We start from the raw sequence: 55,496 nt of genomic DNA, 5'->3' as shown, positions 1-55,496 counted from the left end.
CCTCGGCGGCCGTTCCGGCGAGCGCGGCCTCGATCACCGAACGGGGCATCCGGTTGTAGTAGACCTTGGCGATCCGCCAGGGCTCGCCCAGCTCCGGGCGGAACGCCGGGTCGGCGGCCAGCTCGTGGCCGCGCAGCGCCACCCGGTGCGCCTGGATGTGGTCGGGGTGGCCGTAGCCGCCCCTCTCGTCGTACGTCACCAGCACCTGCGGCCGGACCTCGCGGATCACCCCGGCCAGCAGGCCGGCCGCCTCGTCCACGTCCGCCCGCCAGAAGCAGGACGGGTCGTCGTTGTCCGGGACGCCCATCATCCCGGAGTCCCGCCAGCGGCCCGGGCCGCCCAGGAAGCGGTGGTCGGTGACGCCCAACTCGCGCATCGCGGCGGCGAGTTCGCCGATCCGGTGCTTGCCCAGGGTGTTGTCGCGGTCCTGCGCCAGGTGTGCCAGCTCCGGCGGGATCACCTCCCCGCCCTCGCCCAGCGTGCAGGTCACCAGCGTGACCCGGACGCCCTCGGCCGCGTACCGGGCCATGGTCGAGCCGTTGTTGATCGACTCGTCGTCGGGGTGGGCGTGCACCAGCAGCAGCCCGCGCGCGTCGGCCGGGGGTACGGAGGTCATGCCCGGCAGCTTAACGGCCTGCCCGGGGGGACGCCCCGGGCAGGCCGGACGCGCGGGCCGCTAGAGGTTGATCCCGTTGAGCATCCCGGCCAGGTTGGCCGTCACCTGCTGGATCGACGGTGCGATCGAGCTGCCCGCCAGGTAGAAGCCGAGCAGCGCGCACACCAGCGCGTGGCTCAGTTTCAGGTTCGACCGGCGGACCAGGACCACGACCACGACCAGCATCAGCAGGACGGCGGAGACGGACAAAGCCATGACGGCTCACACCCCTTCTCGGGTGCGCCGCCCCGGGGACGGGGCGGCGGGTGGGACGTTGGTCAACTGATACCCGAACAGTGACGCCCGCATGACGTTCCGTAACCCGGCCCGGGGTGTCGCGCACCCCCGCGCCGTCCGCTCCGCCCCCGGTCAGCGGCCCTCCGAACGGCCGTACGCCGCCGTTCGGGTGAGCTGCGCCGTCCGGGTGATCACCGGGGCCCGGGGCCGTAGGGTCGGCCCATGACGACCGAGAAGCCGCACGACACCTTCCCCCGGCAGTACGCCCGCACCGGGCGGTTCACCGCGGGCGCGCCCCGCTCGTTCAGCGTCTCCCCGGACGGCGCGCGGGTGCTGTTCCTGCGCTCCCGCGGCGGGGGCAGCCCGGCCAACCTGCTGTGGCGCCTCGACGTGGCCACCGGCGCCGAGAGCGTGCTCGCCGACCCCGAGGCGCTGCTCGGCGGCGGCGCGGAGGAGCTGTCCGCCGCCGAGCGGGCCCGCCGCGAGCGCAGCCGGGAGACCTCCGCCGGGATCGTCGGCTACGCCCTGGACGCGGCCGCCCGCACCGCCGCCTTCGCGCTCTCCGGGCGGCTGTTCGCGGTCGACACCATCAGCGGAGCGGCCCGTGAACTGCCCGCCGCCACCCCGCTGCTGGACCCGCGGCCCAGCCCCGACGGCACCCACGTCGCCTACGCCACCCCCGGCGGCGAGCTGCGGGTGAGCGCCGCCGACGGCAGCGGCGACCGGCTGCTGGCCGGGCCGGAGGCGGACGGGATCAGCTGGGGACAGGCCGAGTTCATCGCCCAGGAGGAGATGGGCCGCGACCGCGGCCACTGGTGGGCCCCCGACGGCAGCGCGCTGCTGGCCGCCCGGGTCGACGACACCCCGGTGCGCCGCTGGTGGATCGCCGACCCGGCCAACCCCGGCCGCCCGCCGGTCGAGGTCGCCTACCCGGCGGCCGGGACGCCCAACGCCGAGGTCGGGCTCTGGCTGCTCGGCCTGGACGGCACCCGCACCGAGATCCGCTGGGACCGGGCGGCGTACCCGTACCTGGCCCGGGTGCACTGGTCGGCGGGCGGGCCGCCGCTGCTCCAGGTGCAGGCCCGCGACCAGCGCGAACAGCTGGTCCTGGAGGCCGACCCCGCCACCGGCGCCACCACCGTGCTGGTCACCGAGCGGGACCCGGACTGGCTGGAGCTGTTCGACGGCGTGCCGGTGCGCCGGGCCGACGGGCAGCTGGTGCGGATCACCGACCGGGACGGCGCGCGGGTGCTGACCGTCGGCGAGAAGGCGCTCACCGACGCCGGACTGCACGTCCGCTCGGTGCTCGGCACCGACGGCGGGAGCGTGCTGTTCACCGCCTCCGCCGGGGCCGCCGAGTTCGAGCGCCGCCCGCCCGGCTGGCTGGGCGTCTTCGAGGCCGGGCCGGACGGCGTGCGGGAGGTCGGCGACGGCGCGCTCGGCGCGGTGCGCGGCGCGGGCACCACCGTGCTCACCACCGCCGACCCGATGCGCCCCGGCACCACCGTCACCGTGCACCGCGAGGGCGCCGAACCGCTGGTCGTCGCCTCGCACGCGGCCACCCCGCTGATCACCGCCCGGCCGGTGTTCCGCTTCGCGGGCGAGCGGCGGATCCCCTGCGCGGTGCTGTTGCCCACCGGCTACGACCCCGACGTCGACGGCGCGCTGCCCGTCCTGATGGACCCGTACGGCGGCCCGCACGGGCAGCGGGTGGTGCAGGCGCACAACCCGCACCTGGTCTCGCAGTGGTTCGCCGACCAGGGCTTCGCGGTGATCGTCGCCGACGGGCGCGGCACCCCCGGGCACAGCCCCGGCTGGGAGAAGTCGATCAACCGGCGCACCGCCGAGGTCTCCGTCCAGGACCAGGTCGACGCACTGCACGCGCTCGCCGAGCAGTTCCCGCTCGACCTGGCCAGGGTCGCGATCCGCGGCTGGTCGTACGGCGGCTACCTGGCCGCCGCCGCGGTGCTCCGCGCACCGGAGGTCTTCCACGCCGCGGTGGCCGGCGCGCCCGTCACCGAGCACGACCTGTACGACACCCACTACACCGAGCGCTACTACGGCGACCCGAACACCGAGCCCGAGGTCTACCGGGCCAACTCGCTGGTGGAGATGGCCCCTTCGCTGCGCCGGCCGCTGATGGTCGTGCACGGCCTCGCCGACGACAACGTGGTGGTCGCGCACAGCCTGCGGCTGTCCACCGCGCTGCTCGCCGCCAGGCGCCCGCACACCGTGCTGCCGCTGTCCGGGGTGACCCACATGACCCCGCAGGAGCAGGTCGCGGAGAACCTGCTGCTGCTCCAGGTCCGCTTCCTGAAGGAGTCGCTCGGCCTGCTGTGACGGCCGGTCACCGCCCGGGCCGTGACATCCGTCATGCGGAGGTCACGACGGCGGGCACTGCCGCGGACACCCCCGTTCCGGGGAGCCTTGAGGAGTCGGAGAGAACGGCTCTCGAAGGGACTTGGTTCAGATGACGACGGGAACGGGGGAGGTCGCGGCCTTCCGGAACGTCAGCAAGAGCTACGGCCGGGTGAAGGCGGTGAACGGCCTCGACCTGGTGCTGCGACCGGGCGAGACGGTCGCCCTGCTCGGCCCCAACGGCGCGGGCAAGTCCAGCAGCCTCGACCTGCTGCTGGGCCTGCGCGAGCCCGACAGCGGCACCGTCGAGCTGTTCGGCGGCACCCCGCGGGCCGCGATCACGGCCGGCCGGGTCGGCGCGATGCTGCAGAGCGGCGGCCTGATGAGCGACGTCAAGGTCCGCGAGATCGTCGAACTGGCCTGCAAGGTCCACCCCCGCGGCCACGGCGTCGACCAGGTGCTGGCCACCGCCGGGATCACCGAACTCGCCGACCGCCGGGTCGACAAGCTCTCCGGCGGCCAGGAGCAGCGCGTCCGCTTCGCCCTCGCGGTGGCCGGGGCCAACGACCTGATCGTCCTGGACGAGCCCACCACCGGCATGGACGTCTCGGTCCGCCGCCAGTTCTGGGAGGCCATGCGCGCCCAGGCCGACGCCGGACGCACCGTGCTGTTCGCCACCCACTACCTGGAGGAGGCCGACTCCGTCGCCGACCGCGTCCTCGTCCTGCACAAGGGCCGGCTGATCGCCGACGGCTCCTCCGCCGAGATCAAGGCCCGGGCCGGCGCCCGACGGATCGGCTTCGAGCTCCACCCCGCCGACGGCGCCGCCTCCGGCTCCGACTTCGACGAGGCGGTGCTGCGCGCCCTGCCCGGCACCGTCGGGCTCGACGTCAGCACCCGCGCCGACGGCGTGCGCACCGTCCGGATCCGCTCCGCCGACGCCGACGCGGGCGTCGCCGCGCTCTACGCGGCGGGCTACTACCCGCGCGGGCTGGAGGTCACCAGCCTCGGCCTGGAGCAGGCCTTCCTGACCATCACCGGCGAGCAGGACCTGGCCGAGCAGGCCGACCGCGCCGAGAGCCGCAGCGAGAGCGAAGAGGAGTACGTCCGATGATCACCCTGGTCCGGCTGGAGATCCTGCGCACCCTGCGCAACAAGCGGTACCTGATGTTCACCGTGCTCTACCCCGCCCTGCTGTACGTCTTCTTCATCAGCGCCTACGGCAACGGCGGCACGGTGGCGAACGGGGTCGCCGCGAAGTCGTACTTCATGGTCTCGATGGCCACCTTCGGCGCGGTCGGCGCCGTCCTGACCGGCTCCGCGCAGCGCATCTCGCTGGAGCGCAAGAGCGGCTGGACCCGCCAACTGCGGCTCACCGCCCTGCCCGGACGCGCCTACACCCTCGGCAAGATCGCCGCCTGCGCGGTCACCACGCTGCCCGCGATCGCCGTGGTCTTCGCGATCGGCGCGATCGAGGGCGTCGACCTCCCCGCCGTCCAGTGGCTCGGCCTGGCCGCCGCCCTGTGGCTCGGCAGCTTCGTCTTCGCCGCGCTCGGCGTCGCCCTCGGCTACGCCGCCGAACCGGACGCCGTCCAACCCGTGGTGATGATCGTCTACATGCTGATGGCGCTGTTCGGCGGCACCTGGTTCCCGGTCAGCGACTCGCTGAAGGCCTACGCCCGGTTCAACCCGGTCTACGACTACAACCAGCTGGCCTCGTTCGTCCACGGCGGGGGCGTGGCGGGCCTCCCGATCGCCGCGCTGGCCGCCTTCCTGGCGCTCTTCACCGCCGCCGCGGCCTACCTGTACCGCAAGGACGCGCGACGGGCATGATGGCCCGCATGCAGAACACCGCACCGGCCCGCCACCCCGACCAGGACGGGGAGGTCGGGCCGGACGGCCGTTGGACCACGTACCCCGGCGCGCCCGTCGACACCCGCCGGCAACTGCTGGCCAAGCTCGCCTGGACGTCCATCTGGGCACTCTACCTGGCCTACCCCGTCCAGGACCTGACGACGGGGCAGCACTCCCCGGCGGCGAGCGTCGCCGGGGGCGTCGCGCTGGTGGTCTTCCTGGCCTGCTACCTGTCGCTGATCGTGATCCGCAACCACCCGGGCTTCCGGCACGCCAGGCGCTACCTGCCGCTCGCGCTGATGGCCGTGATCGCCGTCACCACCTCGTACGCCCTGGGCGAGTCCTGGCTGACCCTGTTCACGTACACCTCGGTGTGCGCCTCGGTGATCCTCCCCGGCCGCTACGGCCTGGTCGGCGTCCTCGCCACCACCGGCGTCTTCGCCGTCGTCGGGATCACCAGCCGCGCCGACGCCGAGACCCTGGTCAGCATCGGCCTGCCCTGCCTGATGGCCGGACTCGCCATGCTCGCCATGCAGCGCCTGGTCGCCACCATGCGCGAACTGCGCGAGGCCCGGGCCGCCGTCGCCCACCTCGCCGCCTCCGAGGAACGGCTGCGCCTGGCCCGCGACCTGCACGACCTGCTCGGCCACTCGCTCTCGCTGATCGCCATCAAGGGCGAACTCACCGGACGCCTGATGGACGCCGGGAAGACCGACGCCGCCCGCGCCCAGGTCGCCGACATCGAGCAGGTCGCCCGGCAGTCCCTCGCCGACGTCCGCAGCGCGGTCAGCGGCTTCCGCCGCCCCACCCTTCCGGTCGAACTCGCCGCCGCCCGAACGGCGTTGGCCGCCAGCCAGATCGAACTCGACGCCGACCCCCGGCTCGCCGAGGAGCGCCCCGGCCTCGCCGCCGAGGAGTCCGGCGTGCTCGCCTGGGCGCTGCGCGAGGCCGTCACCAACGTCGTCCGGCACGGCGCCGGGGCCACCCGGTGCACCGTCCACCTCGACGAGACCTGGGAGGAGGACGGCCGCTACGCCGTCCTGGAGGTCGTCGACAACGGCGCCGGACCGGGCAAGTCCGGTGCCGGGAACGGCCTCTCGGGCCTCGGCGAGCGCCTGGAGCAGGTCGGCGGACGCCTGCGGACCGGCCCCGCCGACCGCGGCCGGGGTTTCCGGCTGCGCGCCCTCGTCCCGCTGCGGCCCGGCCCCAGCGGGGAACACGCTGGCGGGGAACGCCCGGGCGGGGAACGGTAATAGGCTGCCCGACGTGACGGACGGAACGGGTGGACGACCGGTGCGAGTGCTGCTCGCCGAGGACCAGGGCATGGTGCGGGAGGCGCTCGCCGCGCTGCTCTCGCTGGAGGACGACCTGGAGGTGGTCGCCCAGGTCTCCCGCGGCGACGAGGTCGCGGCGGCGGTGACGGAGCACCAGGTGGACGTCGCCGTCCTCGACATCGAGATGCCCGGCATGACCGGCATCGACGCCTGCGCGGAGGTCCGGCGGGCCCGGCCGCGGACCAAGGTCGTCATCGCCACCACCTTCGGACGGCCCGGCTACCTGCGCCGGGCGATGGAGTCCGGGGCCGACGCCTTCCTGGTCAAGGACGCACCCGCCGCGGAACTCGCCGAAGCGATCAGGCGGGTGCTGCGCGGCGAGAAGGTCATCGACCCCACGCTCGCCGCGGCCGCCCTCTCGGAGGGGGCCAACCCGCTCACCGGCCGCGAGCGCGACGTGCTGGCCGCGGCGGCGGACGGCGCGGTGAACGCGGACATCGCGGCCCGGCTGCACCTCTCCGAGGGGACGGTGCGCAACTACCTGTCGATGGCGATCCAGAAGACGGCGGCCCGCAACCGGGCGGAGGCGGTGCGGATCGCGCGGGAGAAGGGCTGGCTGTAAGGGGGACGGAGAGCGAGACCAGGGGCGCGAGGAACTGCGCGCCCAGCCACGTGCACGCCAGCCGGATCGCGATGCAGGGCGGCGAGTTGCTCCCCCAGCCCCAGGGGGCTGGGAGGTGCCCCCTTTTGGCGATCTTGCGGTGGGTGCACGGCTGGTCGCGCAGTTCCCCGCGCCCCCATCTGCACCGGCTGCTCGGGAGCCCTTTGCGCCCCCATCTGCGGCCGCTGTGCGTTCAGTTGAGGCGGTGGCGGGCCGACCTCGCCTCCAGGCGGACCTTCGCCGCGCTCTCCGGGTCGAAGGCGTCGAGGATCTTCGCGTAGGACTCCATCTCGGCGGCGCCGGCCAGGAAGTCGCCGGTCTTGACGAGCAACTCGGCCCGTTCGAGCCGCAGTTGCGCGGGGTGGCGGGGGAGCAGCAGGGCGAGTTCGGTGGCCCAGAGCTGGGTGCGGGCGTGTTCGGGGCGGTCGGCGGCCCAGCGGCGGATGTTGCCCAGGACGCGCAGCACGGTGTCCAGGGGCTGGGCCGGGGTGAGGAGTTCGGGGGTGAAGAGGTGGCCGGAGGCGGCGACCAGGCGTTCCACGTCGGGGACGTCGAGGAGCCGGCCGCCGTGGAACGGGTCCGCGAGGACGTACTCGTCGCCGCCCGCCGGGTCGCCGACCGCGACGATGAAGTGGCCGGGCAGGGCGATGCCGTGCACGGTCAGCCCGGCCCGGGCGGCCACCGCCTGCCAGACCAGCGCGAGCATGATCGGCAGCCCGCGGCGGCGCCGCAGCACCTCCGGCAGCAGCGAGGACTCCAGCCGCAGGTAGTCGGACTGGCGGCCGTGGAAGCGCTCGCGGCCGCCGAGCACCGCCGCGAGCAGCGCGGCGGTCTCCTCCGGCCCGTTCGGACGGCGCTCGGCGACGGCCTGGCGAATGGCCGCGGCGTGCCGGTCCAGGGCAGCCTGGCAGGCCGTCAGGAGTTCCTCCAGGGACGGCTGTCGGGCACTGTCGCCGGGATCGCCGAGGGTGTGCTCGGCGGCGGCGAGCAGGCACAGCAGCACCGGGTCGGGGTGTTCGCCCCGGGCTTCGGTGCGGAAGCGGGTTCTGCTCTGCTCGGTCACTGCGGCCTTCGGTTCAGCAGCGGTCGTGGCTCACTTCAGGTGGTGCACGCTACCGCTGGGGAAGGCGGGCGTAGTGGTAAGTGTGACTGGTCGTGAAGCCCAGCCGGTCGTACAGCTCGATCGCGCCCCCGTTGTCGGCCTCGACCTGCAGGTAGCCGCCGGTGGCGCCCTCCTCGGCGGCGCGGGCGGCGAGCGCGGCCATCACGGCGGTGGCCAGGCCGCGGCGGCGGGCGACCGGGGCGACCTCGACCGCGCCGAAGCAGGCCCACGGGCCGTCCACGGCGAGCCGGCCGATGGCCAGTGGGGCGCCGTCCGGACCCTCGACCCGGGCGAACCAGACCGAGGGGCCGCCGTGCAGCACCGCGGTGGCGGCCGCCTCCAGGGCGGGGTCGCCGCCCACCCGGCGGTACAGCGCCAGCCACTCGGGCCCGGCGGTGCGGGAGAGCCGGACGTCCGCGGGGCGGCCGGCGCGGGCCAGTTCGCCGAGCGGGGCGGTGCGCACCAGGGTCGGGGCCAGGGCCGCGCCGAGCCGGTCCAGTTCGGCGGCGAGCGCGGGCGGCGAGCCGGGGGAGACCACCTCGACGTACGCGGGCAGCGAACGGGCCGCGTACCACTCGCGCACCCGCTCCAGCGCCGCGGGCAGCGGCAGGCCCGGATCGCCCAGCGCCTGCACCGAGTTGGCCCGGCGGGTGAACCCGGACGAGGCGCGCAGTGTCCACTCGCCCAGCGGCTCCTGCTCGACGGCGGGCCAGGAGCGGGCGGCGGTGCGCTGCAGGTCGAGCGGGTCGACGGCGGGCGCGGCGGCGCGGCGGGCCGGGAACGGCGGGACGGGCTTGCCGGCCACCAGCAGTTCGGCCGCGAAGCGCACCGGCGCGCCGGTGCGCGGCTCGACCGTCAACCCGTCGCCGTCCCACGAGGTGAGCACGCCGATCACATCGCGGAACACCGGACGGCCCTCCGCCACGCCGTCGACACGCCGGACCGACACGCGTCGTCCCACGTCAGACGGGCCCATCCGGACCTCCGGACGGGCCTTCCACGGCTCCGGGCCGACCATCAACCGCACCTCCTGTGCATTTGCGCCCCCCGACCCGCGATACTAGGGGCGGGCATCGACGACGCCGCGCGCAAAGCGCGACCGAGTAAACAGTAGGGCGGCAGCCCTTCCGAGGAGGAACGACAGCGTGACCTACGTCATCGCGCAGCCTTGTGTCGACGTCAAGGACAAGGCGTGCATCGAAGAGTGCCCCGTGGACTGCATCTACGAAGGCGAGCGCTCCCTCTACATCCACCCGGACGAGTGCGTGGACTGTGGCGCCTGCGAACCGGTCTGCCCGGTCGAGGCGATCTTCTACGAGGACGACACCCCGGAGGAGTGGAAGGACTACTACAAGGCGAACGTCGAGTTCTTCGACGACCTGGGCTCGCCCGGCGGCGCCTCCAAGCTCGGCCTGATCGAGCGTGACCACCCGTTCATCGCGGCACTGCCCCCGCAGAACGCCGACCACTGATCGGTGGCATCCACGCTGTGAGCACCAACGACAGCACGCGCGCGCCGTTCCCGGGCCACCCGGGGGCGGCGCGCCGCGTCTCCGACCGCCTGCCGGTCTTCCCGTGGGACAAGCTCGAACCGTACAAGCGCACCGCCCAGGCGCACCCGGACGGGCTCTGCGACTTCTCCGTCGGCACCCCGGTGGACCCGGTGCCCGAGCTGGTCCAGCGGGCGCTGGCCGCGCACACCGACACGCCCGGCTACCCCACCGTGTGGGGCCCGCTGTCGCTGCGCGACGCGATCGCGGGCTGGCTGGGGCGCCGCTGCGGCGCCGAGGTCGGCCCCGAGGCCGTCCTGCCGACCGTCGGCTCCAAGGAGCTGGTGGCCTGGCTGCCCGGCCAGCTCGGCCTCGGCCCCGGCGACCAGGTCGCCTACCCGAGGCTGGCCTACCCCACGTACGAGGTCGGCGCGCTGCTCTGCGGCGCCGAGCCGGTCGCGTACGGGGACGTCAGCGAGCTGGACGGCTCGAAGGTCCGGCTGCTGTGGCTGAACTCGCCGTCCAACCCCACCGGGCGGGTGCTGGACGCGGACGAGCTGCGCCGCGCCGTCGCGTGGGCCCGGGAGCACCGGGTGCTGCTGGTCAGCGACGAGTGCTACCTGGAGCTCGGCTGGGAGGCCGAGCCGGTGTCGGTGCTGCACCCGTCGGTCTGCGGCGGCTCGCACGAGGGCCTGCTGGCCGTGCACTCGCTGTCCAAGCGCTCCAACCTGGCGGGCTACCGGGCCTCCTTCGTGGCCGGTGACCCGGTGGTGGTCCGCGAGCTGCTGGAGATCCGCAAGCACGGCGGCATGATCGTGCCCGCGCCGGTGCAGGCGGCCACCGCGGCCGCGCTCGCCGACGACGCGCACGTGGCCGAGCAGCGGGCCCGGTACGCCCAGCGGCGCAGCGCCCTGCGGGCCGCGCTGGAGGCGTACGGGTTCCGGATCGAGCACTCCGAGGCGAGCCTGTACCTGTGGGCGACCCAGGACCGGCCGTGCTGGGAGACGGTGGCCGAACTCGCCGAGCTGGGCGTCCTGGTGGCGCCCGGCGACTTCTACGGCCCGGCGGGCGACCGGTTCGTGCGGGTGGCGTTCACCGCCACCGACGAGCGGGTGGCCTCGGCGGTGGAGCGGCTCAAGCGGTAGCGGCGGGACGCGGAACGGGAGGGGCGGAGCCGGTCGGCTCCGCCCCTCCCGTCGTCCCGCGCTCGCGGGGTCAGCCGATCGGCAGGCCGCCGCCCTTGACGCCGCCGAGCAGGCCGCCGACCGGGCCGAGCACGCCGGTCAGGCCGCCCAGCGGGCTGTCGCCGCCGAGCGAGGGCACGCCGCCGAGGCGGTTGGCGGACTCGTGCTCGGTCAGGCCCTCGACGGCGCCCGCGACCGGCAGCGAGTGGAGCGCGCCGGTGACCGGGCCGAGCTTGTCGCCGGCGGGCAGGCCCTGGGTGAGCTTGTCGGTGGGCAGGCCGCGGGCGACGGTGGCCAGCGGGGTGGCGGTGGCCCGGTCGGTGGCGGGGAGGACCTTCTCGGTGACCGCCGGGGCGACCTTCTCCTCGACCGCCGGGGCGACCTTGCCGGTGAGCGTCTCCAGCGAGCCGGTCAGCTGGCCGGCCTTGCCGACCGGGCCGAGCTTGCCCAGCGCGTCGTCGGTGGACGGCAGGTTGTGCGCGACGGTGTTGCCGGCCGCGTCGGCGGCCGCCGGGCCGCCCGCCGCGAGGGTCGCGGCACCGGTGGTGCCGACCACGTGGCCCAGCTCGTGGGTGGCCCCCTGCACCGCGTCGCCCGAGTTGGGGACGTCGGCCAGCTTGGTCACGCCGGCACCCAGGTCGGTCTGCGGCACCACCTCGGTGGCGGAGGCGGCGCCCGCCGCGGCTGCGAGCGGCGCCGCGGTGGCGGCGACGAGCAGCGCGGCCTGGGCGATCCGGCGCGTGAGGGGGAGGGACATGGTGCTCCTAAGAGGTGAGGTCGACGGTCCGCCGGGCCGGGGCGCGGGGCGCTCCGCCCGGCGGGCGACGTGTATGACCGCAAGAGCACCGGGAAGGTTTCGGCCGGTCAAGGTCAAGGGTTGGCAAAGATCGGACGATCCTTTTTCGGGCATTCCGGAAGTACCGGCCGGGCGGCGGATCCCGGAGAACCGTCACTTCCCTTGGGGGCCGCGGCTTCCGGCCCCCGGCGGCGCACCGTCCCGGGGGCGGCCGCCGACCGGCCCGCCGTCAGCGGGAGTTGACGCGATTCACCCGGCGGACGGTCACCCGCACACCAGTGCGTCAACGCACCGTCAGGGCTGCGCGCCCGCCGACCGCGGCCCGGGCCTCACTTCTTGACCGGCGCACCCAGCGTCACCAGCACCCGGTCGGACGGCGCGCCCGCCAGCGGCTTCCACCCCTCGCCGGGCCTGTCCACCCGCCACACCCTGCCGTCGTACGCGACCTGCCCGACGCCCAGCTCGGCCGCCTGCGCCACCGACCAGTGCGCCAGCGCCCAGCCGGTCTGGCCCGCCCCGCCCGCGCCCGCGGTGCTCGCGGTCGGCTGCGGGGTGAGCGCCAGCACCTCGCGCGGGTCCTTGGCCGCCTTCTCGGCGCCCGCCACCGCGACCGCCTTGCCGAACTCCCGGCGCACCCGCTCCGAGAGGTGGGCCGCGTCCGGGACGGGCTGGGCCGGGTCGGTCGGGTGCGGGTCCGGCAGCCGGTGCACCACGCAGTCCAGCGAGGCGGGTTCGCGGCCGGTCAGCACCGCGGCGAGCAGCGTCGCGTTGTTCTCGTGCTTGGCGTACGCCTGCGGGTAGCCGCTGCGCTGCACCTGCTGGGCGGCGTCGGTCAGCGGCATCTGCGCGTACCCGTTGACCTTCACCAGCGCGTCCAGGAACTTGTTGGTCGCGTACACCGGGTCCAGGATCTGGTCGACCGTGCCCCAGCCCTGCGAGGGGCGCTGCTGGAACAGGCCCACCGAGTCCCGGTCGCCGCCCTCCAGGTTGTGCAGCTTCGACTCCTGGATGGCCGTCGCCAGCGAGATGGTCACCGCCCGCTCCGGCAGGCCGCGGGACATCGCCACCGCCGTGATGGTGGCCGCGTTGGCCGCCGCCGGGAGCTCCAGGGTGCCGCTGCCCGCCGCGGTGGTGACCGTGCAGCCCTCGTCGGGGGGCGTGATCTTGTCCCGGTTCAGCCACACCACCAGGCCGCCCACCACGGCCAGCGCGACCAGCCCGACCAGCACCCGCCGCCACGGCCGCCGCCGGCGCGGGACGGCGTCGTCCTGCGCGTCGTACTCGGCGTCCTCGGTCACGGGTGGCCCCTCTCAGTGGCTGATCGCGTCGCATCGGTCCCGGCCCGGCGCGCGCTGTTCGCGGACACCGTAACCGCTCGGACGGCCGTACGGGTCCGCCCGGTTGCGCGGCCGTCCGCGGAGGGGGTCCGGCGGGCCGCCGACCTTACCGGTGGAGCCGCACCTTATCGATAAGGTAACCGCCATGAGCAGCCCGAACGCGCCCCTCGACCTCTCCCTCGACGGCGGAACGCTGACCGCCCGCCTCGTCGACCTCCCGTCCGTCAGCGGTGAGGAGACCGCCCTCGCGGACGCCGTCGAGGCCGCGCTCCGGGCCCTGCCGCACCTCACCGTCGACCGGTACGGCAACAACGTGGTCGCCCGCACCCACTTCGGCCGCGACGAGCGGGTGGTGCTCGCCGGGCACCTGGACACCGTGCCGATCGCCGACAACGTGCCCTCGCACGTCGAGGGCGACCTGCTCTACGGCTGCGGCACCTCCGACATGAAGTCCGGCGTCGCCGTGCAGCTGCGGCTCGCCGCCACCCTCACCGAGGCCAACCGGGACGTCACCTACGTCTTCTACGACTGCGAGGAGGTGGAGGCCCACCGCAACGGCCTCGGCCACCTGTTCGCGACCCACCCCGACTGGCTGGCGGGCGACTTCGCGGTCCTGATGGAGCCCAGCGGCGCCGTCGTCGAGGGCGGCTGCCAGGGCAGCCTGCGCGCCGACGTCACGCTCACCGGCGTCCGCGCCCACGCGGCCCGCAGCTGGCTCGGCGACAACGCCATCCACAAGGCCGCGGAGGTGCTGCGGCGGCTGGCCGAGTACCGGCCGCGCCGGGTGGAGATCGACGGCCTGGAGTACCGCGAGGGCCTGAACGCGACCCGGATCGACGGCGGCGTCGCCGGGAACGTCATCCCCGACGAGTGCAGGATCCACGTCGCCTTCCGGTTCGCCCCCGACCGCAGCCTGGAGCAGGCCGAGGAGCACCTGCGCGAGGTCTTCGAGGGGTACCAGCTGGAGATCGTCGACGCCTCGCCCGCCGCCCTGCCCGGCCTCGGCCTGCCCGCCGCCCGGGACTTCCTGGCCGCCATCGGCGGCGAGCCCCGGGCCAAGTTCGGCTGGACGGACGTGGCCCGGTTCTCCGCCCACGGCGTCCCCGCCGTCAACTATGGCCCCGGCGACCCGAACCTGGCGCACAAGCGCGAGGAACACTGCTCGCTCGGCGCGATCGCCGAGGTCGAGCAGCGGATGCGGGACTGGCTCACCCGGTAGCGGCCGAGGGGCGGGAGTCGGGTGCGGTTCGCCGGACTCCCGCCTGGGCGACGGCCGTTATTTACCCCGGATCGCACCTCGCCGGGCGTAGGGTTTCGTCATGACAGCCAACGGAGATGACCCCGTCCGCCGGCCGAAGAAGCCGTGGCCCGAGAAGCGCAAGGGCCCCGTCCTGCTGCGGCGCGACCAGGTCGAGACGAGCACGACCGACCAGCGGCTGCTGGACACCACCGGGCCGTCCGACTGGTTGCACACCGACCCGTGGCGGGTGCTGCGGATCACCTCGGAGTTCGTCGAGGGCTTCGGCGCCCTGGCCGAACTCCCCACCGCCATCAGCGTGTTCGGCTCCGCCCGGACGCCGGTCGGCTCGCCCGAGTACGAGGCCGGGGTGGAGATCGGCCGGGCCCTCGCCGAGGCCGGCTACGCGGTGATCACCGGCGGCGGCCCCGGCGCGATGGAGGCCGCCAACAAGGGCGCCACCGAGGCGGGCGGGCTGAGCGTCGGCCTCGGCATCGAGCTGCCCTTCGAGCAGGGCCTCAACGAGTACGTCGACCTGGGCCTCAACTTCCGGTACTTCTTCGTCCGCAAGACGATGTTCGTGAAGTACGCCCAGGGCTTCGTGGTCCTGCCCGGCGGCCTCGGCACCCTGGACGAGCTGTTCGAGGCGCTCACCCTGGTGCAGACGAAGAAGGTCACCCGCTTCCCGGTGATCCTGTTCGGCAGCGCCTACTGGGGCGGGCTGGTGGAGTGGCTCAAGTCGACCCTGGTCGCCCAGGGCAAGGCCAACCCCGCCGACCTCGAACTGTTCCACGTCACCGACGACGTGGCGGAGGTCCTCAAGGTGCTGGACGCCGCGCGGGGGCCGAAGGGCACCCCCGCGTAGCGCCGCGGCCGGGGCCCGGACTCAGGCCAGCCCCCGGCGGGCCACCGCCGGGGGACGGGTGCCGCGGATCGAGGCCACCATGTCCAGCACCTGGCGGGTCTCGGCGACCTGGTGCACCCGGTAGACCTGCGCGCCCAGCCAGGCCGAGACCGCGGTGGTGGCCAGGGTGCCCAGCAGCCGCTCGTCCACCGGCTTGTCCAGGGTCTCGCCGACGAAGTCCTTGTTGGAGAGCGAGACCAGCACCGGGAAGCCGGTCGCGGTCATCTCCGGCAGGCGGCGGGTCGCCTCCAGCGAGTGCCGGGTGTTCTTCCCGAAGTCGTGCCCCGGGTCGATGATCAACCCGTCGCGGCGCACGCCCAGTTCGAGCGCCCGCTCGGCCAGGCCGACGGTCACCGCCAGGACGTCCGCCATCACGTCCTCGTACCCCACCCGGTGCGGGCGGGTGCGCGGCCGGGCGCCGCCCGCGTGCGTGCACACCAGGCCCGCGCCGTGCCGGGCCGCGGCCTCGGCGAGCTTCGGGTCGAAGCCGCCCCAGGCGTCGTTCAGCAGGTCCGCGCCGACCTCGCAGACCGCCTCGCCGACCTCGTGCCGCCAGGTGTCCACGCTGATCACCACGTCCGGGTGGCGCTTGCGCAGCTCCGCCACGAACGGCACCGTGCGGCGCAACTCCTCCTCCACGGTGACCTCTTCGCCCGGCCCGGCCTTCACCCCGCCGATGTCCAGGATCGCCGCGCCCTCCGCCACCGCCCGGTCTGCGGCCGCGAACGCCGCCTCGTCCGCGAAGGTCGCCCCCCGGTCGAAGAACGAGTCCGGGGTGCGGTTGACGATCGCCATGACGACCAGCTCGTCCGGGCCGAACTCCCGCGTGCCGAGGCGTAGTGCCACCGGTGTCTCCTCCTCAGCGCTCCCGGGTGCAATGATGGGCCCCGGCCTGTACGGGGACCATGATCCCACCGTAGCTCCCGCGGGCGGGCCGAAGCCGACCGGGAACTGCCGGGAACTGACGGAGGACAGCTCGTGTTCGTGGTGATCGTGATCGCGATGGCCCTGGTGGTCGGTGGCGCCGCAGTGGTGGCCCTGGGCGGCGGCGGGACGCTGCCGGAGGCCGAACACGACCGCCTCTCCGCGCGCCTGCCGCAGGACCGCGCCCTCAGCCGCACCGACGTGGACGAGCTCCGCCTCCCGATGGCGCTGCGCGGCTACCGGATGGACGAGGTCGACGACGTGCTCGACCGCCTCGGCGCGGAACTCGCCCTCCGCGACGCCCGGATCGCCGAGCTGGAGGCCGTCGGCGTGGTCCGCGGCTCGGTGGAGAGCTCCGCCGCCGTCGCCGGCGGCGACCCGCTGCCCGGGCTGGAGTCCTTCAGCACCGTCCTGGAGAAGCAGCCGCAGGGGCCGGTGGTCGGCGAGACCGCCGAGGTGCTCTCCTCCCACGAGTCCGACGCGGACGCGGACGCGGACGCCGAGCGGCACGAGAAGAGCGACCGCGCGTGACGGGGGCGGTCCTCGGGACGGACGGGCTGCGGCGCTGCGGCTGGGGCGACTCGGCCGATGACTACCGGGCGTACCACGACACCGAGTGGGGCCGCCCGGTCCACGGCGACCGGGCCCTGTTCGAGCGGATCACCCTGGAGGCCTTCCAGTCCGGTCTGTCCTGGATCACCATCCTGCGCCGCCGGGAGGGCTTCCGGGCGGCCTTCCGGGGCTTCGACGCCGCGGCGGTCGCGGAGTTCGACGACACCGACGTCGAACGGCTGCTGAACGACACTGGCATCATCCGCAACCGCGCCAAGGTCCTCGCCACCATCGCCAACGCCAAGGCCGCCCGCGCCCTCGCCGACGGCGAACTCGACGCCCTGGTCTGGAGCCACGCCCCCGACCCGGCCACCCGCCCCGCCCCGCTCACCCTGGCGGACGTCCCGGCGGTCACCCCGGAGTCGACCGCGCTCGCCAAGTCCCTCAAGCGCGCGGGCTTCCGCTTCGTCGGCCCGACCACCGCGTACGCGCTGATGCAGGCGTGCGGGCTGGTGAACGACCACCTGGCGGACTGCCACGCGCGCTAGCGCGCCGCCGCCCCGCCGGGGTCCGGCGGGGCGGGGTCCTGCCGCGGGGGCGGTCAGCGGCCGACGAAGTCGGGCTTCTGCTTGGTGAGGAAGGCGTCGACCGCGATGCGGTGGTCCTCGCTCTCGCCCGCCAGGGTCTGGAGTTCGTCCTCCTTGTCGAGCAGTTCGTCCAGGGAGTGCGAGGCGGCGTAGGCGAGGGACTCCTTGATCGCGCCGTAGGCGACGGTCGGGCCGTTGGCCAGGGTGAGGGCGAACTCGCGGGCGGTGGCGGCGAGTTCGGCGGCCGGGACGACGCGGGTGGCCAGGCCGAGGGCGAGCGCCTCGTCGGCGCGGACGGTGCGGGGGAGCATCAGGAGCTCGGTGGCGCGGGCGTGGCCGACCAGGCGGGGGAGCGTCCAGGAGGCGCCGGAGTCGGCGGTGAGGGCGACGCCCGCGAAGGAGGTGTTGAAGCCCGCGGTGTCGGCGAGGACCCGGAAGTCGCAGGCGAAGGCGAGCGAGGCCCCGGCGCCCGCGGCGACGCCGTTGACCGCGGCGACGGTGGGCTTGCGCATCCCGGCCAGCGCGCGGACCAGCGGGTTGTAGTGCTCGGCGACGGTGCGCAGGGCGCCCTCGCCGGTCTCGCGCTGGCGCTGGAGCAGGCCGACGTGCTCCTTGAGGTCCTGGCCGACGCAGAACGCCTTCTCCCCCGCGCCGGTCAGCAGCACGGCCCGGACCGCGGGATCGGCCGCGGCGGTGGCGACGGCGTCCCGGAGGGCGACCTTGGTGGGGACGTCGAGGGCGTTCATCGCCTCGGCGCGGTCGATGGTGAGGACGGCGAGGGCGCCGTCGCGCTCGTAGCGCACGGTGTCGGACATGGGTGAGGGCTCCCCGGGTCGCGGTGGCTGTCGTGGGCCAGCATGCCGGTTCGCGGCCGGGCGGGGGAGTGTGAGGTGCCGCACCCCCGGCGGGCGTGTCGGAGTGCGGCGGGATGCGGCTTTCGGCAGGTAATGGGCGCTTTGTGGCTGGTTGGCGAGGCTTGGCGCAGAGAGTGATGTTGGTCATCCAGCGGTCGCATGCGGGATAATGGCTTCCGATCAATGCGTTCGATGCCGGCGGTGGACGGACCGTCCGGTGCGTACCTGAACGGTTGCAGGAAGGGGAACGAGCATGGCGGCCATGAAGCCGCGGACGGGTGACGGCCCGCTGGAGGTCACCAAAGAGGGGCGGGGCATCATCATGCGAGTTCCGCTCGAAGGGGGCGGGCGCCTGGTGGTGGAGCTGACGCCGGACGAGGCGGACGCTCTGGGCGAGGCCCTCAAGAAGGCCTGCGGCTGATCTGCAGGTAGGTGTCCCCGCATCTCCCGGTCTCATCCGCGAGGTGCTCGACGGGCCCGGCCCCCCACTGCGGGGGGCCGGGCCCGTTCCGCGCGCACCGGCCGGGCCCGTCCCGCGCGCACCCGCCGGGGCGCCTCGGCGCCTGACGGCCCTCAGCGCTTGACTGCGCAGAGCAGCCCGTCGGAGACCGGCAGCAGGGCGGGCAGCAGGGTGTCGCTCTCCCGGATCTCGGCGACCAGGTCGCGCACGGCGCGGGTCTGCGGGTCGTCGAGCTCGGGTTCGGCGAGCCGTCCCTCCTGGAAGACGCCCTCGAAGCAGACCACGCCGCGCGGCCGCAGCAGGCGCAGCGCCTCGGTCAGGTGGAACCGGGAGTCGGCCGGGTCGCCGTCGCAGAACACCAGGTCGTACTGGCCGTCGGCGAGCCGGGGCAGCACGTCCCGGGTGCGGCCGGGGATGCAGCGGGCCCGGTTGCCGGGGAACCCGGCGGCCCGGTACGCCTCGCGGGCGTACTGCTGGCGGACCGGCTCGGAGTCGACGGTGGTGAGCACCCCGTCGGCGCGCATGCCGCGCAGCAGGTAGACCCCGGAGACGCCGGTGCCGGTGCCGATCTCGACCACCGCCTTGGCGTCGAGGGCGGCGGCGAGCAGCCGCAGGGCGGCCCCGCCGCTGGGGCCGATCGCGCGTATGCCGGTGCGGGCCGACTGGGCCCGGGCGTAGGTCAGCACCGCGTCCTCGCCGACGTAGGTGTCGGCGAGGGCCGCTCGCTGGGGCCCGAACTCGGTGATGGCTGCCTCTTCCGGAGCGCCGTTGCCGACCCAAGTCGACAAATTCCAGCGACAGACTACTGGCCGCCCGGGAACCGCGTTCGACGGCTGGCCGTTGAACTGCTACGGGCGGCCCGACCGTCCGGGGCGGTCGCTGTTCGACGGCTCTTATCCGGGCTTGACGGGTGAGGTGGATATGGTGGTGGCTCTGCTGGGCAGAAGAGCCGACCGAGGAGGTGTGGCCGAGGGCGACGTCCCTGTGCAGCGGCACCCCCGCGGCCTCACGTCGATCCGTACGCCGAAGCCCGTGATGAACCAGTCTGTGCACTCCCCCCTGGACAAGTCGACCGCAGCCGACGACTCGGTGGCCGGGGCCGCCGGCACGCTCGCGTCCTTCGCGGAGGGGCCCGACGCGCAGAGCTGGACGCCGCCCAGCTGGGAGGAGATCGTCGAGGCGCACAGCGCCCGCGTCTACCGCCTGGCGTACCGGCTGACGGGCAACCAGCACGACGCCGAGGACCTCACGCAGGAGGTCTTCGTCCGGGTGTTCCGCTCGCTGTCCACGTACACCCCCGGCACCTTCGAGGGCTGGCTGCACCGGATCACCACCAACCTGTTCCTGGACATGGTGCGCCGCCGCCAGCGGATCCGCTTCGACGCCCTCGCCGAGGACGCCGCGGAGCGCCTGGCCAGCCGCGAGCCCAGCCCCGCCCAGCACTTCAGCGACACCCACTTCGACGCGGACGTCCAGCAGGCGCTGGACACCCTCGCGCCGGAGTTCCGGGCCGCCGTGGTGCTGTGCGACATCGAGGGCCTGTCGTACGAGGAGATCGCCGCGACGCTCGGCGTGAAGCTCGGCACCGTCCGCAGCCGGATCCACCGCGGTCGCTCGCACCTGCGCGCCGCCCTCAAGCACCGGGCGCCGAACGCCGCCGCGGGCCGTTCGCGCCGGGGCGGTTCCGCCGAGCCCGTGCCGGTCGGCGCCGAGCAGGCCGTCAGCGACCGGAGGGGGTCATGAGCGATCGCGCCCCCGAGCGCGCGGACACGGCCGCGGGCCGTCCGCGCTGGGCGGCGCTGCGCCGGGCCGAGCAGGCCCCGGCGGGCGCCGAGCTGCGCCCGCTGGCGGTCCGTCCGGTCGAGCCGCAGGCCGAGGAGCACCACCTGGGCGACCGGCTCTCCGCCTACCTGGACGGCGAGCTGGGCCACGACGCCCGCGAGCGGGTCCAGGCCCACCTGGCCACCTGCCCGGACTGCCTGGCCGAGGCCGAGCAGTCCCGCTCGGTCAAGCGCGCGCTCAGCGAGGCCCCCGCGCCCGGCCCGTCGGCGGCCCTGATGGCGAGACTCATGGCGGTCGCCGACCTGCCCGAGGACGCGCCGGGCCCTGACGGACCGTCGGGGTCCGGCGGAGTGTTCGGCGGCAGCCGGCTCACCGGGGGCACCTTCGGCCGGGGCGCGGGCTTCGGCGGGAGCGCGCTCGGCGCGGACGCGCCGATACCCGGCATCGACCCGCGGGCCGGCCTGTTCGGCACCCGCCCCGCCGCCGCCCCGCGCCCCGCGGCAGAGACGCTGCCGCGCCCGCTGGCCGCCGCGCTGGGCGAACTGCCCACCGTCCGTCCGTCCGCCGCGCGCGGCCGCCGCCTGGTGTTCGCCGCCGCCGGGGCGTTCTCGGTCGCGGCCGTCACCCTCGGCGGGGTCGGCGGCGTCACCGCGGGCCAGGGCACCACCCGGCAGCCCGCCAGCGTCACGCCGGTCGGCGGGGCGATCGTCCCGGTCAACGCCCAGCAGCCGGTGGACGTGCCGGACTACCCGCTGCGCGCCCGCTACCAGCTGGACGCGACGCCCACGCCCACCGGTGACCCGCGGCAGCTCCTGCGCTAGCCTGCCTTCACCGGCACGCCGTGGCCGCCGGTCACCCGGGTGGTCTTTACCACGGTTTCATCCGCCGGGGGCCGGGGGAGCGGCAGCCCGCGTTTACCCTTGGTTCAGCGTTGTCGGGTGCTGGGAGTTCAGGTGTTCGGAGACATAGGCGGACTGGAGGTCGTGACGATCATCGTCATGGCCATCGTGATCTTCGGCCCGGACAAGCTCCCCAAGCTGATCCAGGACACGATGGGCTTCATCCGCAAGATCCGCTCCTTCGCGGACAGCGCGAAGGAGGACATCCGCAGCGAACTCGGGCCGGAGTTCCAGAACTTCGACTTCGAGGACCTCAACCCGAAGACCTTCGTCCGCAAGCAGCTGATCGGCGACGGCGACGACCCGCTCGGGCTCAAGGACCTCAAGGACAGCGTCGACATCAAGTCCGCGCTGAACGGCGACCGCACCCCGACGCCCACCGCCTCGGTGGACTTCTCCAAGGCCGCGACCGCCGCGAGCGCGGGCCCGGCCCTGGCCGCGGGCGAACGCCCCCCGTTCGACCCCGACGCGACCTGAGACCAGGGCCCGCCCGGCCCCGCACGACACCCACGACGCCCCGCCCTGCCCCGGCAGGCGGGGCATCGCCGTCCGCGCCGCTATCGTGTCCACTGCCCCTCCGGACGGCGGGCCCCGTGGGCTCCGTCACGACCGGCCGCGTCCGGCCCGGTCTCCCGGCCGCCGGGGCCCGGGTGCGCGACCATGGAACGCCCGGTGAGCACAGCAGAGGAGAGGCCCGCAGTGGACGTCACGCACCGTACGGCAGGCACCCCCGCCGCCCGCCGCGCCGCCGACCCGCTGGTCGGCTACCACGCCGCCGACTTCCCCTGGTACGGCCTCGACGAGGGCTGGACCGGCCGCCGCTGGCTCGGCCAGGTCGGCACCGGCCAGCGCACCGCCGACGGCGTCCAGCCCCCCGACTACGGCACCCTCGGCCACGGCGACGAGCCCGCCCGCGGCCCCGAGCCGCGCGACACCCGCCGCTTCGCCGTGGTCGTCACCGTCGCCCGCCGCGGCGTGCGCCGCAGCGCCGACAACACCGGCACCCTGGAGGCCACCTCCGCCTCCTCCGCCGCCTGGCTGGCCGGCTCCGGCCTGCTCGCCGCGACCTGGCCCGGAAACCTCGACCGCGCCCTGCGGCAGAACTGGCTCGACCAGCAGTCCGCCCTCGCCTGGGACCTGGCCGACGACCTCGACGGCCCCGCCTGGTCCTCCCTCACCCTGCCCGTCAACGGCCTCCCGCAGCCCTTCCGCTACCGCGAGTCCGAACACGGCTGGGTGCTGGCCGGCGAGGCCCCCGGCGTGCTGATCGGCGCCTACGGCCGCTCGGTGTCCGCGTACGGCGTCGGCTTCGCCACCGTCACCGACCTGAGCAGGTACGACGGCCGGTAGGCGCCCCGGCGCCCGCTACCCGTAGCACCGGTACGAGCCGTCGTCTTGCCGCCCGATCCGGTCGCCGTCGCCCGCCGGGCCCCGAGGACCAGCCTCGCGTCCACACCCCGTGGGCACCCCCGCCCACCCTCCCGGTTCCGGGATCCCCGTCGCCCGGCACCCGCTACGGTGGGCCCCCACACGACCCGAGGGGGACGGAACGATGGACAACTACGACATCCACGTCGGCGCGGCCCGGCAACTGCTCACCGAGTCCCACCAGCGCCGCAACGGCTACTTCACCCCCGAGCAGGCCGCCGCCTTCGCCCAGGTCGAGGCCCTGCTCGCGATCGCCGCCGCGATCCGTTCCCAGGCCCCGTCGCCCGCCGTCCAGCACGCTGCGGCCCAGGCCGCCGCCGTCGCCGCCGCGACGCCCCCGGCCCGCCGCCCCGAGTGAGCACGTGGACGGCCCCGGGCGCGGTGCCCGGAGCCGTCCGTGGAGTTGAGGAGTCGTCGGAACGTGAGCCTCCGTCAGTGTGTGGCTGCGAACCGGTAGTCCAGAACGAACTGGTCAGCGGCCATGAGCGTGTCACGGACCTCCACCGCGCGGCCCGCGGTGGTGACGGCCTCCCGCACCAGACGGACCACCGCGGCACCCGGGCTCAGCGCCAGTGCGGTCGCCTCGGCCTTGGTCGCCAGCCGGGCCCGGACGGTCTCCCCGTACTCGGCGAGCGTGAATCCGTAGTCCTCCAGGCGTTGGTAGATCCCGCCACCGCCCGGATTCTCCGCGAACAGCTCCGGGATCTCCTTCGCCACGTCCCACGGCAGGTACGAGGTCGCCTCCTCGGTCGGCCCGATGAACAGCACCGTGACCGTGGGCTTGCTGCCGGACGCCTCGGTCTCGGCGATGCAAGCCGCCTTGCCCGCCTTGCGGTGGGCCCGCCGGAAGCGGTCCGACGACTTGCGCTGCACGGGGGGCGGGAGCGGACGAAGGAGCCCTTCCCGTGCCGGGTCTCGATGAGCTGTGCCGTCCGCAGCTCGGCGATGGCGTTGCGCACGGTGCCGGAGGCGACCCCGTAACGCTCCATCAGGTCGTCTTCGCTCGGCACCGTTTCCCCCGGACGAAGGGTGCCCGCCTTGATCCCTGATCCCTGATCCCTGCGGCCAGGCCATCGGCGATCTGCAGGTACTTCTTCGCCTTCGCCGACCCAGCCGGCTCGCTGCTCGGCACGGTCCTTCAGGGCTCCTATTCTCCTGTGCATGAGCAACAGCGCCCCGAAGCCGCAGCCAACGCCCCTCCACTCCGTGTCCGTTGCGGGGGCCGTGGTGCGCGAAGACGGTCGGGTGCTGGCGATCCGCCGCGCGGACAACGGCACCTGGGAGCCCCCCGGCGGCGTCCTGGAGCTGACGGAGACCGTCGAGGACGGCGTGCGCCGCGAGATCTACGAGGAGACCGGCCTCAAGGTCAGCGTCGAACGGCTCACCGGCGTCTACAAGAACGTCACCCGCGGCGTGGTCGCCCTGGTCTTCCGGTGCCACCTCGAAGGCGGCAACGAGCAGCTGTCCGACGAGTCCACCGCGATCGAGTGGCTGACCCCGGCCGAGGTCTCCGACCGCATGGCCGAGGTGTTCGCCGCCCGCGTCCTGGACGCGCTCAACGACGAGGTGGCCCCGAGCATCCGCACCCACGACGGCCGACAGTGGCTCACCGAGCACGCGGCAGCGAGCTGAACTCACAAGCCCACCAAACCCGGCAGACGTCTGCCGGGTTTACCTGCCTGTCCCTCTTCGTCCTGAGCCAACTTCCGGCGGGGGAGTGAGGTTGAGGAATGGGAGGTGTTACGAGTTTCGCTACTTCATCAAGGCGCGCACAGCGCACCAGCGCGCGGCCCTGGCCGCTCGCCGACGCTCCTGCCTTCGCCCCGCTCCGGCCGCGGCCCAGCCGCGCACGCGGCAAGTCCGAGAGCGAGGGCGGAGGCCCTGAACCCCGCCGTGGCTGGGGGCGGGCGGCTCCACGGTTTTACCCACCTGCCAGGACCGGGCCCCGCGTCGAGCAAGAACGGGGGCCACTCGGCCACATTGCGGTCAGGCCCAAAAAGCCCTGACCGAGTCGCAACAGCTTACGGCCCCCCGATCATGCTCGACCCCAGACCAGGCAGGACACCGGCCAAAACCGCTCCGCCACCCGCGCAGCGTTTCCACAGCTCTCAACGTCGGTATCTTTAGAGCCAGCGATCCGCTAATATCTCGCTAGAAGGATGTCTTCCCCGACGATCTAATGTGCGCCGCTTGGGTAATTCAGTGAATTACAATAACCCTGGTGGCTGGCATATTTTGATCCTGCGAGAGGTCGCTCACCAGACCCTCCGGGTTCCTCAGCTTTCGCGTTGGATCGTAGATGAGTGCGAGAATTCCTCTGCAGTCCGGGTGCTTCGGGTAGCGCCCCCAGTCTTCAAGCAGCTCGTCTCCTAGAGATTTGTCGGTCATCGATGCGCGGGTCATCTTAGTTTCGACGATAATTCCACTATCTCTGATCGAGAAGTCTGGAATCGAGCGCCCTCCTGCGTGATGCGGGGCGTAATCCTCTTCCCGCACGTCAGAATATAGGAGGCGGAGGATTGGCAGGACAACTGCCTGTAGATCTTTTTCGTCACTAATTTTCGGGACGGGTACATTGGCCCGACTTGTTTCCCGAAGAGTGTCGAGGTATCGAGGAATCCTGCTGAGTATGGCGGCCAGTTCTTCCAGCTCGCTTCCTGCGTCAACGGTGTGATAGAGGGCGCGTAGGAGGATTTCTTTCTGCTCGGAAAGGCTCCTTAGGAATGCCGTTTCGTAAGGGTAGGAGAATTTTGGCATAAGAGGGCTGTGATTTGCGGGGTCGTGAAATTGGTTGAGCTCTCTCGGGCGGGCCAGAAAATCTCTGATCCGCTTGATCACTTCGCCGCCCTCGTATTTATTTTCAAATGTCGAAAGATCTTCTGGTGGCACCACTTTCCTGGCTCGGGCATACCAGCTGTAATAGGCCTTTTGCCCATTGCGAAGTTCTTCGGCCGATGGTTCAGGATCGAGTTGCCATGTTGACGTGACTGCCGTCAGGCCGTCGGCCTCTTCGAGTAGAGATTCGATTTCTCTGCGATGCTTCTCGGCGAGGGTCAAGATCATCTCCATTTGGCGGGCTAGCTACTTGCAATGTAGCGCTCGGCGCTGGGCCTGGACGTCATGATCTCGAATCACAGGGAGACGAAGTGCGTGTTAGGTCACTCTTGCCGCGGTGGTGGCGGCTGGATGGGCAAAGGAGGGAGGGGATCTTGAAAGTTGCCCCCAGGTCGCAGATGCGAAGTTGGCCCTTGGCGCAGACGCAAGTTCCCGTCGAGGGTATAGTGCAGATGCTTGTAGCTCAGTGGATAGAGCACCCCTTTGCCGAAGGGGCGGTCGCGGGTTCGAATCCCGTCGAGCCCTCAAGGGGCGGGGCATCTAGGTGTCCCGCCCTCCAGTCTTTCCTGGGCCGCCTCTGGGCCGTATGAGGTAGACCAGGGTCGGCCAATGTTGACAACCTATGACGGCAAACGGGCTGGTCAGCGGGTCGGGAGAGTATCCCGCCGCTGACCAGCCCGTTGCTGGATCAGAACTTGTTCTTCGGGGTCAGCCCCAGGGAGAGGCCGGAGAGGCCGCGCTGGCGGCCGGAGAGCTTGCCGGCGATGGTGCGCAGGGCGGCGCCCGCGGGGGAGTCCGGGTTGGAGAGGACGACGGGGCGGCCGTCGTCGCCGCCCTCGCGGAGGCGGACGTCGATGGGGATGGAGCCCAGGACCGGGACGGTGGCGCCGACGGTGCGGGTGAGGGCGTCGGCGACGGTCTGGCCGCCGCCGGTGCCGAAGACGTCGATCATCTCGTCGCAGTGCGGGCAGGGCATGCCCGACATGTTCTCGATGACGCCGACGATCTTCTGGTGGGTCTGCAGGGCGATGGTGCCGGCCCGCTCGGCGACCTCGGCGGCGGCCATCTGCGGGGTGGTGACGATCAGGATCTCGGCGTTCGGGACGAGCTGCGCGACCGAGATGGCGATGTCGCCGGTGCCGGGCGGCAGGTCGAGCAGCAGGACGTCGAGGTCGCCCCAGTAGACGTCGGCCAGGAACTGCTGCAGGGCGCGGTGCAGCATCGGGCCGCGCCAGACGACCGGGGCGTTGCCGGGGGTGAACATGCCGATCGAGATGACCTTCACGCCGTTCGCCGACGGCGGCATGATCATGTCCTGCACCTGGGTCGGCCGACCCTCGACGCCCAGCATCCGGGGCACGCTGTGGCCGTAGATGTCGGCGTCCACCACGGCGACCTTCAGGCCGTCCGCGGCCAGCGCCGCCGCCAGGTTGACCGTCACCGAGGACTTGCCGACGCCGCCCTTGCCGGAGGCCACCGCGTAGACCCGGGTCAGCGTGCCGGGCTTGGCGAACGGGATCTCCCGCTCGGGGGCGCCGCCGCGCAGCAGGGTGGAGAGTTCGCGGCGCTGCTCCTCGCTCATCACGTCGAGCTCGACGGAGACGGCGGTGACGCCGGGGACGGCGGACACCGCGTCGGTGACCCGCTGGGTAATCGTCTCGCGCATCGGACAGCCGGAGACGGTGAGGTACACCGCGACCTTCACCGAGCCGCCGTCGCCGATCTCGACGGACTTCACCATGCCGATCTCGGTGATCGGGCGGTTGATCTCCGGGTCGTGGACGGTCGCCAGGGCTTCCCGGACGGACTGCTCCGTCGCCCCGACCGCCACCTCTGTCTCGTTGGCCATGTGTTGATGGTACGGCGCGGCGCCCCGCCCCCGACTCGCCGGTAGCGTGCCGCCGGTCACAGCGTGTCGGCGGACTCCCGGCGCTCGTCCAGTTCCTTCAGCAGCGACTGCAGTTCGGAGCGCACGAAGTCCCGGGTGGCCACCTCGCCGAGGCCCTGCCGCAGGGCCGCGACCTCGCGGGTCAGGTACTCGGTGTCGGCGATGTTGCGGTCGCTGCGGGCCCGGTCCTGCTCCATGTTGACCCGGTCCCGGTCGTCCTGGCGGTTCTGCGCGAGCAGGATCAGCGGGGCCGCGTACGAGGCCTGCAGGGAGAGCATCAGGGTGAGGAAGATGAAGGGGTAGTCGTCGAAGCGGACCGACTCGGGCAGCAGGGTGTTCCAGACCACCCAGGCGATGATCACCACCGTCATCCAGACGATGAACCGCCCGGTGCCGAGGAAGCGCGCGATCCGCTCGGAGAGCTTGCCGAACGCCTCCGGGTCCCAGGCGGGCAGCCGGATCAGCCCGGGCCGGCCGGTGCGCGGCTGGTCGAGCCGGGCGCGGGAGCCGCCGGCGGGGGAGGGGCGCTCCTCGCGGCGGCCGCGCTGCTCCCGGGCGCGCAGTTCGCGCAGCTGCCGCAGTTCGCGCAGCTCGCCCTGGATCCGCTGGCCCGAGGTGCCCTCGCCCGGCCGCTTGCGGTCAGCGTCCACCGCGCACCCCGCCGGTGCTCGCGCCGATGCCGTGCTCCGCGCCCTCGCGCCAGTCCTCCGGCAGCAGGTGGTCCAGCACGTCGTCGACGGTGACGGCGCCCAGCAGGTGGTCGTCCTCGTCCACCACCGGCGCCGCGACCATGTTGTACGTGGCCAGGTAGGAGGTGATCAGCGGCAGCGGGGTGTTCGGCGGCAGCGGGTCCAGGTCGTCGTCCACCAGCGAGCCGACCAGCGTGTACGGGGGTTCGCGCAGCAGCCGCTGGAAGTGCACGGTGCCCAGGTACGTCCCGGTCGGGGTCTCGTTCGGCGGGCGGCACACGTACACCTGCGCGGCCAGCGCGGGCTTGGTGTCGGCGACCCGCACCCGGGCGAGGGCCTCGGCGACCGAGGCGTCCGGCTCCAGCACGATCGGCTCGGTGGTCATCAACCCGCCCGCGGTGTCCTCCTCGTACGAGAGCAGGCGGCGCATCTCCTCCGCCTCGGCGGGCTCCATCAGCCGCAGCAGGCGCTCCGCGTCGGCCTCCGGCAGTTCGGAGAGCAGGTCGGCGGCGTCGTCCGGGTCCATGGTCTCCAGGATGTCCGCGGCCCGTTCCTCCTGCAGCTTGCCGATGATCTCCACCTGGTCGTCCTCGGGCAGTTCCTCCAGCACGTCGGCCAGCCGGTCGTCGTCGAGCGCCGCGGCGACCTCGGCCCGGCGCTTGGCCGACAGGTGGTGCATGACGTTGGCCAGGTCGGCCGGGCGGAGCTGCTCGAAGGTGGCCAGCAGGTTGGCCGCGCCCTGGCCCTCCTCGGCCAGCGAGAAACCGGTCACCGCCGACCAGTCCAGCAGCAGTTGCTCGCCCTTCGCCTTCCGCAGCCGCCCGGGCGGCCGCCCCGTCTGCACGAACACCCTGTCGATCTCCCACTCGCGCAGCCGGGTCTGCACCATCGCCACGTCCAGGACGGTCACCTCGTCGGAGGTCTTCGTCCGGGTCACGGTGCGGTCCAGCAACTCGGCCAGGACCAGCGTCTCGGACGGGCGCTGCTCGAAGCGGCGCATGTTCAGCAGGCCGGTGGACAGCACCTGGCCCGACTCCAGGCTGGTCACCCTGGTCATCGGCAGGAAGATCCGCCGCCGCCCGATCACCTCCACCACCAGCCCCAGCACCCGCGGCGGCCGCCCGCCCAGGCGCAGCGAGACGACCACGTCCCGGACCCGGCCGACCTGGTCGCCGTTCGGGTCGAACACCGCGACCCCGGAGAGGTGGGAGATGAAGACCCGGCTGCCTGGCCCCGCCATACGAGACTCCCTCCGGCGGAAACGGACACAACCCCCCAAATCTAGCCGCGGAGGGTGGAGGAAGCCGCGTCGGCGCGAGCGGGCCGGCGCGAAACCAGGGGTGCGGGGGACTGCGCGGAGGGGGCACCTCCCAGCCCCCCTTGGGGCTGGGGGAGGAGGCGCACGTCAGCGAGGCCGCGAGGTGGGCGGTGAGTCGATGTCACCTGGCGATCTTGCGGTGGGTGCCTGGTTGCTCGCGCAGTTCCCCGCGCCCCTGGCTTCGCGTCAGCGTTCGCGTTCGCGCTTGCGCTTCTTGAAGAGGATCCTGGGCAGCCCCGCCGGGGCCGGCTCGCGGGTGGTGGCGGGGGTGGGCACCGGCGCCGCGGCGAGGGCGTCGTCGGGGAGCGGGGCGAGCGGGGCGTCGGTGGGGGTGAGGCGCAGGACGTGGCACTCGCGGGCCCAGCGGTCGCCGATGGTGTCGGTGTCGGGGGCGTTGAGGCGCTTGCCCTTGAGCTCCTCGACGGCGCCCTCCCAGGCGGGGGTGCCGGGGTCGAGGCGGGTGACGTCGGCGGTCAGGGCGACCAGGCGGCCCCACTTGTCCTTGCTGCGCAGGGTCACCGCGGCGGAGCCGCTCGCGGGGAGGCCGTGCAGGGGCTGTTCGGCGCCGTCACCGACGACGACGATCGCGCCGTCGTGCCAGGCGTGCCAGAGCGGGCGGGCGTGCGGCTGCCCGGCGGGCTGGACCCAGAGCAGGCCGGACTTCTTGGCGGCTTCCTCCACCAGGGCCCGGTCGAGGAAGTCGGAGGGGCCCGGGGTCGTCGTACGCTCCATGCCGCACAGCGTACGGCCTGGGGGCCCGGGGCCCGGTCCCATCCCCCGGACGACAGTGCCGTAGCGTCCGGACAGCCCTTACCGTGTATGCCGTCCACCACACTGCCCGAAGGAGTGCCGTGACCGCCGTCAGTACCACCGCCCCCGCCGCACCCCCGGCGCCCGGGGAACGGCGGCACCTACCGCGCACCGACCTGCTGCTGCTGGCGGTGTCGATCGCGGGCATCTCGCTGTCCGCGCCGCTGATCAGCGCGACGGCCGCGCCCGCGCTGGCGATCGCGTTCTGGCGCAACAGCATGTCGGTGGCGGTGCTGGGCCCGTACGCGCTGTGGCGGCACCGGGCGGAGCTGCGCGGCATCTCGCGGCGGGCGCTGCTGCTGGCGGCGGCCGCAGGGGTGCTGCTGGCGCTGCACTTCGCGCTGTGGATGCCGAGCCTGCGGATGACCTCGGTGGCGTCGTCCACGGCGCTGGTGACCACCACCCCGCTCTGGGCGATCCTGCTGATGCGGCTGACCGGGGCGCGGGCGCCCCGGCTGGTGTGGCTGGGCGCGGGCGTGGCGTTCGCGGGCGTGCTGGTGCTGACCGGCGTCGACCTGACGGTCTCGGCGCGGGCGCTGCTGGGCGACGGCCTGGCGCTGGCGGCGGGCGCGGCGGCGGCCGGGTACATGCTGCTGGGCGCGGAGGTGCGGCGCACCGTGTCGACCACCGCGTACACCCTGGTCTGCTACGCGACCTGCGCCCTCGCGCTGCTGGCGGCCTGCCTGCTGACGGGGGCCCGGCTGGGCGGCTGGCCGGCGGGCGCGTGGTGGCAGATCTTCCTGCTGATGGTGACGGCGCAGCTGCTCGGGCACTCGCTGAGCAACCGGGTGGTGCGCACCCTGGGCCCGTCGATCACCTCGACGGCGATCCTGCTGGAGACCCCGGGCGCGGCGCTGATCGCCGCGGTGTGGCTGGGCCAGTGGCCGCCCGTGGCGGCCTACCCGGCGGTGGGGCTGATCCTGCTGGGCCTGGTGCTGGTGGCCCGGGCGGAGCGCCGCTGACGCCCCGCCCGACGGCCCCGGCCGGTCACAGCCAGCCGTTGCGGCGGAAGCCCCGGTACATGCCGAAGCAGATCACCACGATCGCGCCCAGCACCGCCGGGTAGCCGTACGTCGACTTCAGCTCGGGCATGTGCTCGAAGTTCATCCCGTACACGCCGGTGATCATGGTGGGGACGGCGAAGATCGCGGCCCAGGCGGTGATCTTGCGCATGTCCTCGTTCTGGGCGACCGAGACCTGCGCCAGGTTGGCCTGCAGCAGCGAGTTCAGCAGCTCGTCGAAGCCGTGCACCTGCTCGCTGACCCGGGCCAGGTGGTCGGCGACGTCCCGGAAGTACTTCTGCATGTCGAGGTCGACCAGCCGCGCGGTGGGCTCGGCGAGCTGCAGCATCGGACGCAGCAGCGGGGTGACGGCGCGCTTGAACTCCAGCACCTCGCGCTTGAGCTGGTAGACCCGGCCGACGTCGGTGCCGCGGCCGCCCTTGTTGGCGAACACGTCGTACTCGATCTCGTCGACGTCGTTCTGCAGGCGCTCGGCGACCAGCAGGTAGTTGTCCACCACGTGGTCGGCGATGGCGTGCAGCACGGCTGCCGGGCCCTTGGCGAGCAGGCCGGTGCCCTCGGCGTCGGCCTCCAGGCGGTGCCGCAGGGCGCGCAGCGAGGAGTGCGCGCCGTGCCGGACGGTGATCACGAAGTCCGGCCCGGCGAAGACCATCAGCTCACCGGTCTCGACCACCTCGCTGGTCGGGGTGAGCTGCTCGTGCTCGACGTAGCGGACGGTCTTGAAGACCGCGAACAGCATGCCGTCGTACCGCTCGACCTTGGGGCGCTGGTGCGCGTGCACCGCGTCCTCCACGGCCAGCGGGTGCAGGCCGAAGCGCTGCGCGATGCCCTCGAACTCGGCCTCGGTCGGCTCGTGCAGGCCGATCCAGCTGAACGAGCCGGGCGCCAACTGGTGCGCCGCCTTCACCTGTCGGGCGGCCTCGCGCGGGCTGCAGGTCTCGGTGGCCCGCTTGCCCTGCTGGTAGACGGCGCAGTCCACCACCGCGGACGGGGTGTCGCCGGGCTTCGACTCGAACGCGTCGCCGACCCGGCGGCGGGCTGGACGGACGACGGCGGCGCGCAGGTTGTGCATCATCGACATGGCGCGGGCTCCCTAGGGCCGGACCGGCGCGCCCCGGGACGTGCCGGGGTGACGCGACGGCGGAAAACACCGGTGGACACGCCAGGGCCGAAGAAGTGTCAGAAAGCCGTTCGCTGGGCGGGTTTCATCGGATCAGCCCCGGGGAAGGTGCTCTCTCGGCCGCGCGCGACACTGCGGGGTGGGCCCGGTCAGCCGCGCGGGCGGCGGGCCGGGGTGGGCCGGAGAGAGCTGCCGGTACTGCATGGTCGACTGCTGTCCACCGTGACCACCTCCTCCACGCCGGGGCCCGCGCTGGGGCCGTGGCGGCCCTGGTTCGTGTTCACAAGGCCGACCGCTCACATTAACAGTTCTTCCCGGGGCCGCGCCCGGCATTCGGCGTCCACCGGGTAAAGGTCGCGCCAAGGTTCGGCGCGGTGCGCCCGCGCTAAGGTCGCGGCATGGCGCACGACTTCCCTCACTTCGGCGACTTCTCGCAGCCGGACGGCCCCGCGGGCCCGACCCGGCAGACCGTCCTCACCCTGATCGAGGCCCGGCTGACCAGCACCTTCGGCGAACCCACCGGCCGGGCTGCGGTCACCTTCGTCGGCGCGGACCGGATCGAGGTGCTGCGCTTCGGCCCCGACGCCGAAGGCCTGGTCCGGTACGCGACGCTCGGCATGGCCGCCGCCCCGATGGCCGACCCGACCTCCCCGGTCGCCGACCCGGTGCGCGGCCCGCGCGCCGAACTGGTGCTGACCGTGCGCGGCGGGCGCGACGAGGTGCACAAGGCGCTCGCGGTGTTCGCCGCCAGCCCGCAGGTCGAGGGCCTGGTGGTGGCCCCCGGCGGCTCGCTCGACCTCGGCTCCCCGCTGTGGAGCGGCGCCCCGTTCACCTCGGTGCTGGCCGCCGAGCCCGGCGGCCTGGTCGCGGACCTCGAACTCCCCGAACCGGCCGACCCGGTGCGCTTCCTGCCGCTGCTGCCGATGACCCCCAACGAGGCCGCGTTCAAGCGCGTCCAGGGCGCCGAGGCGCTGCAGGAGCGCTGGCTGCAGCACGGCACCGACCTGCGCGACCCCGGCCGCCGCGGCGTTCCGCTCGACTGACGGCCGGGTCGGCCGACGGCCGGGCGGCGGGGGTCAGCCGGTGATCGGCGCCGCCCCCGTCGCCTGCGCCAGCAGCTCCTCGTACGCGGCCGGGTCGGTGGTGTGCTCGCCCAGCCGGACGGTCTTGCGGCTGCCGTGGTAGTCGCTGGAGCCGGTGGTGAACAGCCCCAACTCGGCCGCCAGGCCGCGCAGTCGGGCCCGGGTCGGCTCGTCGTGGTCGACGTGGTCGACCTCCAGCCCGCCCAGCCCGGCCGCCGCCAGGTCGGCGATCACCGCGTCCGACACCGTCCGCCCGCGCTTCACCGCGCCCGGGTGCGCGAACACCGGCACCCCGCCCGCCGCCCGCACCAGCCGGACCGCCGCCACCGGGTCGGTCTCGTGCTTGCGGACGTCCGCCCGCCCGCCGTTGGCCAGCCACTCGGGCGTGAACGCGTCCGAGACGCTCGCCACCACGCCCGCCTCCACCAGCGCCGAGGCGATGTGCGGGCGCCCCACCGAGCCGTCGCCCGCGATCCGCGCCACCTGCTCCCAGCTGATCGGCGCCCCCAGCTCCCGGCAGCGCTCCACGATCGCCCGCCCGCGCCGGAACCGGTCGGTGCGCACCAGCTCCCGCTCGGCCGCGAAGGCGGGCTCCGCCGGGTCGAACAGGTACGCCAGCAGGTGCATGCTGACGCCGTCCACCTGGCAGGACAGCTCCGCCCCCGGCACCAGCACCAGCCCCGTCCCGGCCACCGCGGCCGCCGCCGCCCCGTACCCGGACACCGTGTCGTGGTCGGTCAGCGCCACCACGTCCAGCCCGGCCGCGACCGCGTTGGCGACCAGCTCGGCCGGGGAGTCGGTGCCGTCGGAGGCGTTGCTGTGGGCGTGCAGATCGATGCGCATGCCGCCCAGGATAGGGAGCCCGCCCGGGCCTCAGCCCAGCAGTCGGGGGGAGAGCGCCCCGCAGGGGAGCAGGCCCAGCTCGGCGCCCGCGTCCCGCAGGTCGGTCAGCACCAGCTCGTCGTGCATCAGCAGCGCCGACTGCTCGGGCCAGGCGATCGCCCACAGCCACAGGCCGCGCGCCTCGCCGACGTACACCGCCCGGTCGTCCGGCGCCCCCGGCACGTGGAACATCGGCGTCGGCCGGCCCGCCGCCATCAGCTTCGCGTCGGCGGGCTTGTACAGCGCCACCGAGTCGCCCGGGTCCGGCCCGTCCAGCCCCGCGTACCGGGCGCCCAGGCCGATGCCCAGCTCCTCGGCCACCAGCACCAGCTCGCCGAACCCGCCCAGCGGGGCCGGGCCGGAGCAGGCGACGGCGGTGGCCCGGGCGCCGGACAGGTCGTCACCCGCGTGCGCGATCCCGGTGAACAGCCAGCCCACCGGCAGCGGCCAGGGCAGCCAGACCGGCACCTGCGAGCGGTTCACCGCCACGTTCAGGGCCTCGATGCTCGGGGGCAGCACCGGCTGCATCGGATGCACGGCGCCGTGCAGATCGCACTGCCAGGTGTCGGAGAAGAGGCCGGGGGCGCGGACCCGACCGGCGCACCTCGGGCAGCTTGGCTCGCCCCTCATAACCGACAACGGTCCTCCCTCCGGACTGCTGCGTCAAGGACGATCACCCGTAAGGAGTGCGTCACGAGCCGCCCCGGCAACGGCCCGGGTCCGGCAGAGGTGATGTCCCGGCCGGAGCCCCGTCAAACCCCCGCAGGTGACGGCCCCCGAACAGACTGACGCCCCGCCGTCCCAGGAGTCTCCTGCGATGGCGGGGCGTCAGTCGGGTATCGGAACGTCGGCGGACCCTGAGGTCCGTCCGCGTTCGCTCACACGGCCTTGCACGGCCGGATGTACAGGCGTTCGCCGGTCTGCGCGGCGGCCTTCAGGTACTCGGACACGGTCTCCGCGTCGGCGATCAGCCGGTCGGTCTCCGTACCGGCGTGATCCAGGCGAAGGATCTCGAAACGCATGGGCCTCTCCCTTCCCGTCCTCGGACTCCGAGGCGGACTCGGCCGACGGGCGGCCACCAGGCGGTGGCTCGTCGGCGTTGACTGGGTCGGACGTCCGGCAGGTGCAGTCACCCGTCGTTCCCCCCACTCTCAGGCAGGACTTCTTCAGCGGCACTTTCCTTGCGGCACTGGAGGGAGGCCGTAGTGCCCCGATGTCCCACTGTGCCGCGACGCTGCTTCCCGGCAGTTGCCCACCGGTTAAATCCGTGGTTTCGGCGGCCGGAGGAGGGTGCGGCCGCCGGAGGGTACTGATCCCGGACTGAGTCAAATATTACCCGACCTAACGATTCTTGTCGCGTGAAAACCGGGGCCGACTTCTGAACGACCGTCAGGAAGCCTTCCCGTGGCCCGGATCCGACCGGGAAGCCGCAGACCGCCGGGCGCGGCTCAGGCGGACCAGAACGCGGCCAGCGCCGCCGCCGTCTCGGCCGGCCGCTCGGCGTTCGGGGAGTGGCCCGCGCCGGGGACCACCAGCCGGGCCGCGCCCAGCCGCTCCGCCATCCGCGACTGCTCCTCGACCGGCCACGCGTAGTCCCGCTCCCCGGACAGCACCAGCTTCGGCAGCCGCACCGCCGCCAGCTCGTCCACCCGGTCGGGCGCCGACACCAGGTGCGCGGCCGCCGCCCGCAGGCCCTGCGGGCGGTTCGCCAGCCAGCGGCGGTGCAGGAACTCGGCGATCTCCGGGTCCAGCGGCGGCACCCGCTCGCCGTCCAACTGCCGCATCACCTGCCAGATCGACTCCAGGTCCATCGAGTCCAGCGCCTCCAGCAGCATCCCCGTCCGCGCCGCCTCCGCCGGATCGATCGCCCCCGCCCCCGTCGACATCAGCGTCAACGACGCCCACGGCAGCTCCTCCGGCGCCGCGAGCACCGCCTCGCGCACCACCTGCCCCCCGAACGAGTGCCCCAGCAGGTGCAGCGGCCCCGTCACCCCCAGCACCCCCAGCTCCGCCGTCACCGCCCGCACGTCCGCCCCCAGCGCCGGGACGGCGTACGCCGCCGGGTCCTCCGGGCCGCCGGACTCGTACTGGCCCCGCTGGTCCACCGCGACCGTCCGGAAACCCGCCTCCGCGAGCGGCTCCAGCAGCGCGATGAAGTCCTCCTTGCTCCCGGTGAACCCCGGCACCAGCACCGCCGTCCCCCGCACCGCCCCCACCGGCTCGCCCCACAGCGCGGCCAACCCCGCCACCCGGGTCGCCCGCACGCACGACGGCAACTTCAAGAACGGCGGCGTACTCATCCGCTGCGACCCCTCATCTCCGACCCCGACGCTTCGGGCTCACCCTACGGCGGGCAACGGCCCCGGCGGCGGAGGCGGACAGGACGGCACACGGCGCTCCGGGAACGCCGCAGGGGAGGGCCGACGCGGTGTCGGTCCCTCCCCTGCGGCGGGGGTGGTGCGGGTTACTGCTCGACGGCCTTCCGGGCCCGGCGCGGAGCCGGGATCTCCTCGGCCGTGGTGGCCGTGGCCTTCTTGGTGGCGCGCTTGCGCGGGGCCGGAGCCTCCTCGACCGGGGTGGTCTCGGCGACGGCCTTCTTGGTGGCGCGCTTGCGGGGAGCCGGGGCCTCCTCGGCCGGGGCGGCCTCGACGGCGACGGTCTTCTTGGTGGCGCGCTTGCGCGGCGCGGGGGCCTCTTCGGCCGGGGCTGCCTCAGCGGCGACGGCCTTCTTGGTGGCGCGCTTGCGCGGGGCCGGGGCCTCTTCGGTCGGAGCGGCCTCGGGGGCGACGGCCTTCTTCGCAACGCGCTTGCGGGGAGCCGGAGCCTCCTCGACCGGGGCTGCCTCGGCGGCGGCGGCCTTCTTGGTGACGCGCTTGCGCGGCGCGGGGGCCTCCTCGACCGGGGCTGCCTCAGCGGCGACGGTCTTCTTCGCAGCGCGCTTGCGGGGGGCCGGAGCCTCCTCGACCGGAGCGGTCTCGGCGGTCACAGCCTTCTTGACGGTCCGCTTGCGTGGCGCGGGGGCCTCCTCGACCGGGGCGGCCTCGACGGCCACGGCCGGGGCGGTCTCGACGGCGGCGGCCTTCTTGGCGGCGCGCTTGCGCGGGGCCGGGGCCGCCGGGGTCTCCTCGGTGGGGGACACCAGGGAGGTGACCGGCTTGCGGACGGCGCGCCGCTGCGGCGTCCGCGAACGGATCACGGGCTCGGCGGCGACCGGCTCCGGAGCGGACACCGGCTCGGGGGCCGCGACCGGCTCCGGGGCGGTCACCGGCTCCGCGGCGGCGACCGGCTCGGCGAACGCCGGGGCGGCGGCCTTGCGGGTGCGCTTGCGCGGGGTGCGGGCGGCGGCGGTGGCCTCGGCGGCCGGGGCCTCCAGGGCGGGCGCGGGGGCGCTCGCGGGCGTCTCGACCGTCGCCGGGGTGGCGGCGGCCTCGACGGCGGCCGCGGCGCTGCCGCCCCGGCGGTTGCGGTTGCGGCGGCGCGGGCTGCGGCCCTCCACCGGGGCGGCGGGGCCGGTGCCGGTGGTGGTGGGCTGCGGCTGCTCGACCGTCTGGGTCTCGGGGGCGCCGACGGCCGCGGTGCTGCCGCCGCGGGTGCGACGGCGCTCGCGGGAGCGGCGCGGGCGCTCGGCGGGGGCCGGGCTCTCGGGGGCGCCACCGCGTCCACCGCGGGAGTCCCGGGAGTCGCGCGCATCACGGGAGTCGCGGGCGTCCCGCGAGGAGTCCCGTCCGCCGCGGCCACCGCGCCCGCCGCGGCCGCCGGTCTCGCCGAGGTCCTCGACCTCTTCGGCGTCCAGGCCGGCCCGGGTGCGCTCGGAGCGGGGCAGGACGCCCTTGGTGCCGGGGGCGATGCGCAGCAGCTCGTACAGGTGCGGCGAGCTGGAGTAGGTCTCCTCCGGGTCGTTGAACGGGAGGTCCAGCGCCTTGTTGATGAGCTGCCAGCGCGGGATGTCGTCCCAGTCGACCAGGGTGACGGCGGTGCCCGAGGCGCCGGCCCGGCCGGTGCGGCCGATCCGGTGCAGGTAGGTCTTCTCGTCGTCGGTGCACTGGTAGTTGATGACGTGCGTGACGCCCTCGACGTCGATGCCGCGGGCGGCGACGTCGGTGCAGACCAGGACGTCGACCTTGCCGTTGCGGAAGGCGCGCAGCGCCTGCTCGCGGGCGCCCTGGCCGAGGTCGCCGTGCACCGCGCCGGCCGCGAAGCCGCGCTTGGTGAGCTGCTCGGCGACGTCGGCGGCGGTGCGCTTGGTGCGGCAGAAGATCATCGCCAGGCCGCGGCCGTCGGCCTGCAGGATCCGGGAGACCATCTCGACCTTGTCGAGCGAGTGCGCGCGGAAGATGTGCTGCTCGATGTTGGCGACGGTGGTGCCGGTGTCGTCCGGGGCGGCGGCGCGGATGTGGGTGGGCTGGCTCATGTACCGGCGGGCCAGCGAGATGACCTGGCCGGGCATGGTGGCCGAGAAGAGCAGGGTCTGCCGCTTGGCGGGCAGCATGGTGATGATCTTCTCGACGTCCGGCAGGAAGCCGAGGTCGAGCATCTCGTCGGCCTCGTCCAGGACCAGCGCGCGGACCTTGGACAGGTCGAGCTTGCGCTGCCCGGCCAGGTCGAGCAGGCGGCCGGGGGTGCCGACCACGATGTCCACGCCCTTCTTCAGGGCCTCGACCTGCGGCTCGTACGCGCGGCCGCCGTACACGGCCAGCACGCGGACGTCGCGGACCTTGCCCGCGGTCTGCAGGTCGTTGGTGACCTGGGTGCACAGCTCGCGGGTGGGGACGACGATGAGCGCCTGCGGGCCGTCGGAGAGCTGCTCGGCGGTGGCCCGGCCGGCGGCGACGTCGGCCTTGACCACGACCCGCTCGATCAGCGGGAGGCCGAAGCCGAGGGTCTTGCCGGTGCCGGTCTTGGCCTGGCCGATGACGTCGTGGCCGCTCAGCGCGACCGGCAGGGTCATCTCCTGGATCGGGAAGGGGTGGACGATGCCGACGGCCTCCAGGGCCTCGGCGGTCTCCGCGAGGACGCCGAGGTCGCGGAAGGTCGTCTTGGTGGGGTCAACGGTGGTGGACAGGGTGCTGCCTCTTCCATGTGGAGGGCCGAGCCCGAACGCGTCCTGCCGTGCCCTGGCGGCCCCGGGAGGGGCGCGTCGGGCGGGCGGCGCGGGGGAGGGCGTCCCGTGGTGAACCGGGTCGTGCGGCGCGCTGTCGGCGCGGTCCGCGGCGGCCCTCGCTCGGCCTGATGCGGTGCCTGGGCCCGAGGCTCGGGCCAGGTCGGAGCCGATCGGGTCTCCGACCGGGCATCCGCGTACGTGAGCGCCGGGTGCTGCACCGGGCGGCGGAACGCCACCGGGCACGACCGCGCGGTTTGCCGTTGGACGGGTGGGCCGCGCCGGTCTTACACCTGGCCTCACCACCTACCATACAGTCAAGCGACGACTCGAACACGTGACGGTCGCTACTCCGACCGGCCGAACCCGGCGGGCGGGACGGCCGGAGGGCGGCTCCGGGGGGCCGGACGGGACCACTAAGGTCGTTGCCATGGAGACTCAGGAGCCCGCGGACGGGCCCACCGACTCGATCGGCCCCTGGGCGGCCCGGGCCGCCGACCCGCAGTACCGGGCAGCCGTGCTGGACCTGCTCGGCGCCCTCGCGTACGGCGAGCTGAGCGCCTTCGAACGGCTGGCCGAGGACGCCAAGTTCGCGCCCGGCATCGAGGAGAAGGCCGCGCTGGCCCGGATGGCCTCCGCCGAGTTCCAGCACTACCAGCTGCTGCACGACCGGCTGGCCGAGGTCGGCGCCGACCCGGTCGCGGTGATGGAGCCCTTCGTCGAACCGCTGGAGAACTTCCACCGGATGACCGCCCCGGCCGACTGGCTGGAGGGACTGGTCAAGGCGTACGTCGGCGACGCGATCGCCAGCGACTTCTACCGCGAGGTCGCCGTCCGGCTCGACGACGACACCCGGGACCTGGTGCTGCGGGTGATGTCCGACACCGGGCACGCCGAGTTCGCGGTCGAGCGGGTGCGGCAGGCGATCGCCGAGGACCCGCGGGTCGGCGGGCGGCTCGCGCTGTGGGGGCGGCGGCTGATGGGCGAGGCGCTCAGCCAGGCGCAGCGGGTGGTCGCCGAGCGCGACGCGCTGTCCAACCTGCTGGTCGGCGGGGCGCAGGTGCGCGGCTTCGACCTGGTCGAGGTCGGCAAGATGTTCAACCGGATCACCGAGACCCACACCAAGCGGATGGCGGCGCTGGGCCTGGCCTCCTGAGCGGGGTCCCGGGCGCTCAGGGGTGGCGGTGCCGGCCGCGGGGCCCCGGCCGCAGGTCGGGGCGGGCCGGCAACGACACCAGCAGGGCCGCCGCCGCGGCGGAGAGCGCCAGCGCCAGCAGCGGCGCGTGCCCGTCCAGCACGTAGTGGCCGATCCGGTCGGCCAGCACCGCGGAGACCAGCGCCGTGCCGACGGGCAGCGCCCGCGGGCCGGGGTACAGGTCGGGCCGCACCAGCAGGGCGCCCAGCCCGACGGCCAGCCCGATCAGGACCGACGTGATCGCCTCCCACACGGCTGCCTCCCTGGTGCGCGACGCTGCGGCAGCAGTCCGCCTACCCGCCCGGGCCCGCCGGTACGCACAGCACGGCGCCCCGCCCCCCACCGGGGGACGGGGCGCCGTGACGCGGGCTCAGAGCGTGCCGAAGCCGACCTTGCGGACGGACGGCTCGCCGATCTCGACGTACGCGAGCCGCTCGGACGGCACCAGCACCCGGCGGCCGTGCTCGTCGACCAGGGTGAACAGCTTCGAGGTGCCGTCCAGGGCCTTGGCGACCGCTTCCGCGACCTCTTCGGCAGATTGCGCGCTCTCCAGGACGATCTCCCGGTTCGCGTTCTGCACGCCGATCTTGACCTCCACGGCTTCCGTCCCTCCGGTAGCTGGCCGCGCGCCCCCGACCGCCGTTCGCGGTGGGAGCGCCGTACGGGCATCACCTTAAGGCAGCGACCCGGCCGGGTGGCGAAGGTCGGGGGTCGGTCCGCTCAGGGCCGAATCGCGGTTCAGTCCGCCTGCTCGGCGGAACCCTCCTGGGCGGGGTGCATCGGGAAGCCCTTCAGGCCGCGCCAGGCCAGGCTGGCGACCAGCCGGACGGCCTCCTCGCGCGGGATCTCGCCGTCCTGGGTGAGCCAGTAGCGGGCGGTGATCTGGGCCAGGCCGCAGACGCCGACCGCGAGCAGCTTGGCCTCGGCCTCGGGCAGGTCGGTGTCCTCGGCGATCACCTTGGAGACCAGGGTCGCGCTCAGGTCGGTGGCCCGGTCGACCCGCTCGCGCACCGCCGGGTCGTTGGTCAGGTCCGACTCGAAGACCAGCCGGAACGCGCCGGACTCGCTGGAGACGTAGTGGAAGTACGCCTCCATGGTCGCGGCCACCCGCTGCTTGTTGTCGCTGGTCGCCTCCAGCGCGGCCCGGGTGCCGTCCACCAGGGCGTCGCAGTGCTTGTCGAGCAGCGCCAGGTAGAGCTCCAGCTTGCCCGGGAAGTGCTGGTACAGCACCGGCTTGCTGACGCCGGCCCGCTCGGCGATGTCGTCCATGGCGGCGGCGTGGTAGCCCTGGGCGACGAACACCTCCTGGGCGGCTCCGAGCAGTTGTTCACGGCGGGCGCTTCGCGGCAGGCGGGCACCGCGCGGACGCTCCTGCGCCTCCTGGATGGCCGTCACGGCGCTCCTCACTTCACGGTCTGCGGTGGACTGGCGGGGTGATTGATTCTACTTTTCGGTAACCCGCTCGTGCGCGGGTGAAGCCGAGTAAAGCGCACAACCGCCCTTGTCGGGAGCCCACAATACGACCCGGACCCCGGCTGTCCACGGGTCGAGACGGGCTCGTGACGGGGGCAGTACGGGCCCGTGACCGGCCGTGTCGGCGGCCCGCCGCCCCGTCACTACCATCGTCCTCCATGAGCGCCTCCCAGCACCCCCTCGCCGCCCTGGAGCCGCACCGCACCGTCGAGGTGCCCGGCGCAGCACTGGCCGTCAGTCGGCACTCCGCGCCCCGCGAGGACCTGCCGCCCGCCCTGTTCGTGCACGGCCTCGGCGGCTCCGCCGACAACTGGCTCGAACTCCTCGACCTGCTCGCCGACGACGTCGACGGCGAGGCCGTCGACCTGCCCGGGTTCGGGCACTCCGCCCCGCCGCTGGACGGCAACCTGTCGGTCTCCGGGCACGTCCGGGCGGTGATCGGGTACCTGGAGGAGACCGGTCGCGGGCCGGTGCACCTGTTCGGCAACTCGCTCGGCGGGGCGGTCGCCGTCCGGCTCGCCGCGCTCCGCCCCGACCTGGTGCGCAGCCTCACCCTGATCTCCCCGGCGCTGCCCGAACTGCCCCCGCAGCGCACCGCCTGGTCGACCGGGCTGCTGGCCGTGCCCGGCGTCGCCGAGCTGGTCCGCCGCCGCGGCTCCGCCGCCGACCCGGAGACCGCCACCGCCGACCTGCTCGGCCTGGTCTACGCCGACCCGGCGGGCATCCCGGCCCACCGCCGGGCCCGGGCCGTCGCCGAGTACCGCCGCCGGTCCGCGCTGCCGTACGCCCTGGGCGTGCTGGTCGGGTCCGCGCGCGGGATCGTCAGCGCGTACACCGAGCGCGGCGAGCAGTCGCTGTGGCGGCAGGCCGAGCAGGTCACCGCGCCGGTGCTGCTGGTCTACGGGCTCAAGGACAAGCTGGTCGCCTACCGCTCCGCCCGGCGGGCCTGCGCCGCGTTCCGGGACGCCCGGCTGCTGGTGCTGCCCGACTCCGGGCACGTGGCGATGCTGGAGCACCCCGAGCCGGTGGCCCGGGCGGTGCGGGAGCTGCTCGCGGAGGCCGAGCGGCGCGGCTGAGCCCGGCGCGCGCGGGGCGCACCGGGCGGAAGCCCGAAAACGGAACGGGGACGCGCGAGGTCACGGGCGTTCACTCGATGGTGTGGCAAGCCGGGCCGGGCCCCTAGGGGGCTCGGCCCGGCGCTCTACCGTCGTGTTGTCGGACCGAACAGGTGTGGGGGGCGAGACGGCGAGGGCGGTGACCGCGGGGAGCGGCCACCGGCCGGGCGACCGTCGAGCACGGACGCACTCCCCTGTGTCGTAGGGCCGTGAACCCAGTGGAAACGCTCTGCTCTGGAGGCGTCGTGCGCATCGCTCTGCTCACCGAGGGCACTCTCACCAACGCGCAGCGTGGCGGGGGAGGCTGGTGCGGCCGCCTGGTCGGCGGCCTGCCCGAGCACGAGTTCCGGCTCTACCGGCTGCTGCCCGCCGACCGCCCCGCCCCGCCCAGCGGCGTCCGCGGCCTGCACGGCGTCCACGAACTGCCCATGTGGGGGCGCCGCCCCGGCGGGCGCGGACCGACCGCGCTGCGCCGCCGGGCGTACACCAAGGCGTACGAGGAACTCGTCCGCGCCCTGGTGATGCCCGGCGAGCGGGCCGGGTTCGGGCCCGCGCTGTACCGGCTGGCCGCGCTCGGCCGGGAGGACGAGGCGCTGCCCGCGTTCCTCGCCTCCGGCCACGCCCACCGCGCCCTGGAGCGGGTCTGGCGGATGCCCGGCGCCGACACCGCCGGGGGCCAGCCGCTGGTCTGCGACGTGCTGGTCGCCGCCGACCTGCTGGAGCAGTGCCTGCGGCCGCTCTCCGCTCCCTGGTACGGCACCGGCCCGGCCGGGCTCGGCGGCGCCGACCTGTGCCACGTGGTCGGCGGCGGGCCGGCCGCGCTGCCCGCGCTGGTCGCCCGCGAGCTGCACGGCGTCCCGTTCGTGGTCACCGAGCACGGCCTGCACCTGCGCGAGCAGTACCGCGGCTACCGCAGCGCCCCGTACCGCTGGCCGGTGCGCGCCCTGCTGCTGTCCTTCTTCCGGCAGCTCACCGAGGAGACCTACCGGCAGGCCGCCGTGCTCACCCCCGGCAGCGAGTACGACCGGCAGTGGCAGCGGCGCTGCGGCGGCGAGGCCGCCCGCACCCGGATCGTCCACGAGGGCACCACCGCCACCGAACGGCCCGCCGCCGGGGCGGAGCCCGAGGCGCCCACCCTGGTCTGGGCCGGGGCCCTCGAACCCGGCCGCGACCCCGAACTGGTGCTGCACGCCTTCGCCCGGGTCCGGGCCGAACTGCCCACCACCAGACTGAAGTTGTACGGCGAGGAGGGCGCTCCCGGCTACCTCGCGCACTGCGCCGCGATCGCCGGACGGCTCGGCGTCGCGGACGCCGTCGAGTTCGCCGGACGGCCCCGCAGCTCGGCCGCCGCCTGGGAGTCCGGCAGCGTCGTGGTGTTCAGCGCGCTCGCCCAGCGCAGCCCCCGGCTGCTCGCCGACGCCATGCTCAGCGGACGGGCCGTCGTCTCCACCGAGGTCGGCGTCGCCCGCGAAGTGCTCGGCCCCACCGGCCTGTTGGTGCCGCCGCGCAGCCCGCGCGCGCTCGCCGCCGCCTGCCTCGCGCTGCTCACCGACCGCGAACGCCGCTCCCGGCTCGGCCTGGCCGGACGGCTTCGGGCGCAGGAACGCTTCGCCGTGGAACCCGTGGTCGGCGCCTTCCGCGAGATCTACCTCGACCTGGTCTCCCGCTACCCGGCCTTCCCGGCCGGCCCCGGCGCCCAGGCCCGTCCGTTCGCCCGCCCCGCCGAGTACTGGGTCTCCGGCGGCAGCACCCCGCCGCCGGTGCCCGCCGAGCCGGCGCCACGCGCCCCGGGGCCCGCCCTCGCGGAGGCGCTGTGACCGGCACCCCCGCCGACCCCGTGCGCGAACTCCTCGACAGCAACCGGGACCTGTGCGAACAGGCGGTCGACCCGCTGGAGATCGCCGCCGCCCTGGAGGACTCCGGCCTGGCCGCCGACGGCGCCACCCGCTACCGGCACGCCGACGTCTTCGGCCTCGCCGAGGAGCTGTACGCCCGCGTCCCGCGCCGCCCGCCCACCCGCGAGCCGCTGCCGCCCGCCGAACCGCTGCGCACCCTCCCGCTCGCCGCCCTCCGCACCGCCGCCGCCCACCTGCTGCCGCTGCTGCCCGCCGCCGCCCTCGGCGGCCTGCCCGGCGGGGCGCTCGCGGTCCTGCTCGGCGCGGGGGCCGGCGCCGCGGTCGGCCGACGGGGCGGACGGGAGGCCCGGGGAGAGGCGGTGGACGGGGACGACTGGGGGGCGGAGCCGCCGGAACCGGCGCCCGCCCGGCGGGCCGTCCCGTGGGCCGCGCTCGGCCAGGGCGCGGGCACCGGCCTGCTGCTGGCGCTCCTGGCCGCGGCCGCCCCCGGGGCGGCGCGGGCCGCCGCGCTCGGCGCGGCCACCGCCGGATGGGCGGCCGCCTGGCTGCGCCGGTTCGGTCGACGACAGGGCGGGGCCGCCACGCTGGGGGAGTACCGCTCCCGGCTGCGGTTCGCGCTGCCGCTGGCCGTGCTGGCGCAGCTCGCCGCCCTCGCCGGGCTCGGCTGGGCCGTCGCCGGTGACACCCCGGCCACCGGGTGGGCCGCGCTCCTGGTGCTGGGCGCCCTGCCGCTGCTCGCCGCCACCGTCCGCGACGCCGGACGACCGACCGCGGCCGCGGTCGCCGTCCTCACCGCCGCCGTCGGCGCCGCCCTCCTCACCCTCCCCGGCCCGGCCCACTGGCTCGGCGCCTCCCCGGCCGGCGCGCTCTGTGCCGCCGCCCTCGGCCCGGCCCTGCTCCTGCTCGGCACCGCCTGGCCGCCCTCCACGGGGCCGGGGGCGTACCGATGAGCGGGGTTCCGGCCCCGGGCGGCGCGGGGCCGGGCGCGCGGGCGGCCGGTGGCCGGGGCCGGGGTCCGGACGACGAGGTCCGGGGTGTTGATCAGGTTTGGTTTCGCCCGGCGGCTGCCGGGCCCGAGGGAAGGACTGGGACCCGATGAGGGTGCTGCTGCTGGGAGCCGACGGGTTCATCGGTCGGCGGGTGGCCGATCGGCTGCTGGCGGAGGAGGGGCTCCAGGTGACGGTGCTGGGGCGGGGCGATTCCGCGGACATCCGCTTCGACCTGGCCGCGGGGAGCCCGGGGGCGCTGGCCCGGTTCCTGGACGCGGTGGCCGCGCAGGTGGTGATCAACTGCGCGGGGGCCACGTACGGGACGTCGCGGACGCTGATCCGGTCCAACACGCTCGCGGTGGCGACGGTCTGCGAGGCGATCCGGCGCAGCCGGGAGCCCGCGCGGCTGGTGCACGTGGGGTCGGCGGCCGAGTACGGGCCCGCGCAGCCCGGGGGGCCGATCCCGGAGAGCGCGGAGCCGCGGCCGGTGGGCCCGTACGGGGTGTCGAAGCTGGCGGGCACCGAGCTGGTGCTGAACTCGGGGCTGGACGCGCTGGTGCTGCGGGTGTTCGACGTGGTGGGGCCGGGGGCGCCGACGGCCTCGCTGTTCGGGCGGCTGGCGGAGGGGCTGCGGCGGGCGCTGGAGCAGGAGGAGAGCCAGGTCCGGATGCCCGACCTGTCCGGCTACCGGGACTTCGTGGACGTCCGGGACGTGGCGCGGGCGATCCAGGCGGCGGCGGTCTCGGCCGCCACCGGGGTGATCAACATCGGCTCCGGCCACGCCGTCCGGGCCCGGGACGCGGCGCACCTGCTGGTGCGGGCGTCCGGCTTCGAGGGCACCGTCACCGAGGACGCCCGGCAGGTGGTGCTGCCCGCGCAGCAGGCGGGTGCGGAGGGGCTGCGGGCGGTGGAGGCGCGGGCGGTGGTCGAGCCGGTGCAGTGGCGGCAGGCGGACGTCCGGACCGCCCGGGACCGTCTCGGATGGCGGACGCAGGTGCCGCTGGAGGAGTCGCTCGGGGACGTCTGGCTGGAGACCGCCTGCCGGGTGTGATCCGGAACGGCCGGGCCTGACCAGGGGGTTGGGCCGGGGAGCCGAGGTCTCGGTATCCGGTGTCGCGCATCTCACCCACTGGACCCACTGTCTTGGAATACCCCGGGCACGTGACACTGTTGGCGTAGTCGAACAGAACCTGACGACCATCGGAGTCCCCGTGTCGCTGCCACCCCTGGTCGAGCCCGCCGCCGAGCTCACCGTCGAAGAGGTCCGCCGGTACTCCCGCCACCTGATCATCCCCGACGTGGGAATGGACGGGCAGAAGCGGCTGAAGAACGCCAAGGTGCTGTGCGTCGGCGCCGGTGGCCTCGGGTCCCCGGCCCTGATGTACATGGCCGCCGCCGGGGTGGGCACGCTCGGCATCGTCGAGTTCGACACCGTCGACGAGTCGAACCTGCAGCGTCAGATCATCCACGGCCAGTCCGACATCGGCCGGTCCAAGGCGGAGTCCGCGCGCGACTCGGTCAAGGAGATCAACCCGCTGGTCGAGGTGGTCCTGCACGAGGAGCGCCTGGACAACGACAACGTGATGGAGATCTTCTCCGGCTACGACCTGATCGTCGACGGCACCGACAACTTCGCCACCCGGTACCTGGTCAACGACGCCGCGGTGCTGCTCGGCAAGCCGTACGTCTGGGGTTCGATCTACCGCTTCGACGGCCAGGCCAGCGTGTTCTGGGCCGAGCACGGCCCCTGCTACCGCTGCCTGTACCCGGAGGCCCCGCCGCCGGGCATGGTCCCGTCCTGCGCCGAGGGCGGCGTGCTGGGCGTGCTGTGCGCCTCGATCGGCTCGATCCAGGTCACCGAGGCCATCAAGCTGCTGGCCGGCATCGGCGAGCCGCTGGTCGGCCGACTGATGATCTACGACGCCCTGGAGATGCAGTACCGCTCGGTGAAGGTCCGCAAGGACCCGAACTGCGCCCTCTGCGGCGAGAACCCGACGGTCACCGAGCTGATCGACTACGAGTCCTTCTGCGGCGTCGTCTCGGAGGAGGCCTCCGCGGCCGCGGTCGGTTCGACGATCACCTCCAAGCAGCTCAAGGAGTGGATCGACAACGGCGAGGCGATCGACATCATCGACGTCCGCGAGGTCAACGAGTACGAGATCGTCTCGATCCCGGGCGCCCGCCTGATCCCGAAGAACGAGTTCCTGATGGGCAACGCCCTGCAGGACCTGCCGCAGGACAAGCGCATCGTGCTGCACTGCAAGACCGGCGTGCGCTCCGCCGAGGTCCTCGCGGTGCTCAAGTCCGCGGGCTTCGCGGACGCGGTGCACCTGGGCGGCGGCGTGATCGGCTGGGTCAACCAGATCGAGCCGGAGAAGCCCGTCTACTGACGGACGAACGCGTGCGTGCCGAACCGCCCGCCGGGGAACTCCCCGGCGGGCGGTTCCGTGCTCTCAGGGGGAGGCGAGGCCGAGCAGGGCGCCGGTGCGGTGCATCAGGTGGTCGAAGTACGCCCCCGGGTCGGTGACGAACCGGGTGAGGGGCCCGAACACCTCCAGGGCGAGCGCGCCCAGCAGGTCGCTCCAGCCGGCCAGCGCGGAGACCACCAGGTGGTCGGGGGTGCCGGGGGGCATCCGGTCCAGCAGCGGGGCGAGCGCGGCCCGGGCCGCGGCCGGGACGGCCGGGTCGCCGAGCGGACGGTAGGCGCCCGCGGCGGCGGCCTCCTGGAAGAGCCGGCCGATCAGCAGCGGCAGCCGCCTGCCCGGCCCGGTGGTGTCCTCGGGGGCGGTGTAGCCGGGCACGGGGGAGCCGTGGACCAGCGCGAACTCGTGCGGATGGGCCACCGCCCAGCCGCGGACGGCCCGGCAGACGGCCAGCCAGCGGGCCGCGTGGTCGGTGCCGTCGAAGGGGTCCGCGGCGGCGTCCGCGGCGTCGCCCAGCGCGTCGTAGGCGTCCGCGATCAGGGCGGTCAGCAGGGCGTCCCGGCCCGGGTAGTAGCGGTACAGCGCGGAGGCGGAGACCAGGCCCACCTCCTTGGCCAGCGTGCGCATGGAGAGCCCGGCGGGCCCGTGCTCGGCGAGCTGGCGGCGGGCGGCGGCCTTGATCTCGCGGGTGAACTCGGCGCGGATCCGCTCGCGGGGGGTGGGGGCCTCGGGCATGCCGGTCATCCTCCCAGCGGGCGAGAACGGGCGCAACATTCGAGTACGTCGTTCTCGAGCGAGAACAGTGTTCTTGACAGGGGCTCCGGGGCTGCGCCAGGCTGGGGAGCGAGCGAGAACACCGTTCTCCCGGACTCCGAACGGAGCGTTCCCATGAGCAAGCACCTGGTCGTCGGCGCCGGACCGGTCGGCTCCACCACCGCCCGGCTGCTGGCCGAGCGAGGCGAGGAGGTCGTGGTCGTCACCCGCACCGCCGCCGCCACCCACCCGCTCGACGGCGTCCGCCGCCTGCACCTGGACGCCGCCGACACCGACGCGCTCACCGCCGCCGCGCAGGGGGCGGCGGCGGTCTACAACTGCGCCAACCCGCCCTACCACCGCTGGGCCGAGGTCTGGCCGCCGCTCGCCGCGTCCCTGCTGACCGCCGCCGAGCGCACCGGAGCCGTGCTCGCCACCGTCTCCAACCTGTACGGCTACGGCGCGGTGGACGGCCCGATGGGCCCGGACACCCCGCTGCGGCCCAACTCCGCCAAGGGCGAGGTCCGCGCCGCGATGTGGCGCGAGGCGCTGGCCGCGCACGAGGCCGGACGCGTCCGGGCCACCGAGGTCCGCGGCTCCGACTACCTCGGCCCGGGCGTCACCGGCCTCCTCGACGGCCGGGCCTTCGGCCGCGCGCTGGCCGGCCGCACCGTCCAGGTGCTCGGCGACCCCGACGCCCCGCACAGCTGGACCGCCCCCGAGGACACCGCCCGGCTGCTGGTCACCGCCGCCGCCGACGAACGCGCCTGGGGCCGCGCCTGGCACGTCCCCAGCAACCCGCCGCGCAGCCAGCGCCAGGTGGTCACCGACCTCTGCGCGGCCGCGGGACGCCCCGCCCCGAAGGTCACCGCGATCCCGCGCCCGGTGCTGGCCCTGCTCGGCCTGGCCAGCCCGACGGTCCGCGCCGTCCGGGAGACGGCGTACCAGTTCGAGCGGCCCTTCGTGATCGACGACACCGCGACCCGGGAGGTCTTCGGGCTGGCGCCGCTGGCGTGGGAGCGGATCCTCGCGGAGCTGGTCCCGTAGGGGGTCGCGGGAGCCGTTCCCCGGGCCCCTGATGTCGTTTCCCGCCGTTCTCCCCGAAAGCTAGAGGGCGTTCTTGCGCTGGAGGAGGTTGTAGGCGATCCAGCCCGGGAGGACCGGGAGCCAGAAGGTGAGCAGCCGGTAGAGGAAGACCGCGGGGGTGGCGGCCGTGGCGGGGACGCCCGCGACGGTGAGGGCGGTGATCAGGGCGATCTCGACGGGGCCGATGCCGCCGGGGGTGGGGACGGCGGAGCCGGCCGCGTTGGCGGTGAGGAAGACCACGGCGACGGCCGCGTAGGTGACGTTGGCGCCGCCGCCGAAGGCGTGCACGGAGGCGTCCAGGCAGGCGGTGAAGGAGAGCGTCAGCAGGACGATGCCGCCGAAGCCGGTGACCAGCTTGCGGGGGGTCTGCATCAGGTCGAGCATCCGCGGGATGACGCCGAACAGCAGGGAGCGGACCCGGGTCACCACGAAGCGGCGCAGCGGGCCGACCGCGGCGACGACCAGGGCGAGGACGGCGGCGGTGAGGACGCCGATGATGACGGCCCGGGAGGCGCCGAGGTCGCCGTTGGTCTGGGAGCCGGTGATCAGGCCGAAGGCGAACAGCAGCAGCAGGTGGCCGCCGAGCCCGGCGAGCTGGGAGGCGCCGACCGAGGCGACGGCCTGGACCGGGCGGATGCCGGCCTTCTGCAGGTAGCGGGTGTTCAGGGCGATGCCGCCGACCGCGGCCGGGGCGACCAGCTTGACGAAGGAGCCGGCCAGCTGGGCGGCCACCGTGCGCCAGAACGGGAGCTTCTCCGGGACGAAGCCGGTCAGGCTCATCGCGGCGGCCACGTACGAGAACGCGGAGGCGGAGAGCGCGACCGAGGCCCACGCCCAGTTCATCTGGGAGACCTTGAACTGGTCGGGCCGGATGGTGGTCAGCGCCAGGTAGGCGGCGAAGGTGAGCGCCACCACCATGATCAGGGTCTTGGGCTTGAGGCGTTCCAGCTTGGCGGGGGCCAGCGGCGCCTCGGGGGCGATCTGCAGGATCTGGGCCCGGATCCTCGCGAGCAGGTCCTCGCCGGCCTGGGCGATGTCCTCCTCGGCCTGCTGCTGGGTGCGCTCGCCCGCGGCGACCTGCTTGAGGGCGAGGGCCTGGGCGGCGGCCTTGCGCTCCTTGGTCATCCGCTGGAGGTCGCCGCGGGTCTGCCGGCTCAGGCCGACCGGCTGCAGCAGCGGCAGCGCCTCGGCGATCCGGGTGGGGCCGAGGACGTCGGTGGCGACGGCCACCGCGCGCTCCGGGCCGATCCGCAGGGCGAAGGTGGTGAGCAGCTGGGCGACGTCGATCCGCAGGGTCAGGTCGCCCGCGGCGATGTCGCCGCCGGAGAGGTTGACCAGGCAGCCGGTGTGCTCGTCGACGACCAGCAGGGACTCGCCGGTGAGGCGGCGGTGGGCGATCCGGCGCTCGTGCAGGGTGGCGACCGAGCCCCAGAACGAGGCCATCACCGCGTCGGAGACCTCCTCGTCGGCGAGCTCGTCCAGGGGCCGTCCGGCCACGTTCTCGTAGACCAGGATCGCGGCGTCCGGGCCGAGCTCGGAGGTGGCGACCAACTGCGGCGCGCGGGCCCCGGAGGCGGCGGCCGCGTAGGCGATCAGGGCCTCCTGCTCCAGGGCCTGGCGCAGCGACTGCGGGCTGCGGCGGACCGCGACGGAGCGCAGCCGCAGGCGGCGCCAGGCGCGGTAGAAGAAGCCGGAGGCCTGCTGCTCGCGGTCGATGATGTGGACGTCGAGCAGCGGGCCGGTCTGCTGGGTGACCAGGTAGCGGCGGGTGCCGCCGGGCGCGGCGGGGGCCAGGTGGGCGGCGGACGGGACGAAGCCGACCTTGCGCAGGCCGATCATCAGGTGCTGCCCGGTGGGGCGGATGTTCGGCGAGCCGATCGCGTACAGCGTGCCGTAGGCCACCGACCAGCCGATCAGGACGGTCAGCACCAGGGACAGCGGGGTGGTGTTGCCGTTGATCAGCTCGGCCGCGCCGGAGAGGACCACCACCACCCACAGGGCGACCCGCCAGCGCGGCCGGCTCGACATGCCGACCGCCGTCATGTAGGCGATCACCGGCGCCAGGTAGCCGTGCACCGGGTCGGTGAGCGTCTCGCCGCCGCCCGGCGGGAACTGGGTCAGCGCGTTGCGGATCTCCTCGGGGGCGCTGGCCGCGACCCACCAGTCGACGCCCAACGAGACGCCGTACGCCAGCACCGAGGCGAGCACGCCGTCGGCGACCCGCAGGCCGTCGCGCTTGATCAGCCGCTCGACCGCGAAGGCCAGCGGCACGGTGAGCACCGCGATCGAGGAGATCAGCGCGGAGATCTTCGACAGCACGCCGGGGATCCGGTCGGCGTTGACCGTGATGTCCTTCTCGATGCCGGTGGTGGTGGAGACCGCCACCTGCGCCAGCACGAACACCAGGATGATCAGGAACAGCCCGCCCAGGAACTTCAGCAGGTCCGACGGGCGGTGCGCGCGCGGGGCCAGCAGCGGTTCGTCGACGGCCAGGTACTCGCCGGCCGGCTCCTCGGCGGGCGGCCCTTCCTCCGGCTCCGGCTCTGGTGCCGGAGTCGGCTCCGGTGGCCGGTCCGGTGCGTCCGGACGGTCCGGACCGTCCTCCGACGGCAGCTGTGCGGCCACCGTTGCCTCCCCCGTGTGGTGCGCGTCCCGTCCCCGGTGGCGCAGGTCGACCGGCCGCCCGGCGGAACCGTCGGTGGCGGGCTGGTCGGAGCCCTCGTCCACGTTCAATTCGGCCGTCCCGGTCGTCATGGTCTTCGTCCTCGTGCGTCGCACTGCCCCGAAGATGCTGCCATGCCCGCCACCCGGGTGCGGTCCAGGGGCGGCATCCCGCGCGCCGGGTCGCCCGCACGGGGTGCGGGAAATCGACCGGATGGGGAAGAATGCGGCGGATGACCGAGCCCGAGGACCTCCCCGCGATCCCGCCGTACGCCGAGGCGGTGCTGGAGCTCGCCGAGCGCATCCCGCCCGGGAGGGTCATGACGTACGGGGACGTCGCCGAGTACCTGGGCCGCGGCGGACCCCGGCAGGTCGGCCGGGTGATGGCGCTGTACGGGGCGCCGGTGCCCTGGTGGCGGGTGATCCGGGCGGACGGGCGGCCGCTGCCCGGCCACGAGCACCGCGCGCTGCCCGAGTACCGGGCCGAGGGCACCCCGCTGCGCACCGTCGGCGGCGAGCCGCGGGTCGACCTGCGGGCCGCCCGCTGGGACGGGACGCCCTGAGCGGGGGATGTGCGCCGGAGGGGTCTGTGGGTGCACCATCGTAGGCTCGTCGCGGCGGACCACCCCACGGCCCGCCGCTGAACCGCCGTACGACCCTGGACCGCAGTGACCTCACCGTTCCGCCTGGTGCGCAGCCCCCTCGCGCAGCCCGAACCGCCGCAGCTGGACGCCTTCCAGCAGGCGGTCGTCGAGCACGCCTCGGGGCCGCTGCTGGTGCTCGCGGGCCCCGGGACGGGCAAGACCACCACCCTGGTCGAGGCGGTCGCCCGGCGGGTCGCCGACGGCACCGCGCCCGAGCGCGTCCTGGTGCTGACCTTCAGCCGCAAGGCCGCGATGGAGCTGCGCGACCGGATGACCGCCCGGATCGGCGCCACCGCCCCGCAGGCCACCACCTTCCACTCGTTCTGCTACGCCCTGCTGCGCGCCCACCAGCCGCCCGAGGAGTACGCCGAGCCGCTGCGCCTGCTCTCCGGCCCCGAGCAGGACGTGATGGTCCGCGAACTGCTCGCGGGCGGCGCCGAGGACGCGAAGGCGGGCGTCGGCACCATCGCCTGGCCGCTGGACCTGCGGGCCTGCCTGACCACCCGCGGCTTCGCCGACGAGGTCCGCGCCGTGCTCGCCCGCAGCCGCGAGCTCGGCCTCGGCGAGCGGGAGCTGGAGCGCTTCGCGGCGGGCGTGCAGCGCCCCGACTGGGCCGCCGCCGCGCACTTCCTCGCCGAGTACCTGGACGTGCTGGACCTGCGCGGCGTCCTCGACTACGCCGAACTCGTCCACCGCGCCGTGCTGCTCGCCGGGCGCCCCGAGGTCTCCGCCGAACTGCGGGCCCGCTACGACGTGGTGTTCGTCGACGAGTACCAGGACACCGACCCCGCGCAGGTCCGGCTGCTGCACCACCTGGCCGGGGACGGGCGCGACCTGGTCGCCGTCGGCGACCCCGACCAGTCGATCTACGCCTTCCGCGGCGCCGACGTGAACGGCATCCTGGAGTTCCCCGACGCCTTCCGGCGGGCCGACGGCAGCCCCGCCGAGGTCAAGGTGCTGCGGGTCTCCCGGCGCTCCCGGCCGGTGCTGCTGGCCGCCTCCCGCGAGCTGGCCCGCCGGATGCCGATGGGCCGGCTGCCCGCCGACAAGCTCGCCGCGCACCGCGCCCTGCTGCCCTGCGCCGACGGCCACGGGCGCGAGGGCGGCTCCGTCGAGGTGTACACCTACCCGACGCCCGGCGCCGAGCTCGACTCGGTCGCCGACCTGCTGCGCCGCGCCCACCTGGAGGACGGCGTCCCCTGGGGCGAGATGGCGGTCCTGGTCCGGGCCGGGTCCCGGACCATACCGGCGGTGCGCCGGGCGCTGGCCGCCGCGGGCGTCCCGCTGGAGATCGACGGCGACGACCTGCCGCTGCGCGAGGAGGGCGCCGTCGTCCCGCTGCTGCTCGCCCTGCGGGTGTGCGCCGAGGGCCCCGGCGCGCTCACCGCCGACCTCGCGCACACCCTGCTCACCGGCCCGCTCGCCGCCCTCGACGGCTCCGACCTGCGCCGCCTGGGCCGCACCCTGCGCGAGGAGGAGCGCCGGGCGCTGGCCGCCGACGGCGCCCCGGGCGTGGTCCGCCCCGCCGAGGAGCTGGTCCGCGAGGCCCTGGCCCACCCCGAACTGCTCGCCCTGCTGGACGCCCCCTACGCCCGTCGCGCGTACGAACTCGGCGTGCTGCTGCGCAAGGTCCACGAGCTGCTGGCGGGCGGCGCCAGCGCCGAGGACGCGCTGTGGGAGCTGTGGGACGGCTCCCGGCGCTGGCGCGAGCGGCTGGAGCGGGCCGCCCTGCGCGGCGGCCCCGCCGGGCGCAACGCCGACCGCGACCTCGACGCGCTGTGCGCCCTGTTCGAGACCGCGGCCCGCGCCGAGGAGCGGGTCACCGGCCACCGCGGCGCCCTCGACCTGCTCGCCGAGATAGAGGCCCAGGACATCGCCGCCGACACCCTGCACGTGCGCGCGGTGCGCCCCGACGCCGTCCGGCTGATGACCGCGCACCGCTCCAAGGGCCTGGAGTGGCGCCTGGTCGTCGTCACCGGCGT

The 55,496-nt window shown here is 74.3% G+C and carries 54 protein-coding genes, 1 tRNA gene and 1 pseudogene (2 of these 56 only partly in view); 30 read left to right on the top strand and 26 right to left on the bottom strand.

Annotation, left to right across the window (positions count from 1 at the left end):
- A protein-coding gene (gene mshB, locus ACFY00_RS08370; RefSeq protein ID WP_388028534.1) for an N-acetyl-1-D-myo-inositol-2-amino-2-deoxy-alpha-D-glucopyranoside deacetylase crosses the window boundary here: on the bottom strand, positions 1-616 show its 5' portion. Its footprint begins 278 nt before the window's first position; 616 of the gene's 894 nt are visible here — the first part of the coding sequence; the start codon lies at positions 614-616; the stop codon falls past the left edge of the window.
- A 60-nt stretch (positions 617-676) separates the two neighbouring features.
- Positions 677-871 carry a DUF2304 family protein gene (locus ACFY00_RS08365; protein WP_285734564.1) on the bottom strand — a complete coding sequence of 65 codons (195 nt, stop codon included), beginning with the start codon at positions 869-871 and terminating at the stop codon, positions 677-679.
- Between the two features lie 243 nt (positions 872-1,114).
- On the opposite strand from ACFY00_RS08365, the gene ACFY00_RS08360 reads away from it, so the two are divergent.
- From ACFY00_RS08360 to ACFY00_RS08340, 5 genes are all read left to right on the top strand, one after another.
- Positions 1,115-3,232 (top strand): prolyl oligopeptidase family serine peptidase, encoded by a 2,118-nt coding sequence (locus ACFY00_RS08360; RefSeq protein ID WP_388028532.1) that lies wholly within the window; start codon positions 1,115-1,117, stop codon positions 3,230-3,232.
- A 130-nt stretch (positions 3,233-3,362) separates the two neighbouring features.
- Entirely contained in the window at positions 3,363-4,364 is a 1,002-nt protein-coding gene (locus ACFY00_RS08355; protein WP_388028529.1) for an ABC transporter ATP-binding protein, read from the top strand.
- Positions 4,361-5,083: an ABC transporter permease gene (locus ACFY00_RS08350; RefSeq protein ID WP_388028526.1), complete on the top strand. Its 723-nt coding sequence runs from the start codon at positions 4,361-4,363 to the stop codon at positions 5,081-5,083. Before ACFY00_RS08355 ends, ACFY00_RS08350 begins: the two co-directional genes overlap by 4 nt.
- A gap of 8 nt (positions 5,084-5,091) precedes the next feature.
- Positions 5,092-6,357: a sensor histidine kinase gene (locus ACFY00_RS08345; protein ID WP_388028524.1), complete on the top strand. Its 1,266-nt coding sequence runs from the start codon at positions 5,092-5,094 to the stop codon at positions 6,355-6,357.
- A gap of 4 nt (positions 6,358-6,361) precedes the next feature.
- Complete coding sequence (locus tag ACFY00_RS08340; protein WP_388028633.1) at positions 6,362-7,000, top strand: response regulator; 639 nt, start codon at positions 6,362-6,364, stop codon at positions 6,998-7,000.
- Between the two features lie 232 nt (positions 7,001-7,232).
- Here the strand turns inward: ACFY00_RS08340 and ACFY00_RS08335 are convergent, their stop codons facing one another.
- A complete protein-coding gene (locus ACFY00_RS08335; RefSeq protein WP_388028522.1) occupies positions 7,233-8,102 on the bottom strand; it encodes a transglutaminase family protein in 870 nt (289 codons plus the stop codon).
- Between the two features lie 49 nt (positions 8,103-8,151).
- Positions 8,152-9,090, bottom strand: coding sequence for a GNAT family N-acetyltransferase (locus ACFY00_RS08330; protein ID WP_388028520.1), 939 nt, complete (start codon positions 9,088-9,090; stop codon positions 8,152-8,154).
- A gap of 196 nt (positions 9,091-9,286) precedes the next feature.
- Here ACFY00_RS08330 and fdxA point away from each other — a divergent pair, with 196 nt between their 5' ends.
- Together fdxA and dapC are read left to right on the top strand one after the other, a co-directional pair.
- Entirely contained in the window at positions 9,287-9,613 is a 327-nt protein-coding gene (gene fdxA / locus ACFY00_RS08325; RefSeq protein ID WP_030061559.1) for a ferredoxin, read from the top strand.
- Between the two features lie 17 nt (positions 9,614-9,630).
- On the top strand, positions 9,631-10,776 hold the full coding sequence (gene dapC, locus ACFY00_RS08320; protein ID WP_388028517.1) for a succinyldiaminopimelate transaminase: 1,146 nt from the start codon (positions 9,631-9,633) through the stop codon (positions 10,774-10,776).
- 70 nt (positions 10,777-10,846) lie between these two features.
- Here the strand turns inward: dapC and ACFY00_RS08315 are convergent, their stop codons facing one another.
- Together ACFY00_RS08315 and ACFY00_RS08310 are read right to left on the bottom strand one after the other, a co-directional pair.
- Complete coding sequence (locus ACFY00_RS08315) at positions 10,847-11,572, bottom strand: hypothetical protein (protein ID WP_388028514.1); 726 nt, start codon at positions 11,570-11,572, stop codon at positions 10,847-10,849.
- Positions 11,573-11,940: 368 nt separating this feature from the next.
- Positions 11,941-12,909 (bottom strand): hypothetical protein, encoded by a 969-nt coding sequence (locus ACFY00_RS08310; protein ID WP_388028513.1) that lies wholly within the window; start codon positions 12,907-12,909, stop codon positions 11,941-11,943.
- A gap of 184 nt (positions 12,910-13,093) precedes the next feature.
- Here ACFY00_RS08310 and dapE point away from each other — a divergent pair, with 184 nt between their 5' ends.
- Both dapE and ACFY00_RS08300 read left to right on the top strand, forming a co-directional pair.
- Entirely contained in the window at positions 13,094-14,167 is a 1,074-nt protein-coding gene (dapE, locus tag ACFY00_RS08305) for a succinyl-diaminopimelate desuccinylase (RefSeq protein WP_388028511.1), read from the top strand.
- A gap of 100 nt (positions 14,168-14,267) precedes the next feature.
- Positions 14,268-15,050 (top strand): TIGR00730 family Rossman fold protein, encoded by a 783-nt coding sequence (locus tag ACFY00_RS08300; protein WP_388028509.1) that lies wholly within the window; start codon positions 14,268-14,270, stop codon positions 15,048-15,050.
- Positions 15,051-15,071: 21 nt separating this feature from the next.
- Here ACFY00_RS08300 and folP read toward each other — a convergent pair whose 3' ends face one another.
- Positions 15,072-15,884: a dihydropteroate synthase gene (gene folP, locus ACFY00_RS08295; RefSeq protein ID WP_388028631.1), complete on the bottom strand. Its 813-nt coding sequence runs from the start codon at positions 15,882-15,884 to the stop codon at positions 15,072-15,074.
- Positions 15,885-16,067: 183 nt separating this feature from the next.
- Between folP and ACFY00_RS08290 the strand changes: the two genes are divergently transcribed.
- Positions 16,068-16,544 carry a DivIVA domain-containing protein gene (locus ACFY00_RS08290; protein WP_388028506.1) on the top strand — a complete coding sequence of 159 codons (477 nt, stop codon included), beginning with the start codon at positions 16,068-16,070 and terminating at the stop codon, positions 16,542-16,544.
- Entirely contained in the window at positions 16,541-17,113 is a 573-nt protein-coding gene (locus tag ACFY00_RS08285) for a DNA-3-methyladenine glycosylase I (protein ID WP_388028505.1), read from the top strand. The genes ACFY00_RS08290 and ACFY00_RS08285 overlap by 4 nt, the downstream gene beginning before the upstream one ends.
- A 53-nt stretch (positions 17,114-17,166) precedes the next feature.
- Here ACFY00_RS08285 and ACFY00_RS08280 read toward each other — a convergent pair whose 3' ends face one another.
- Positions 17,167-17,967 carry an enoyl-CoA hydratase/isomerase family protein gene (locus ACFY00_RS08280; protein ID WP_388028503.1) on the bottom strand — a complete coding sequence of 267 codons (801 nt, stop codon included), beginning with the start codon at positions 17,965-17,967 and terminating at the stop codon, positions 17,167-17,169.
- Positions 17,968-18,259: 292 nt separating this feature from the next.
- On the opposite strand from ACFY00_RS08280, the gene ACFY00_RS08275 reads away from it, so the two are divergent.
- The gene (locus tag ACFY00_RS08275) at positions 18,260-18,427 is read left to right on the top strand and encodes a DUF3117 domain-containing protein (protein WP_014137929.1); all 168 of its coding nucleotides are present in this window, start codon (positions 18,260-18,262) and stop codon (positions 18,425-18,427) included.
- Between the two features lie 152 nt (positions 18,428-18,579).
- On the opposite strand, the gene ACFY00_RS08270 is transcribed toward ACFY00_RS08275, so the two are convergent.
- Positions 18,580-19,254, bottom strand: a complete 675-nt coding sequence (locus ACFY00_RS08270) for an O-methyltransferase (protein WP_388028501.1) — start codon at positions 19,252-19,254, stop codon at positions 18,580-18,582.
- 247 nt (positions 19,255-19,501) lie between these two features.
- Between ACFY00_RS08270 and sigE the strand changes: the two genes are divergently transcribed.
- The 5 genes from sigE to ACFY00_RS08245 all read left to right on the top strand — a co-directional run bounded on the left by sigE (position 19,502) and on the right by ACFY00_RS08245 (position 22,933).
- The gene (gene sigE / locus ACFY00_RS08265; protein ID WP_078914669.1) at positions 19,502-20,209 is read left to right on the top strand and encodes an RNA polymerase sigma factor SigE; all 708 of its coding nucleotides are present in this window, start codon (positions 19,502-19,504) and stop codon (positions 20,207-20,209) included.
- Positions 20,206-21,069 (top strand): anti-sigma factor family protein, encoded by an 864-nt coding sequence (locus ACFY00_RS08260; RefSeq protein ID WP_388028499.1) that lies wholly within the window; start codon positions 20,206-20,208, stop codon positions 21,067-21,069. Before sigE ends, ACFY00_RS08260 begins: the two co-directional genes overlap by 4 nt.
- A 132-nt stretch (positions 21,070-21,201) precedes the next feature.
- Positions 21,202-21,624: a sec-independent translocase gene (locus ACFY00_RS08255; protein WP_388028496.1), complete on the top strand. Its 423-nt coding sequence runs from the start codon at positions 21,202-21,204 to the stop codon at positions 21,622-21,624.
- Positions 21,625-21,846: 222 nt separating this feature from the next.
- Positions 21,847-22,497: a hypothetical protein gene (locus ACFY00_RS08250; protein ID WP_388028493.1), complete on the top strand. Its 651-nt coding sequence runs from the start codon at positions 21,847-21,849 to the stop codon at positions 22,495-22,497.
- Positions 22,498-22,699: 202 nt separating this feature from the next.
- Positions 22,700-22,933: a hypothetical protein gene (locus ACFY00_RS08245; RefSeq protein ID WP_388028490.1), complete on the top strand. Its 234-nt coding sequence runs from the start codon at positions 22,700-22,702 to the stop codon at positions 22,931-22,933.
- Positions 22,934-23,007: 74 nt separating this feature from the next.
- Here the strand turns inward: ACFY00_RS08245 and ACFY00_RS08240 are convergent.
- Positions 23,008-23,662 (bottom strand): annotated as a pseudogene (locus tag ACFY00_RS08240) (GntR family transcriptional regulator).
- Positions 23,663-23,736: 74 nt separating this feature from the next.
- On the opposite strand from ACFY00_RS08240, the gene ACFY00_RS08235 reads away from it, so the two are divergent.
- Positions 23,737-24,207 (top strand): NUDIX hydrolase, encoded by a 471-nt coding sequence (locus ACFY00_RS08235; protein WP_388028488.1) that lies wholly within the window; start codon positions 23,737-23,739, stop codon positions 24,205-24,207.
- Between the two features lie 567 nt (positions 24,208-24,774).
- Here the strand turns inward: ACFY00_RS08235 and ACFY00_RS08230 are convergent.
- Positions 24,775-25,632, bottom strand: coding sequence for a hypothetical protein (locus ACFY00_RS08230; RefSeq protein WP_388028485.1), 858 nt, complete (start codon positions 25,630-25,632; stop codon positions 24,775-24,777).
- A gap of 229 nt (positions 25,633-25,861) precedes the next feature.
- Here ACFY00_RS08230 and ACFY00_RS08225 point away from each other — a divergent pair.
- A tRNA-Gly gene (locus tag ACFY00_RS08225) sits at positions 25,862-25,935 on the top strand.
- 163 nt (positions 25,936-26,098) lie between these two features.
- Here ACFY00_RS08225 and ACFY00_RS08220 read toward each other — a convergent pair.
- The 4 genes from ACFY00_RS08220 to ACFY00_RS08205 all read right to left on the bottom strand — a co-directional run bounded on the left by ACFY00_RS08220 (position 26,099) and on the right by ACFY00_RS08205 (position 30,037).
- Entirely contained in the window at positions 26,099-27,259 is a 1,161-nt protein-coding gene (locus ACFY00_RS08220; RefSeq protein WP_388028483.1) for an Mrp/NBP35 family ATP-binding protein, read from the bottom strand.
- Between the two features lie 56 nt (positions 27,260-27,315).
- Complete coding sequence (locus ACFY00_RS08215) at positions 27,316-27,861, bottom strand: DUF1003 domain-containing protein (RefSeq protein ID WP_388028628.1); 546 nt, start codon at positions 27,859-27,861, stop codon at positions 27,316-27,318.
- Between the two features lie 76 nt (positions 27,862-27,937).
- Positions 27,938-29,227 carry a magnesium transporter MgtE N-terminal domain-containing protein gene (locus tag ACFY00_RS08210; protein WP_388028481.1) on the bottom strand — a complete coding sequence of 430 codons (1,290 nt, stop codon included), beginning with the start codon at positions 29,225-29,227 and terminating at the stop codon, positions 27,938-27,940.
- A gap of 264 nt (positions 29,228-29,491) precedes the next feature.
- On the bottom strand, positions 29,492-30,037 hold the full coding sequence (locus ACFY00_RS08205; RefSeq protein WP_388028480.1) for a hypothetical protein: 546 nt from the start codon (positions 30,035-30,037) through the stop codon (positions 29,492-29,494).
- A gap of 119 nt (positions 30,038-30,156) precedes the next feature.
- On the opposite strand from ACFY00_RS08205, the gene ACFY00_RS08200 reads away from it, so the two are divergent.
- Entirely contained in the window at positions 30,157-31,077 is a 921-nt protein-coding gene (locus ACFY00_RS08200; protein ID WP_388028477.1) for a DMT family transporter, read from the top strand.
- Positions 31,078-31,102: 25 nt separating this feature from the next.
- On the opposite strand, the gene corA is transcribed toward ACFY00_RS08200, so the two are convergent.
- Entirely contained in the window at positions 31,103-32,218 is a 1,116-nt protein-coding gene (gene corA / locus ACFY00_RS08195) for a magnesium/cobalt transporter CorA (protein ID WP_388028475.1), read from the bottom strand.
- A 437-nt stretch (positions 32,219-32,655) separates the two neighbouring features.
- On the opposite strand from corA, the gene ACFY00_RS08190 reads away from it, so the two are divergent.
- On the top strand, positions 32,656-33,300 hold the full coding sequence (locus ACFY00_RS08190) for a suppressor of fused domain protein (protein WP_388028473.1): 645 nt from the start codon (positions 32,656-32,658) through the stop codon (positions 33,298-33,300).
- Between the two features lie 33 nt (positions 33,301-33,333).
- Here the strand turns inward: ACFY00_RS08190 and ACFY00_RS08185 are convergent, their stop codons facing one another.
- The 5 genes from ACFY00_RS08185 to ACFY00_RS08165 all read right to left on the bottom strand — a co-directional run bounded on the left by ACFY00_RS08185 (position 33,334) and on the right by ACFY00_RS08165 (position 39,169).
- A complete protein-coding gene (locus tag ACFY00_RS08185) occupies positions 33,334-34,182 on the bottom strand; it encodes a PHP domain-containing protein (RefSeq protein WP_388028471.1) in 849 nt (282 codons plus the stop codon).
- A 30-nt stretch (positions 34,183-34,212) separates the two neighbouring features.
- Entirely contained in the window at positions 34,213-34,851 is a 639-nt protein-coding gene (locus ACFY00_RS08180; protein WP_033211956.1) for a DUF6758 family protein, read from the bottom strand.
- Positions 34,852-35,099: 248 nt separating this feature from the next.
- Positions 35,100-35,243 carry a hypothetical protein gene (locus ACFY00_RS08175; RefSeq protein ID WP_162869915.1) on the bottom strand — a complete coding sequence of 48 codons (144 nt, stop codon included), beginning with the start codon at positions 35,241-35,243 and terminating at the stop codon, positions 35,100-35,102.
- A gap of 426 nt (positions 35,244-35,669) precedes the next feature.
- Positions 35,670-36,521 carry an alpha/beta fold hydrolase gene (locus ACFY00_RS08170; protein ID WP_388028469.1) on the bottom strand — a complete coding sequence of 284 codons (852 nt, stop codon included), beginning with the start codon at positions 36,519-36,521 and terminating at the stop codon, positions 35,670-35,672.
- Positions 36,522-36,685: 164 nt separating this feature from the next.
- Entirely contained in the window at positions 36,686-39,169 is a 2,484-nt protein-coding gene (locus tag ACFY00_RS08165; RefSeq protein WP_388028468.1) for a DEAD/DEAH box helicase, read from the bottom strand.
- Between the two features lie 580 nt (positions 39,170-39,749).
- Here ACFY00_RS08165 and ACFY00_RS08160 point away from each other — a divergent pair.
- Positions 39,750-40,475 (top strand): ferritin-like fold-containing protein, encoded by a 726-nt coding sequence (locus tag ACFY00_RS08160; protein ID WP_285734630.1) that lies wholly within the window; start codon positions 39,750-39,752, stop codon positions 40,473-40,475.
- A gap of 16 nt (positions 40,476-40,491) precedes the next feature.
- On the opposite strand, the gene ACFY00_RS08155 is transcribed toward ACFY00_RS08160, so the two are convergent.
- From ACFY00_RS08155 to ACFY00_RS08145, 3 genes are all read right to left on the bottom strand, one after another.
- Positions 40,492-40,767 (bottom strand): hypothetical protein, encoded by a 276-nt coding sequence (locus ACFY00_RS08155; protein ID WP_388028465.1) that lies wholly within the window; start codon positions 40,765-40,767, stop codon positions 40,492-40,494.
- Positions 40,768-40,884: 117 nt separating this feature from the next.
- Positions 40,885-41,112: a DUF3107 domain-containing protein gene (locus ACFY00_RS08150; protein WP_388028463.1), complete on the bottom strand. Its 228-nt coding sequence runs from the start codon at positions 41,110-41,112 to the stop codon at positions 40,885-40,887.
- 140 nt (positions 41,113-41,252) lie between these two features.
- Complete coding sequence (locus tag ACFY00_RS08145; protein WP_033251448.1) at positions 41,253-41,909, bottom strand: TetR/AcrR family transcriptional regulator; 657 nt, start codon at positions 41,907-41,909, stop codon at positions 41,253-41,255.
- Between the two features lie 236 nt (positions 41,910-42,145).
- Between ACFY00_RS08145 and ACFY00_RS08140 the strand changes: the two genes are divergently transcribed.
- The 5 genes from ACFY00_RS08140 (at position 42,146) to moeZ (ending at position 48,337) form a co-directional block, all read left to right on the top strand.
- Entirely contained in the window at positions 42,146-43,063 is a 918-nt protein-coding gene (locus tag ACFY00_RS08140) for an alpha/beta fold hydrolase (RefSeq protein WP_388028459.1), read from the top strand.
- A gap of 284 nt (positions 43,064-43,347) precedes the next feature.
- A complete protein-coding gene (locus ACFY00_RS08135) occupies positions 43,348-44,919 on the top strand; it encodes a DUF3492 domain-containing protein (protein WP_388028458.1) in 1,572 nt (523 codons plus the stop codon).
- On the top strand, positions 44,916-45,908 hold the full coding sequence (locus ACFY00_RS08130; protein ID WP_388028456.1) for a hypothetical protein: 993 nt from the start codon (positions 44,916-44,918) through the stop codon (positions 45,906-45,908). The genes ACFY00_RS08135 and ACFY00_RS08130 overlap by 4 nt, the downstream gene beginning before the upstream one ends.
- Before the next feature lie 145 nt (positions 45,909-46,053).
- Positions 46,054-46,998 carry an NAD(P)-dependent oxidoreductase gene (locus ACFY00_RS08125; RefSeq protein ID WP_285734640.1) on the top strand — a complete coding sequence of 315 codons (945 nt, stop codon included), beginning with the start codon at positions 46,054-46,056 and terminating at the stop codon, positions 46,996-46,998.
- Between the two features lie 160 nt (positions 46,999-47,158).
- On the top strand, positions 47,159-48,337 hold the full coding sequence (gene moeZ / locus ACFY00_RS08120; RefSeq protein ID WP_388028452.1) for an adenylyltransferase/sulfurtransferase MoeZ: 1,179 nt from the start codon (positions 47,159-47,161) through the stop codon (positions 48,335-48,337).
- A gap of 63 nt (positions 48,338-48,400) precedes the next feature.
- Here the strand turns inward: moeZ and ACFY00_RS08115 are convergent, their stop codons facing one another.
- Positions 48,401-49,105: a TetR/AcrR family transcriptional regulator gene (locus ACFY00_RS08115; protein ID WP_388028450.1), complete on the bottom strand. Its 705-nt coding sequence runs from the start codon at positions 49,103-49,105 to the stop codon at positions 48,401-48,403.
- A 153-nt stretch (positions 49,106-49,258) separates the two neighbouring features.
- Between ACFY00_RS08115 and ACFY00_RS08110 the strand changes: the two genes are divergently transcribed.
- Positions 49,259-50,170 (top strand): NAD-dependent epimerase/dehydratase family protein, encoded by a 912-nt coding sequence (locus ACFY00_RS08110; RefSeq protein ID WP_388028448.1) that lies wholly within the window; start codon positions 49,259-49,261, stop codon positions 50,168-50,170.
- A gap of 60 nt (positions 50,171-50,230) precedes the next feature.
- On the opposite strand, the gene ACFY00_RS08105 is transcribed toward ACFY00_RS08110, so the two are convergent.
- A complete protein-coding gene (locus ACFY00_RS08105) occupies positions 50,231-52,963 on the bottom strand; it encodes a flippase-like domain-containing protein (protein ID WP_388028447.1) in 2,733 nt (910 codons plus the stop codon).
- Between the two features lie 140 nt (positions 52,964-53,103).
- On the opposite strand from ACFY00_RS08105, the gene ACFY00_RS08100 reads away from it, so the two are divergent.
- Both ACFY00_RS08100 and ACFY00_RS08095 read left to right on the top strand, forming a co-directional pair.
- The gene (locus tag ACFY00_RS08100) at positions 53,104-53,433 is read left to right on the top strand and encodes an MGMT family protein (RefSeq protein ID WP_388028446.1); all 330 of its coding nucleotides are present in this window, start codon (positions 53,104-53,106) and stop codon (positions 53,431-53,433) included.
- 105 nt (positions 53,434-53,538) lie between these two features.
- Positions 53,539-55,496 carry the 5' portion of an ATP-dependent helicase gene (locus tag ACFY00_RS08095; RefSeq protein WP_388028444.1) on the top strand. 1,330 nt of this gene lie beyond the right edge of the window, so 1,958 of the gene's 3,288 nt are visible here — the first part of the coding sequence; its start codon is at positions 53,539-53,541; its stop codon lies off the right edge, out of view.

It is taken from the genome of Kitasatospora sp. NPDC001540 (genome assembly GCF_042894345.1).
GTDB lineage: Bacteria > Actinomycetota > Actinomycetes > Streptomycetales > Streptomycetaceae > Kitasatospora > Kitasatospora phosalacinea_C.
This window is presented reverse-complemented; position numbering and strand designations above follow the sequence as displayed.

Coding starts and splice junctions, on each gene's coding strand:
- corA (WP_388028475.1), bottom strand. CDS start 32,218: ATGTCGATGATGCACAACCTGCGCGCCGCCGTCGTCCGTCCAGCCCGC.
- ACFY00_RS08175 (WP_162869915.1), bottom strand. CDS start 35,243: ATGCGTTTCGAGATCCTTCGCCTGGATCACGCCGGTACGGAGACCGAC.
- dapE (WP_388028511.1), top strand. CDS start 13,094: ATGAGCAGCCCGAACGCGCCCCTCGACCTCTCCCTCGACGGCGGAACG.
- ACFY00_RS08245 (WP_388028490.1), top strand. CDS start 22,700: ATGGACAACTACGACATCCACGTCGGCGCGGCCCGGCAACTGCTCACC.
- folP (WP_388028631.1), bottom strand. CDS start 15,884: ATGGCGATCGTCAACCGCACCCCGGACTCGTTCTTCGACCGGGGGGCG.
- ACFY00_RS08220 (WP_388028483.1), bottom strand. CDS start 27,259: ATGGCCAACGAGACAGAGGTGGCGGTCGGGGCGACGGAGCAGTCCGTC.
- ACFY00_RS08355 (WP_388028529.1), top strand. CDS start 3,363: ATGACGACGGGAACGGGGGAGGTCGCGGCCTTCCGGAACGTCAGCAAG.
- ACFY00_RS08235 (WP_388028488.1), top strand. CDS start 23,737: ATGAGCAACAGCGCCCCGAAGCCGCAGCCAACGCCCCTCCACTCCGTG.
- ACFY00_RS08165 (WP_388028468.1), bottom strand. CDS start 39,169: ATGACCCTGCCGGTCGCGCTGAGCGGCCACGACGTCATCGGCCAGGCC.
- ACFY00_RS08180 (WP_033211956.1), bottom strand. CDS start 34,851: ATGAGGGGCGAGCCAAGCTGCCCGAGGTGCGCCGGTCGGGTCCGCGCC.
- ACFY00_RS08365 (WP_285734564.1), bottom strand. CDS start 871: ATGGCTTTGTCCGTCTCCGCCGTCCTGCTGATGCTGGTCGTGGTCGTG.
- ACFY00_RS08170 (WP_388028469.1), bottom strand. CDS start 36,521: ATGAGTACGCCGCCGTTCTTGAAGTTGCCGTCGTGCGTGCGGGCGACC.
- ACFY00_RS08345 (WP_388028524.1), top strand. CDS start 5,092: ATGCAGAACACCGCACCGGCCCGCCACCCCGACCAGGACGGGGAGGTC.
- ACFY00_RS08260 (WP_388028499.1), top strand. CDS start 20,206: ATGAGCGATCGCGCCCCCGAGCGCGCGGACACGGCCGCGGGCCGTCCG.
- ACFY00_RS08185 (WP_388028471.1), bottom strand. CDS start 34,182: ATGCGCATCGATCTGCACGCCCACAGCAACGCCTCCGACGGCACCGAC.
- ACFY00_RS08100 (WP_388028446.1), top strand. CDS start 53,104: ATGACCGAGCCCGAGGACCTCCCCGCGATCCCGCCGTACGCCGAGGCG.
- ACFY00_RS08160 (WP_285734630.1), top strand. CDS start 39,750: ATGGAGACTCAGGAGCCCGCGGACGGGCCCACCGACTCGATCGGCCCC.
- sigE (WP_078914669.1), top strand. CDS start 19,502: ATGAACCAGTCTGTGCACTCCCCCCTGGACAAGTCGACCGCAGCCGAC.
- ACFY00_RS08205 (WP_388028480.1), bottom strand. CDS start 30,037: ATGGAGCGTACGACGACCCCGGGCCCCTCCGACTTCCTCGACCGGGCC.
- ACFY00_RS08280 (WP_388028503.1), bottom strand. CDS start 17,967: ATGTCCGACACCGTGCGCTACGAGCGCGACGGCGCCCTCGCCGTCCTC.
- ACFY00_RS08140 (WP_388028459.1), top strand. CDS start 42,146: ATGAGCGCCTCCCAGCACCCCCTCGCCGCCCTGGAGCCGCACCGCACC.
- ACFY00_RS08210 (WP_388028481.1), bottom strand. CDS start 29,227: ATGGCGGGGCCAGGCAGCCGGGTCTTCATCTCCCACCTCTCCGGGGTC.
- ACFY00_RS08105 (WP_388028447.1), bottom strand. CDS start 52,963: ATGACGACCGGGACGGCCGAATTGAACGTGGACGAGGGCTCCGACCAG.
- ACFY00_RS08360 (WP_388028532.1), top strand. CDS start 1,115: ATGACGACCGAGAAGCCGCACGACACCTTCCCCCGGCAGTACGCCCGC.
- ACFY00_RS08115 (WP_388028450.1), bottom strand. CDS start 49,105: ATGCCCGAGGCCCCCACCCCCCGCGAGCGGATCCGCGCCGAGTTCACC.
- ACFY00_RS08300 (WP_388028509.1), top strand. CDS start 14,268: ATGACAGCCAACGGAGATGACCCCGTCCGCCGGCCGAAGAAGCCGTGG.
- ACFY00_RS08125 (WP_285734640.1), top strand. CDS start 46,054: ATGAGGGTGCTGCTGCTGGGAGCCGACGGGTTCATCGGTCGGCGGGTG.
- ACFY00_RS08190 (WP_388028473.1), top strand. CDS start 32,656: ATGGCGCACGACTTCCCTCACTTCGGCGACTTCTCGCAGCCGGACGGC.
- ACFY00_RS08315 (WP_388028514.1), bottom strand. CDS start 11,572: ATGTCCCTCCCCCTCACGCGCCGGATCGCCCAGGCCGCGCTGCTCGTC.
- ACFY00_RS08350 (WP_388028526.1), top strand. CDS start 4,361: ATGATCACCCTGGTCCGGCTGGAGATCCTGCGCACCCTGCGCAACAAG.
- ACFY00_RS08275 (WP_014137929.1), top strand. CDS start 18,260: ATGGCGGCCATGAAGCCGCGGACGGGTGACGGCCCGCTGGAGGTCACC.
- ACFY00_RS08110 (WP_388028448.1), top strand. CDS start 49,259: ATGAGCAAGCACCTGGTCGTCGGCGCCGGACCGGTCGGCTCCACCACC.